The sequence below is a fragment of the Prevotella rectalis genome, from assembly GCF_900607215.1.
GTDB classification, from domain to species: domain Bacteria; phylum Bacteroidota; class Bacteroidia; order Bacteroidales; family Bacteroidaceae; genus Prevotella; species Prevotella brunnea.
In genome coordinates this window covers 1,061,932-1,112,574 of record NZ_LR027822.1, presented here as the reverse complement: position 1 = coordinate 1,112,574, position 50,643 = coordinate 1,061,932, and the positions used below count along the sequence as shown (strand labels likewise).

Below are 50,643 nucleotides of genomic sequence, written 5' to 3'. Positions count from 1 at the left end.
AAAAAAGGGAGACCTCTGTCTCCCCAAGATTAATTAACTTTGTATTGTGAAATATCATCAATTAACCTCGGAGCAAAGGTCGCAAATTTTCGCCTTACTCCAAAAGAAAACAGGGAGAAAAGAGATTGCCACAATCGTCGGCATCAGTCAGTCAACACTATCACGTGAAATCAAACGCAACAGCACGCCATCAGAAAAGTATATCTGGACAAAGGCGCACGATATGGCTATGCAGCGCAGAAAGAGAACGGTAAAGAACGCCAGGCTCTCTAACGAATTAGTCTGGAGAATTAAGGAATATATCACCAATGACCAGTGGTCTCCACGACAAATATCAGGTTATCTGCGCAAGAATGAGGGAATAAAGGTGTCCCACCAATCCATTTATAATATCATTCATAATGATACAACAGGGGAACTTGCCAAACACACAAGGCATAAGATGAAATACAGGCATCGTCCCAAGGGCAGGCATTTTCCAATTAAAGACAGGTTGAGTATCCATGAAAGAAGTAAGGAAGTTGACGGGAAGAGATTTGGAGATTTTGAGATGGACTTGATCGTAGACCCTGACCAGCATGCCATACTCACACTGGTAGAGAAATCCACCAATATGCTGCTTATGCAGAAACTGCCATTTGGGAAGCAGGCAAAGCCTCTGGCAAAGGTAGTTAGAAAACTGCTGCTACCATACAAGGACATTCTGAAGACCATTACAACAGACAACGGACCTGAATTTGCGGCACATAAGGATATTACCAAGTTCTTGGGCGTGCCCGTATACTTCGCTGATCCATATTGTTCTTGGCAAAAGGGAGCTATTGAGAATACAAATAAACTAATCAGACAATATATACCGAAAAAGGATTCGTTTGAACATTACACAGACAAGAGAATTATGTCGATACAAAAGAAATTGAACGAAAGACCGAGAGAAAAATTAAACTTTTCTACTCCAAAGTGTGAATTCTTCAAATACGTTTTATAATTTTGCACTTGCTGGTTGACTCTGCGTATTGAAAAAATATGCGTGTCGATTTTATTTTTCTTTAAAAAAGTTTGGTCAATTAAAAAAAACACCATACCTTTGCACACGCTTAAAAGGAAAAAGTAAAATCCTGCTTCAGTAGCTCAGTTGGTTAGAGCACCTGACTGTTAATCAGGGGGTCGTTGGTTCAAGCCCATCCTGGAGCGCACAGACGGAAGTCCAAACAAAAAGGGCTTCCGTTTTTTTTTGATGGGAATCTGAAAGGGTTATTCCCAATACAGTCATTTGGAAAATAAATTATCGGGATTGCTCCATTGGCCCTCTGAAAAGGACTCTGTCGTTGTACGCCGCCGGATTTTGTCTTTGTCGGACGGATAAACAAAACTATAAAAATCTAAGTTTAGCCTTCCAAACATCCATTACATCTTTCTTCCATGCCAAACAGACTAATATTAATAAGGTGAAACGATCCATCTCGTGCATTTGAAACTAAGTCCGTGTTCAACTTTTGTGTGTTTTTTTTAATGATTTTTACAAAGTGTCAGCAAATAATCGGAAATAGGCTTATTTGGTAAGTGTCAAGCCGATGAAAAGCCATGTTTCTTGTTTTCTTCGTTTACATTGTGCAGTATATTGTTGCATTATTCTTATTTATTCTCGTTTATTTAAGTGAGAAGTTGCAATTTGTGGTGCCTTTAATAAAATAAAGTATAATAAAAGGATGATAGAAATGAAATGATTATTATTTAGTGCATATTTTTGCACTTTTAATCCATAAAGAAGAAATAAGTGTTAATAAACGTAAATATGATGCTTTTTCATTTGAAAATATATCTTTTGTCAGGATTATTGTATTATATTTGCAGTAGTTAATAAAGTAAAATGCACAATCAGACGGTATGACTTCGATGTAATAAGCATTTGAACGTACCGGATAAAGAGAGGAAATCTTTCACTTAAACATAATTTAAATAGTAATTTTATGGAAAAAAGACTAACAATGTTTCTCGCATGCCTGTTCCTAAGTTTAGGGATAGCTATGGCACAAACACAGATTAGCGGTACTGTGATTTCTGCAGACGACAGTCAGCCCATTATCGGTGCTTCCGTGATGGTTGAGGGAACTAAAAACGGTACCGCTACCGATCTTGACGGTAAGTTTACTTTGAGCGTACCCAAGGGTGCGAAACTCGTAGTTTCTTACATTGGTATGGTAACCCAGACCGTATCCGCAAGCAACAACATGATTATCAAGTTGGCAAGTGTGGGTAGCGATCTTGACGAAGTCCTCGTCGTAGCTTATGGTACGGTGAAGAAATCAACCTATACCGGTGCTGCCACCAACATCGACTCGAAGAAGTTGGAGAAGGTGCAGGCAGCCGATGCCTCCAAGGCTTTGGAAGGTATGGTAGCCGGTTTGTCCGTAACCTCTCCTTCCGGTCGTGCAGGTCAGGGAACAACGATGCGTATTCGCGGTATCGGTTCTTTGAATGCTTCCAGTGCACCGCTCGTTATTTTGGATGGTGCTCCTTATGATGGTGAAATCAATGCCATCAATACAAAGGATATTGAAAGCATCAACGTTTTGAAGGACGCTGCTTCCGCTGCTTTGTATGGTGCTCGTGGTGCCAACGGTGTAATCTTGATTACTACGAAGAGTGGTAACAAGGGTCGTGTACAGGTATCTTTCGATGCTCGCATTGGTACAAACAAGCGTGCCGTTCCGGAGTATGACATCATCCGCGATCCGGGCTTGTATTACAAACTGACATGGGAAGCTTTGAAGAACTCTGTTACTTACATTGATGATCCTGAGGCTAATCCCGCTCAGTGGGCTTCCGACAACTTGATTGGAGAATTGGGTTACAATATTTACAAAACTCCTGACAATCAGGTGGTTGATGCGAACGGTAATCTTACCACTGCTCCCATCCGCTACGAAGATGCAAGCAACTTCAACGATTGGGATGGTGTTCTGTACGACCCGAGAACCCGTGAGGAATACAACCTCAGCGTAACGAAGGGTAGTGAAAAATCTAAGGTTTACTTCTCTTTGGGTTATTTGAACGACCGCGGTTTCAACATGAATACTGGTTTTGAGCGTCTGACTAACCGTATGTCTTATGATGCTGACATCACCGATTGGTTGAGAATTTCTGCTTCCTCACAATTTGCTAAGACCAATGCTCGCAACGCGGCTGATGAGGGAAGCAACTATAGCAATGCCTTCATGTGGAGTCGTATGATTGCTCCTATCTATCCTATCTATAAGCACGATGCTGATGGTAAGATTTTGCGCGATGCAAATGGAGAGGGTATTTATGATGATTCGCAAAGCCGTCTCTATGCAGGTGGTATGAACCTCATCAAGCAAAACCTACTCAATGTACAGAAGAATACCAATTACTACCTCACCGAGAACGCACGCATCGACGTGAAGCTGCCTTACGACTTCAAGTTCAGCACAACTGCAACATTCAATGGCAACTGGTGGCGTTGGACTAATTTGGTGAATCCACTCGTGGGTGATGGTCAGGCATACGGCGGTATCCTCAATAAGGAAGTAAACCAATCGTTGTCAACCAACTGGAACCAAATCTTGAATTGGGATCGGACATTCAACGACTTTACAATCCATGCCATGTTGGGTCATGAATACTTCTCACAGAGATGGAACTTCATGTCTGGTGAAAAGAAAGGTCTTCTCGACCCGACTCTGCCGGAATTCCGTTCAGCAGCTTCCATTTCCGATTTGGACTCTTTTTCTCGCGAATACAAGGTAGAAGGTTTCTTCGGACAGGTAACAGCCGATTATATGGACAAGTACTATGCTTCTGCTTCTCTGCGTCGTGATGGTTCTTCCGTATTCCACCCGGATCACCGCTGGGGTACATTCTGGAGCGTGGGCGCATCTTGGCGTATCAACCAAGAAGACTTCCTAAAGGATGTCAAGGCCATTCAGAACTTGAAGCTGCGTGTCAGCTATGGTGTTCAAGGTAACGACTATCTCTACTTGCCGGGCTCATCGGTAAGAGCTTATACTCCGTACACCAACCTTTATCGAATTTCCTCTACAGGTACGGAAAGTGTTTATGGACCTGTCTATAAAGGTAACAGAGAAATCACTTGGGAGAAGAACAACAACTTGGACGTAGGTCTTGAATTCTCATTCTGGAAGGGTGCCATTGCCGGTGAACTCGACTTCTTTACTCGTCGTACATCAGACATGCTCTTCAACCTCCCGATACCTTCAACAACAGGTTTCGATACAGAACCCGTAAACTTCGGTAACATGAGAAACACTGGTTTCGAGTTTAGCCTCTCTTCTAATGTTTACAACGATGAGCACATCAACGTGAATGTAGGCGTAAATGGTATCACTTATAAGAACAAGATTACCAAACTGCCTGAGAAGTTCAAAGAAGATGGTATCACTTCTGGTTGGCGCATCATGAAAGAGGGTGGCGGCATCTACGATTACTATATGGTGAAATCTGCCGGCGTTAATCCTGAGAATGGTGAACAACTTTACTGGATTTGGAACGACGACAATAAACAGTTCGAGAAAGTAGGTGGAGCTGATTATGACAGCGGTTTGAAGAACAGACAATTTGTGGGTTCCTCTTTGCCTAAATTGACAGGTGGTTTCTATGTCAACGCTGCTGCTTACGGTTTCGACTTCTCCATGCAGTTCGCTTATCGTATCGGTGGAAAGGTTTATGACGCCAACTACGCTGGTTTGATGTCAGCCGGAAATCCGGGTACTAACTGGCACATGGATATTCTCAATCGTTGGACTCCGGAGAATAAAAACACCGACGTTCCACGTTTGCAGAGCAGCACACAAATCCTCACACAAGCTACCGACCGTTTCATCATTGATGGCTCTTACCTCAGCTTGAACAACCTCACATTAGGTTACACGTTGCCAAAGAGCGTCTTGAACAAAGTGGGTATTCAGGGACTTCGCCTTTACTTTGCTGCCGACAACCTCGGTTTGTGGTCTAAGAGAAAAGGTCTTGACCCACGTGTTTCACTCAACGGTACACAAAATGTCAGTGTAAACAGTGCGGTACGTGCCCTCTCGTTTGGTATCAACCTGAATTTATAAAAATCAGTTTAATAAACGATTATAAAATATAAGAAATATGAAGAATTATATAAAAGTTGCAGCTGCACTCGCATTCACGTTTGGTTTGGCAGGGTGCGACCTCGATCCTGTGGTAACGGATAACGTAACTCAGGAACGTCACGACGAGTTGATTGGCAACCCGGAAACACAGCCGAAGGTAGCAAAAGCTGCTTTGGCAAAGGTATATTCCATTTTCCAGGATTTTTATGACAGCCATGATGATTTCGGTTTGAAGGCTTTCCATATCGCTACCGATTTGATGTGCGAAGACGTTGCATATCAGAATTGGAACTGGTTCCAATTCGACTATCAGATTGATAACCGCATGGAGAATTATCGCCGTACCAGATCTACATGGGGGCAGTTCTATGACGTTATTGCGAAAGTGAATCTCCACTTGGAAACTTACTTTGCTCAGGAATCCGACGATCCCGAAGTGATGGCATCTAAGGGTGAGGCACTTGCTCTGCGTGGTATCTCTTACTTCCATTTGGTAAACTTCTATCAGCATACCTATAAAGGTCATGAGGATGCACTTGGTGTTCCTCTCGCATTGAAGTCAACCGATGAGAACCTTCCTCGCGCTACCGTGAAAGAAGTTTATGCACAAATCATCGAGGATCTGAAATACGCTGTTGATCACTGCCATAACACTGGTGTTCGCACAGATGTAGATCGAGCTGTCGCTGCTGCTTATTTGGCAAAGGCTTATGCTCAGATGGAAGATTGGGCAAATGTTAAAACCTATGCTGTGATCGCACAAGAAGGTGGTACCGATAAGGTTTCAGAGCCAGCTCGCGGTTGGGACATTGGTCAGCCTGACATCTTGTGGGGCTATGACATCAACTCTCAGAACTCTACGTTGTGGGCTTCATATTGGAGCCACATGGATCATTTCCTCTCCAGAGGTTATGCTGCCGGTGGTAAAACCAAGCTTATCTACAACTACCTGTACAATCAGATTCCTAAGAGCGACTCTCGCAGAAAGCTCTGGATTGATAAGGATTCACTGCCTGAAGTAGCGATGCAGATGCTCGCACAGACTCACAACTCTGGTATGAAAAAATTAGATGATCTTGATAACTTTGAGCAAGTGAAGTTTATTGCAGGTGAGGCAGGAATGGAACAAGATTATTGCTTCATCCGCGTTCAGGATCCTATTTTGCTTGAAATCGAAGCATTGGTAGAATTAGGAGAGTTAGGTGATGCACAAACCAAGCTCACTGCTTTTGCCAGCAAGCGCGATCCTAAGTTTAAAGCTCCTACAACACAGGATGAACTCCGCAAGGAGGTTCGTTTCCAACGCCGCATAGAGCTTTGGGGTGAGGGTACAAACTGGTTCGACATGAAACGCTGGAAGGAAACTATCGACCGTACCAAGGGTTACACGATTAAGGATAAGAATGGTAAGGACATTCAGGTTGTTTCCAACCACAAGGAATCTGCAAGAAAGGTAATGCGCACAGATGATAAGAACTTCTTGCATAAACTTCCGATTAAGGAAATTAATGCCAACAAGAACTTGGTACAGAATCCATAAATCTCTGAGTTGTTTTTAATTATCATGCGCTAAGCATTTCTTAGCATGTAGAAAATGGGCTGCATCCCTATGAAAGGAATGCAGCCTTTTTATGTCTTATCAGCATACTGCGATTTTATCGTAAGTATCCAATCTTAGTCGCCTTTGTGAAGAATATCGTAAGCATCCAATATTAGCCGCTTACGAAATAAAAAGAAACAGGAGTTAAATACCGGTGGAACGGTGTTTAACCCCTGTTTAATTCAGCTCAGCTGTTGATAGTTCTGTTTATTAGTTTATCAAACTTACTGAGCTGTTGATAGTTCTGTTTATTAGTTTATCAAACTTATTGAGCTGTTGATAGTTCTGTTTATTATTTTATCAAACTTACTGAGCGTTTGATGAACTTATCCAGCGCAGCCCCTTTCAGCATGCCATTTTGCAATAGGGCAAGATCTATAAGTTGGTGAATCGATTCGTTTTCTTTGGCATAGTTAGAGATTATCGTTCTCTTTTCATCTTTTTTCTGTGCGATGGAGCTTTCCGTTTTCTTGAGGTCTTCTTTTTCCTCGTTTGTTATTTCTTCCGGCTTCTTCTTCCCTTGTTCTTGTCGAAGTACTGCCAATCGTGCTTGCAAACCTTTTATCTCACCGATTATCGGTTTGAGGTTGTCGTTTGTGTTCTTGTCGCTTTCTTCCAAAATCTTTTTAACGAGTGAATGGTCCGAGTTCAAAACAAGTGTATAGTTATCGGGCATCTGAGCATAGAAAGCCATTCCTTGTTGGAATTTGCTCATCTCTTTCATTCTGCGCATATATTCATTTTGGGTAATGACAAGCGGTTGTGCCTGTTCTCCCAATGCTTGTACATCAACCATAAACTCTGTTTTCTTCATGTTAGGCATCTGTGTTTGGAAAGTCTCTACCAGCAAATCGCGTTGATTTTCGTTTAAGGTTTGTTTGGGGGTGTCTTCTTTGGCGATAATTCTGTCTATCACATCAGAATCTACTCGGACAAAACGCGATTTCTCGAATTTTTGCTCGAGCATGGAAAAAGTAGGTACATCAAGTTGTCCGTCAGCAATGATAACCGAATAGCCTTTTTCTTTTGCTGCTTCTATGTAAGAGAATTGCTCCTCTTTCTCTGTCGAGTAAAGATAGATGAGCGTATCGTCTTTGTCTTTCTGGTTATCTTTGATGAGGCTCTTGTATTCTTCAAAGGTAAAATGCTTGCCATCGACATCTGTGAAGAGCGAAAAGTCTTTGGCACGGTCATAGAAATCGTTTTCCGACAACATACCATAGTTCACAAAGAGTTTCAAGTCGTTCCATTTCTCTTCGTATTCTTTTCTATTTTCCTTGAAGATACTGTTGAGGCGGTCTGATACTTTCTTCGTTATGTAAGAAGAAATTTTCTTTACGTTGGCATCGCTTTGTAAATAGCTGCGACTCACGTTTAAGGGGATGTCCGGCGAATCGATCACCCCATGCAGCAGAGTGAGAAATTCCGGTACGATACCTTCCACCTGATCGGTAACAAATACTTGATTGGAAAAGAGTTTTATCTTGTTACGTTGCAATTCGATGTTGTTTTTAACGCGGGGGAAGTATAAAATACCGGTTAAATTGAACGGATAGTCCACGTTGAGATGAATCCAGAACAATGGCTCATCGTTCATTGGGAACAATGTGCGATAAAAGCTTTTGTAGTCTTCGTCTTTAATGTTTGATGGCGTTTTGGTCCATAGAGGCTCTACATTATTTATAATGTTATCTTCATCAGTTTCAACGTTTTTGCCATCCTTCCATTCCGTTTTCTTGCCAAACACGATAGGCACGGTCATGAATTTGCAATATTTGTTCAGCAGACTTTCTATTTTTTGTTTTTGTAGAAACTCTTTGCAGTCATCATCAATATGAAGGATGATGTCTGTTCCTCGTTCTTCTTTATTCGTTTCTTCCAACGAAAACTCCGGACTGCCGTCGCAGCTCCATTTTACAGCTTTTGCGTCTTCCTTATAACTCTTTGTGAGTATTTCTACTTTCTTTGAGACCATGAAAGCCGAGTAAAAGCCAAGTCCGAAATGACCAATAATAGCTTCAGCCTTGTCCTTATATTTATCAAGAAAGTCCGTTACGCCTGAGAAAGCAATCTGATTAATATATTTATCTATTTCTTCGGCATCCATACCGATACCATTGTCGCGAACGGTGAGTGTGCCCTCCTTTTCATCGACGATTATGCTAATTTTCAGATGATCTGTCTTGTCTTTGAAATCTCCGGTGATAGCAAGTGTCTTTAGTTTTCGAGTTGCATCAACGGCATTTGAAACGAGTTCACGCAGAAAGATTTCATGATCTGAATAAAGAAATTTCTTGATAACAGGAAAGATGTTTTCTGTTGTTACGCCAATTTTACCTTTTTGCATAGTTTATCTTTGTTTTTTAATAATATTTTTTGTCTATAACTATACAAATTCTGTGCCAATACCCACAAAAGAAAACCATCTAACCCAAGTTTCACTCTTTATTTCGTCCAATCCCCTTGTCTTTGCTGTTTCTGCATTTCGATTATGGACTTTGTGTCCTACAAATTTTTATTTTCCCGAATGGTTCATGTTTCAAGTTTAATTCAGAAATATTCTGTTAGTTCCTAACTAATTATTTATCAGTGTGATATATATTATTTATGCCTTTACATGGGGGAAATTTCGGCTAATTCCCTACAGTAGTGCGGGAAGTTCGAAAAGTCTTGTACCGTTGCTGCCTTTTATCAAGATGTATTTCCCTTCGGGTACCAGCCTTTCAATCTCCTTTTTCACCGCTTCCACATCCTTAAACTTTCGGAATTCGGTCTTGGTTTTCAAGAAGTTCTCGCCCACCAACCACACCTCCTCAATGCCGGCAACACAGATGCGGTCCACCACTTTTTGGTGTTCCTCTTCGCTTACCTCTCCCAGCTCGCGCATATCGCCGAGAATAGCCATTTTGTTTCCCACGTCCATCAGTCGGAAATTCTCTATGGCAGCCGCCATACTCGATGGATTGGCGTTATAGGCATCCACAATCAGCTTGTTGTGTTTGGTTTCCATGAGTTGCGACCGGTTGTTTTTTGGCGTGTATGTCTCCAACGCGTGGCAAATTCGTTGCGCATCTATGCCGAAATGCAGTCCGATGGCAATGGCAGCCAGCATGTTGTCAAGGTTGTAAGTCCCGATGAGGTGCGTGCGTACCTCTTTCCACTCACCTCCCGGCTCTTGCCATCTGAAGCACAGGAAGGGCGCACAGTCCATCAATTCTCCTCTTACATTTGCCGTTTCGTCATAACCGTAAGTCATGATGCGGTTGAATTGTCTTTCGTCCGCCATCTTTGTCAGGTCGGCATTGCTCTCATTGAGGAAGAGCAGGCAGTTGTTGGCTTTCAGATAGTCGTAAAGCTCGCCTTTTGTCCGCTTCACCCCTTCGAAACTTCCAAATCCTTCAAGGTGCGCCCTCCCCACGTTCGTGATGAGTCCGCAAGTGGGTTCCACGTAGGTAACGAGTTTCTCTATGTCTCCCTCGTGCGAAGCTCCCATCTCTATCACGGCAATGTCGTGTTTGTCGTTCAGTCCCAAGAGTGTGCGTGGCACCCCCACATCGTTGTTGAAGTTGCCTTCCGTGTGCCACACGTTGAATTTTTCTGCCAAGACTGCCGATATGAGTTCCTTGGAAGTTGTCTTTCCGTTGGTTCCGGTGATGCCAATGACGGGTATGTGGAACTGTCGTCTGTGTTCGCGTGCCAACTCTTTATAGGTGGTGAGTGTGTTGGCAACGAGAATGTATCTGTCGTTGCCCGGCTCGGCATACCCCTCTTCGTCGATAACGGCATGGCTGCACCCTTTCTCCAGTGCCGCTTTTGCGAATTTGTTTCCGTCGAAATTCGCCCCTTTCAGTGCAATGAATATGCTTCCTTTCGGACAGTCGCGGCTGTCGGTGGTGATGACCGGATGTTTTTCGTACAACTTGTATAGTTCTTGAATGTCCATGATTTCCGATGTTTGTGGTGATGCAAAGGTACGGTAAATCGCAGAGACTTCAAAAGAAGTTCTGTGATTATTTCTCCTCACGGCGTTAATTTGTCCCACCCCCTCAGGTTCCTTCCTTTATGTTGTGCGCTTCTGAAAGTTTGTCTTTCACACATCCGACCTGATCATCACCACGAAAAAACATGACAAAATCAGTATCAAAATCATGCTTTGTAACACATTGATAATCAAGGTGGTATTAATCGAAATTTAAAAGCTTAGCTTTTGCACTCCGATACATGACCTTTTGCATTGCAAAAGCTTACCTTTTGAAGGGCAAAAGGTAAGCTTTTGACAGATGAATGAAGAAATTTTAGGACATTATTGACCTTTTCCCATATTGTGGGAAAGGATTTTTGCGTTGTCAATGTCCCCAAAAACTAAAACAGCTGCTTGCCTTTTGTCTTGCCCGGACGGGCAGGTGCTGATATGAGTTCATGGCGAATGGCTTTTAGTTGGTAAATTGCCGAATAACAACCATCTGTAATTGAATGTTTCTAATGACCGTTCGTTGGGAAAAAGCACCCATGCGGTTTCTAATGACCAATTTGGGATAATGCTATTTCACAAACAAATAGCCGGCAGCAGATTGTGTTTCGGAAACACAACAAGAGCCGGTATTCCGTTCGGGTTACCGACTCTTGTTGTTGGATGTGTGGTGAGGTCGTGAAATCTCCATTTTTTGCTGTGGAGTTCCCTTTCCTTGTGTGGGATTCCCATTTCTTTAGGAGGCTGTTACCGGTCTAATTTCCACGTAACGCCGTCTTTCGTGTCTTTCACTTGGAAGCCCGCATCGGCAAGTGCATCGCGGATTTGGTCGCTGACTGCCCAGTTTTTTTCTGCTTTTGCTTTGGCGCGTAGGTCGAGAACCATGTCCACCACCTTGCCGTATGCCTCCTCTCTTGCGCTGTTGTCGGTTTCTTTTTCGTTCATCAGTCCAAGAATATCGAACGCGAAGAGGCGCATTACCTCGGAAAGTTCCCTTAGGTCATCTTCGGCGATGCTTGCCTTGTGGTCTGCGATGAGATTGATTGTGTGGCAAGCCTCGAAGAGTGCGGAGATGACGGCAGGCGACATGAGGTCATCGTTCATGGCATCGTAGCACCTCTGTCGCAACCCACCGACAAATTTCTTTGTGTCGGCATCCGAATCGGCTGAGGTTTGAATGCGTTTCAAGTCGTCTATTCCGTTCATTAGCCGTTCGTAACCTTTCTGTGCAGCTTGTAAAGCCTTGTTGGAGAAGTCCACCGTTCCGCGATAGTGAGCCGACAGGATGAAGAATCGTATGGTCATCGGTGTGTAAGCCTGTTCCAATGTCTTGTGGTTTCCGGTGAAGAACTCTTCCAACGTAATGAAGTTGCCGAGCGATTTTCCCATTTTCTTTCCGTTGATGGTAATCATGTTGTTGTGCATCCAATATTTTACCATCTCATCACCCTGTGAAGCCACTACTTGGGCTATTTCGCATTCGTGGTGAGGGAACACCAAATCCATGCCACCGCCGTGGATGTCGAAATGTTTGCCTAAGTATTTGCGTCCCATTGCCGTACATTCGCAATGCCAACCGGGGAAGCCTTCGCTCCATGGCGACGGCCATCGCATGATGTGTTCCGGCATGGCACGTTTCCAAAGGGCAAAGTCTGCTTGGTTCTTCTTCTCGCTTACACCTGCCAACTCTCTGGAATTGTTAATCATGTCGGTGAGGTTTCTGCCGGATAGCACCCCGTAACGATGGTCTTTGTCGTATTTCTTCACATCGAAATAGATGCTTCCGTTGCTCTCGTAGGCATATCCGTTCTTCAAGATTTCCTGAACGAGCTCCTCCTGTTCGATGATGTGTCCCGTGGCGTGTGGCTCTATGGAGGGCGGAAGCACGTTGAGCATGCGCATGGCGTCGTGGTAACGATTGGTGTAATACTGTGCCACCTCCATTGGTTCAAGCTGTTCCAATCGTGCTTTCTTCTCAATCTTGTCATCGCCTTCATCGGCATCGTGTTCCAAATGACCCACATCCGTGATGTTTCTGACGTAGCGCACCTTATAACCGATGTGCCTGAGATAGCGGAACAGTAGGTCGAAAGTTATGGCCGGACGTGCATGACCCAAGTGTGGGTCGCCGTAAACAGTGGGTCCGCAGACGTACATTCCCACGTTGGGTGCCGCAATTGGCAGAAAGCGTTCCTTCTGTCGGTGCAGCGTATTGTAAATCACTAAATTCTGCATGATAAATTGTATTTGTTTCTTTTAGCTGCAAAATTACAAAATAAATGTAAGTCCAGCCACTTATCTATCTAAAAATTATTAACTTTGCATCATTCATCTATCTCAACCATGAGAGAAAATCAGGCTTATGCAACAAATCATTCAGCATTTTACCGATAACGATGCCTATACGTTCAGTTGTCAGTACTACGTGCTTCAGACTTATCCGCGTTCCGAAGTGGAATATACCTTTTTCGACCGTAATCAGACGGTTTATCCTGAGGGCTTTGCCGAACAGTTGAACGAGCAGTTGGGCTATATGCCACAAGTTGTCATCACGGAAGAAGAAGTGGAATTCATGGCTCGCAAGATGTATTTTCTGCCCGAATGGTACTTCACGTTCTTGCGGGGGTATCGTTTTAATCCACACGAGGTTAGCGTAACGCAGGATGAAGAAGGTCATCTGGATATTTCCGTTCGCGGAATGTGGTATTCTGCCATCATGTGGGAAATGCCCATCCTAAGCATTATTTCCGAACTGATGCACAACCTGCGAGGCGAAATGGCGACTTACGACCCCATGCGGGAACGAGAACGTTGCGCGGAGAAAACGAGAAAGTTCCTTTCCGGCGGACTTGCGCTGGGCGATATGGGTACACGTCGCAGGCTTTCGTTCGACCATCAGAACATGGTGGTTCGCACAATGGCTGAAATCTCGGCGGAAGGCGGATACCGGGATGCCGATGGATTTCATCCGTGGACCGGTAAATTCACCGGAACAAGTAACGTGTATCTCGCCATGAAATACGACCTTACCGCCATTGGAACCATGAGTCATCAAATCATTGAATTTGAAGAGAATGTCAGCGGTATCTTTGAATGTAACTTCAACGTGATGAAGAAGTTTAGCGACGTATATGATGGCGACAACGGCATCTATCTTTACGATTGTTTCGGCGACAAAGTGTTTTTCAGCAACTTGTCAAAACGCATGGCAATGATGTTCACCGGCTTGCGTGTGGACAGCGGCGTGGAAGAAGAGCAATTGGAAAAGATTATAGGGAAATACAAATCGCTGGGCATCGATCCTGCCACTAAGCAAGTAGTGTTCAGCAATGGCTTGGACATTGATCGCGCCATGGAAATTCATCGGTATGTGAATGGGAGAGTAAAGGACAGCTATGGTGTGGGGACGTTCCTTACTTGCGACGTGGAGGGGGCAGAACCCATGAACATTGTCGTGAAACTGACACGAATGCGCATAACGCAAAATAGGGAATGGCACGACTGTGTGAAGCTGTCATGCGACAAGGGAAAGACATTGGGCAATCCGGAGAAGTGTGCTTACCTGATGAAACTATTGGAATAAGCGCGACAAAAGTCGATTCGTTGAAAAGAACAGAGAAGTCGTTGAAAAGAATTTGCGTCTTGCGTTTGCAGTAACTGTCTCTGACGACTTCACCGGGGAATGTAAACGGCAATGGTCTTTAATCGCACGTAGTTGGCACTGAGGTACATAAAGCCCCGATAGGGGTTGTTTGTCCCCCAACTATTCTTGCACAAAAAATATTTATTGCCCGCTTCATCGTGTGCCAATCCAATGATTTCCATGCAGTGGTCATCGGTTGTCTTGTGTCGTTCGAACGCTTCTTGGCGTTGCTCCTGTGTTACTTTCCCACTCTCATCGTCGAGCACGGCAAAGCCCCTGCCGAACGAGAAGCCCCTTTCCGAAACATCGCCTTCCCAACAAACGGGATGACCGCCATACAGACTGCGTTCTATTCGTTGCATCATGGTGTCGAGTGGCACATTGAGGAATGTGTCATGGAAGTAGTTGTCGGGCACTTCCAATGGGAAACGCTCGTTGAAAGGATGATGGGTGAAGCTGGTCAAAGCCGTGTATTCGTCATCACGACACACACTTCGGGCAAATTCCTGTGGAGTATAAACAGCTCCATACATGAACACTTGTTTCGGTGCATAGCCTATCTCGTTGTCCATGAGTTCATTGATGAGGCTCATCTGTATCTCCGGATTGGATGAAAGTGGGGAGTGAATGGCTTGTTCCAACTTGCGAACGAGTTTGTTATAATTGGTTTGAGTTTTCCGGTGGTAAGCGTCGAAGTGTTGAAGTCCGTAATTTTGAATTAAATCTATCAGCATACCTGCCATGCCCCGTGTGGTGAAGTTGTTGCTTTGCAGGCAGAATGGCATTCGGTTCTTTCTTGAAAATAATTTCTCTCTTACTTGTTCCGTCAGATATGTTCGCGCGGCATAATCCACGCTGAGATGTACGGAGTCGCCTCGCATGATGTGTTCCGTTTCAATGGTTGCCAACATGGCATATACCCAGCAAAGCGAACTCCTGCCTTGACTCTTTACGGGCGTGGTGTTCAAGCGGATGTCGTTGGTAAACCGCCTTGGACCGGCAAAGTCGTTCTTCTGCTTTTCACATCCTGTGAACAGCATTATGATGAGGAGAAGGAAAGCTATTCTTTTCATATTCATTTGCAAAGATACTGAAAATAGTAATAATCCGATAATTTGAAAATGAGAAATTCTAAGATATTTTACTTACCTTTGCAAAGTAAACAATGACAATGGATATACAGGAATATGAAATCATGGCACCCGTTGGCTCGCGAGAAAGTCTCGCGGCAGCCATCCAAGCAGGTGCGGGATCTATATACTTTGGTATCGGGCAGTTGAATATGCGCTCGCATTCGGCAAACCATTTCACCATAGCCGACCTGAAAGAAATAGCCGATATGTGCAATTCGCGTGGCATTAAGACCTATCTTACCGTGAATACGGTAATCTATGATGAAGACCTCGTTGCAATGCGGGAAATCATTGACGCGGCGAAAGAGGCTGAGATAACGGCGGTGATAGCGAGCGACGTGGCGGTGATGACCTATTGTGGGCAGGTGGGCATGGAAGTTCACTTATCAACACAACTTAACATCTCAAACATTGAGGCACTGAAGTTTTACGCTCGGTTTGCCGATGTTGCAGTCTTGGCACGCGAACTCAACATGAAACAGGTGGCAGAAATCTACCGACAAATAAGGGAACAAGACATTTGCGGACCTCATGGCAAGCCGGTCCGCATTGAAATGTTCTGCCATGGAGCATTCTGTATGGCTGTTTCGGGCAAGTGTTACATGAGTCTTCATGCCGCCAATCGTTCTGCCAATCGGGGTGAGTGTGTACAGATTTGCCGCCGTTCCTATACGGTTACGGACAACGAGACCGGCAATCAGCTGGAGATAGACAATAAATACATCATGAGTCCCAAAGACCTGAAGACGGTTCGGTTCATTGACAAGATGATGGATGCCGGTGTAAGGGTATTCAAAATAGAAGGGCGCGCGCGCGGACCTGAGTATGTTTATGAGGTGGTTACTTGTTATAAAGAAGCTATCCGGAGCGTTCTCGACGGCACTTTCACAGAAGAGAAGAAAGACGCATGGGACCAACGACTCGAAACGGTGTTCAATCGCGGCTTTTGGGATGGATATTATCAGGGACAGACGATGGGCGAATGGACAAAGATATACGGCAACAAGGCTACGGAAAAGAAAATGCTCGTGGGCAAGGTCATTAAGTATTTCTCCAAGTTGGGCGTTGCGGAACTCGCTGTCGAGGCGGCAGAGATTGTGCGTGGTGAGAAGATGCTTATCACCGGACCGACCACCGGCGTGATGAAGTTCAATGCCGAGGAGATACGCTACGAGTTGAAACCCGTTGAGAGAGCCGGGAAAGGTTGGCGTGTGTCGGTACCCGTTCCCGATAAGGTGCGCCCGAACGACAAGGTCTATAAGCTCGTGAAGACCGGAATGGAAGAATAAAGAACTGAAAATCTATATATCTATGATGGAACTACGACAGATTGCCAAATTGTTTTTAAGACTCTCCGTTGCCACTTCCATGCTTTCGGCAGTTGCCGACCGCTTTGGATTATGGGCAAAGGAAGTATGTATGTGGGGAGACCCTGACAAGTTTTTGGCTTATACGCAAACACTACTTCCCTATGTCCCGGCTGATTACATCGCCATATTGGGTTGGACAGCCACCGGACTGGAAGTTTTCTGCTCTCTTTTCCTTCTCTTGGGATTGAAACTAAAGTGGATTGCTCCACTCTCCGGTTTGTTGCTTCTCACTTTTGCGTTGGCAATGGCAACATCAATAGGCATCAAAGCTCCGATGGACTATTCCGTATTCTCGATTTCAGCCGCGGCTTTCGCGATACCGGCGTGTGGAAACGGACTGATGGAGATGGACAATTTGTTCAGGCGCAGGCGCAGGGACAGCAGAAGAATACAAATGATAGGTTAAATAAACGAAGAAGAAAATGACGATAAACGAATTGCAAGATGAGGTAATAGAGGAGTTCTCGGAGTTTACCGACTGGATGGATAAATACCAAATGCTCATTGATTTGGGAAACGAATTAAAGCCTTTGGAAACTCAATATAAGAATGAGCAAAACCTTATTGATGGTTGTCAGAGCAGAGTGTGGCTGCAATGCGACAAGGTGGACGACAAGTTGGTGTTCACTGCCGACTCTGATGCGCTCATAACAAAGGGCATAATCGCTTTGCTCATTCGCGTCATCAGCGGGCATACCCCAAAGGAAATCATGGATGCTGACCTTTATTTCATCGAGAAGATTGGGCTGCGCCAGCATCTTAGTCCGACACGTAGCAACGGTTTGCTCTCCATGGTGAAACAAATCAAGTCGTATGCCATTGCTTATTCCATGAAATAAGTCTTCGGGAGATGAATTCTTTTTTATTGCTGTCCGGTAAAAATTAACTGAAAGCTCTGTATCTCTTTATCCATCGGTATTGCAGCCGTTTTACTCATCCTGGGGCTTGGTTTTCAGTTTCAAACTGTAAGCATTATAAAATGCACTTATTTTGACAAGAAAAGACCTAAAATAACCGATAATTCTAAGAAATAATAAGTTTAAGTCTATTTTAACTAACACAGATAGCCCCAAAAAAGTTTTACCGGACAGCAATAATTCTTTTTACTTGAGAAACGGGCTGTTTAGATTGTAATTTACACCGATGAGAAAACTACGTACCATAGAGATGAAACGGTTGTCCCCGGGTGAGTTCAAGGTAGCGAAAAAACTGCCCCTTGTCGTCGTGCTCGACGATGTGCGGTCGCTCTACAATGTGGGCAGCGTGTTCCGTTCTTGCGATGCTTTTCGTGTGGAGGCGGTTTATCTTTGTGGAATTACGGCAACACCGCCAAGTGTGGAAATCCACAAGACAGCTTTGGGAGCGGAAGACTCCGTGGATTGGAAGTATTTCGCGAATACGGCGGATGCCCTGCACGAACTCCACTCTCGCAATTATTTCGTTTACAGCGTGGAGCAGGTGGAAGGCTCAACAAAACTTCATCGCTTGCATGTCGAACACTCAAACCGCCATTATGCCGTGGTGTTGGGGAACGAAGTGAAAGGGGTGAAGCAGGAGATAGTGGACGAAAGTGATGGCTGTTTGGAAATACCGCAATTCGGTACGAAACATTCGCTCAACGTGAGTGTTACGGCAGGTATCGTTCTTTGGGAATTTACCCGGCAATTGCTGCCGCGTGAAGGCAGATGAAGCGATGCCGGTGAGGACGGACTACCTTTGGCGAGGCGGAAGAATCTTCCTTATCCGCTATGTGGGAATGACCATTCGAAAGGGTAAGAAAAGTTTACAGATGTGAAATTGGAAAAAGACGGATAACTTGCAGTAAATCAGTACGATAGATTTTTAAAATCAAAAGGTCAGCTTTTGGCGTCCAAAAGCTGACCTTTTGCCTTTCAAAAGCTTACCTTTTACGTTCCAAAAGCTAAGCTTTTGAAAGGTAAAACGAAATCATTTTACAAGTTCAGGCTGTTTTTTAGATTTTCTTTCCTAAAAAGTCATGCTCGTAACCCATTCGTTTCTTTGCGCGATTATTCCAGCGACAGGTGCGAAACCGCTATGACCTCCGGCAAAAAGATGCGTGCGTTTTCCTCGAACTTCTTGGAATTTTCGGTGGTGTAATAACGAGTGGAACCATCTTTTGTGCAGCGTTCATCCATGTCGGTATGACGCTGAAGATAGTCTTTCAGGCTTTTTGCCACATATTCGCCCTGCGCGATGATTCGAACGCCTGCAGGGACGTATTTCCGGATTTTGGGCATGAGGATGGGGTAGTGGGTACAACCCAAGATGAGCGCATCGATTTTGGGGTCGAGTTCTAAAATGTGGCGAATCCGCTTTTCCACGAAATAATCGGCGCCGGGACTGTCTGCCTCATTGTTCTCTATGATGGGTACCCACAGCGGACAAGCCACTCCGGTTACTTGAATGTCGGGCCACAGCTTTGTTATCTCCAAGGTGTAGCTTTCGCTCCTCACCGTGCCTTCGGTGGCAAGCAACCCCACGTGTCGGCTCTCGGTCAGCGTACCTATTATTTCAGCTGTTGGGCGAATGACACCCAGCACGCGTCGGCGTGTGTCCCATTTCGGAAGGTCGTTTTGTTGGATGGTGCGCAAGGCTTTCGCCGAAGCCGTGTTGCATCCCAATATGACCAGTTGGCAACCCATCTCAAAAAGTTTCAGCACGGCTTCTCGCGTGAATTGATAAACCACGTCGAAAGAGCGCGAACCGTACGGAGCGCGTGCGTTGTCGCCCAGATAAATGTAATCGTATTCCGGCAGCAGGTGGCGAATGCCCTGTAGGATGGTCAGCCCTCCGTATCCGGAATCGAAGATGCCGATGGGTCCGGCTGTGGGCGATGGGTTTCCTGTCATGGGATGTTTACTTTAGAACGGTTTTCAATGTCTCGGTGATGTCTTCCCCCATGGAAATATCGGCGTAGGGCAAGGCATTGTTGTCGGTATTCAGGATGAAGGCATATCCGCTCTCGCGCCCCATTTCCCTGACGGTGTTTTTTAGTCGTTGATGTACGGGAGCAAACATTTGTTTTTCCGCTTGCCCAAGTAGTTTTTCCGACTCCTTTCTAAATGCCGTGTTTCTCTCCATCATGTCTTGTAGTTCTGCCTGTCTTTTTTTGAGTATGGAGGGAGCCAGTGTGGGGCAGTCCTCAAGGAACTCTTCGTATTTCAGGTGGAAATCCTCTTCCGAACGTTTTATCTCGCTATCGTATTTGGCGCGGAGCTGTTCCATGTTCTTCGCCGCGAGTGCATAGTCGCTCATGGATTTCAACACCTCCTCGTAGCTGAAAAAGGCGAATTTCCATCCCTGTGTCTGCGCCGATGCCAATACCGGCATGAGCAGGAAAGCAAGAAAAAAGAGTGTTTTTTTCATTTTGTTTCGTTCCTTTCTGTGTAAGGGAAAAAAGAAGTCGCCGCATAACGAATCCTGTCAGCGGCGACTTTCCCAAATTTTCTCATCGTATTCGATGGGATGATGTTTTCTTTTCTACCGGGTAAAGACACCCGCGAAGGTTTGTAGAAGAGTGGTTTACTTCATTTTTGCCAGCTGGGCTTTCACCTCTGTCGTAATATCTTTGCTGATGGCTTCGTTGATGTAGAGTGGCTGACCGGCAGCTTTTTCCATGATGTAGGTGTAGTTGCCTGCCTTCGCTACAGCCTCGATGGCTTTGCGTACTTTTTCGAGCACCGGACCGAGCTGCTTTTGTTGTTCCTCGTTGAAAGCCTTCTGATTGTCTTGAGCCGTTTGCTGAATTTTGGTGTACATTTCCTGAAGTTCTTTCTCTGTCTCAGCTTGCTTCGTTGCATTCATCGTGCTCTTGGTCTTGTCGTAATCTTCCGCTTTGCGCTGCAATTCCTTTTGCATGTCTGTCAGCTGTTTCTCGTATTCCTTTCCTTTGGCTTCGAGTTTCTGCTGTACGCTGGTTGCTTCGGGTAGGGATTGTAGCAAAGCCTGTGAGTCAAGATGTCCGAATTTCTGTGCGAACAGGGTCATTGGCGCACAGAGCATTAACATTAAAATAAGTTTTTTCATTTTCTTGCGTATTGTTTAATTGTTTGTAAATTCTGTTTTCGCCGGGCGTTGTGCAAATATACGATTTTTTTCTCATATAGCGTTCACCCATCGGTGATGTTTCTAATTTCCGTATCCGAGTTTTTGCAACACCTCGTTGCTGATATCCACTTTCGGGGAGCCATAGATGATGCCGGCAGTGCTGCTGGAACGGTCGATGACAAGGCTGTAGCCACGCTGGTCGGAGATATCTTTCACCGCGTTGTAGATTTCTTCCTGAATGGGAGAGATGAGGCTGGTGCGTTTCTTAAAGAGTTCTCCTTCGGGTCCGAAGTACTTTCGTTTCAGCTCCGCTGCCTGCTTTTCTTTCGCGAGGATGTCTTCTTGTTTTTTCTTTTTCTGTTCTTTGGATAGGAACACCACTTCGTTCTGATAGTTTTTGTACATCGTTCCCGCCTCCGTGTTGAGAGCTTCTATCTCCGCCTGCCACTTCTTGCTGACTTGATTGAGCTGCTCGTTGGCTCGCTCGTAAGCCGGAACGTTGCTAAGGATGTACTCCATGTCGATGAGCGCGAATTTTTGCGCGTTTGTTTTCGAAGGCAGGAGTGCGAGGATGAGGAGCATTAAGCTCATCATCATGGTCTTTGCTATGTTTTTCTTTTCATAATTCATGTTTTGTTCCTCCATTTTATGTTTTGGGATGAGTAAGTGATGATAGTTGCGTTATGCCCATTGTGGGGGGTTAGAACTCTTGTCCGAGAATGAAGTGGAACTGACTTCCGCCTTTTTCCAATCCATGGGAACCATACGCCTTGTCGAAACCGTATGCCCAATCGATACCCATCATGCCCACCATGGGGAGGAAAATGCGGATACCAAGTCCGGCAGAGCGTTTCATTTCGAAAGGATTAAACTTTTTCGTGTCGTTCCATGCATTACCTGCTTCCACGAATCCGAGTCCGTAGATGGTTGTGTTGCCCAAAAGGAACGGATAGCGAAGTTCAAGCGTAAAACGGTCGTAGGCATAACCTTCGAATCCGCGTGGCGTCAGTGAGCCATTATCGTAACCGCGCAAGCCAATGGTTTCTTCGGCGTAACCGTTGGAATAGCCACTCATGCCATCTCCACCCATATAGTAGGTTTCAAATGGGCTTTTCTTATTTTTATTGAAACTTCCGAGCAGTCCTAATTCCACACGAGTCATTAGCACGAAGCATTTAGTGCCACTTGACAACGCGGTGAAGGTGCGTGCCTTGAATTTCCATTTGTGATATTCCACCCAGCGGTACTTCTCTTTTTGTTCTTCTTGATACGTTGGAGAGAAAGGATCGGCTGCCAGGTTCTTGTAATCTTTCTTGTCCCATAACGACCAAGGCGGGGTGATGGTGAGTGAGGCGGAGAACTCCGAACCGCGTCGTGGGAAGAGCTGGTTGTCGGTTGATGATCTGTTGAGTGCGATGCTCAAGTTAAGGTTGTTCGCGGAGCCATTGGTCATGATGAAATAACGCCAATTCTTGAGCATATAACGCTGATAAGCGAGCTGCAATGAGAGTGTGAAATAATCGTCAGGCCATCTTAGTCGCTTTCCCCATCCTATGTTTATACCCAGCAACTGAACGTATTTGTCAGGGTCGTAATAGTTCTCGTAGTCGTTATAGTTGTAATTCCCCAAGCCATACATGTAGTTGTAGTAATTATTCATATAACCTCTGTTATAATAATTGCCCGACACGTCTGTTTGTTTGGAGAAGTATGTTCCCACGGTAAACTGTATTGGACGTTTTCCTCCAAACCAATTGGTGGCATATTGCAAACTATAAGATTGGTAGTAGCGTCGTCCGTTGGTTTGTGCGCTTATCGACATGGTTTCGCCATCTCCAATGGGAAGAATGCCACGGTGCTCCTTGTTCTTGCGGAAGAGATTTGCCATGGAGAAGTTGTTCAGTTTCAAACCTACGCGACCGATGACTCCTGTCTGTCCCCAGCCTAATGAGAATTCAATCTGGTCGTTTGATTTCTGCTTCAAATTCCAGTTGATATCAACGGTGCCATCTTCAAAATTGGGCTTGACATCGGGGTTTACGGCTTCAGGATCGAAGTGTCCCATGGACGCAAGCTCGCGTGCCGTTCGTTGGAGTGCATCCTTGGAGAATAAATCGCCGGGTTTTGTTCGCAACTCTCGGCGTACAACGTTTTCGTAAAGTCGGTCGTTGCCATTAATTCTCACATGATTAAGGTGCGCCTGTTGTCCTTCGAAGATGCGCATTTCAAGGTCGATGGAGTCGCCAACAATATTTACTTCCGTAGGTTGGAGGTTATAAAACAAGTAGCCACTATTCCAATAAGCGTTGCCGACGGCGTCATCGTCTTCGGAAAGTCGCTTGTTCATGTATTTTTGGTTATAGACGTCTCCCTTGTGCATATCGAGCAGCCTTGAGAGATAGTCTGTCGAATAAACGGTGTTGCCTACCCATGTGATGTTGCGTATATAATACTTCTTTCCTTCATCCACCTTTACGTAAACGTTCACGTGCTTCTCGTCCGCGTTCCATACGCTGTCTTCAAGGATGGTAGCATCGCGATAACCGTATTCGTTGTACTTCTTGATGAGATTCTTCTTGTCTTCTTCCCATCTTTCCGGTGTGAATTTCTTTGCTTTGAAGAAGTTCTTGAACTTGCCTGCTTCGTGTATCTTCGCAAATGCTCCTTTCTTGAACATTGAGCCTTTGATCTTTTGATCGCTGATTTGCTCGTTTCCTTCTATGAAGATTTGTCTTACTTTCTTCTTTTCTTTCTTATCAACGTCAATATCGAGAATGACTTGGTTCTTGGCTGTTACGTCATCGCGCTGTCGAATGTTCACTTCTGCATCTTTGTAGCCTTTGTCATCAAAATATTTCTTTGCCAAATATTGGGCGCGGTCTATCATATTGGGAGTTATCTGTCCGCCTTTGAGCAACCCGATTTTTTGATCTAAGTCGTTACGCTCTGACTTTTTCAAGCCTAAATAATTGATGGTGGATATTCTGGGGCGGGTTTGCAGATGAATGTGCAGATAGGCTTTGTTTCCCACGAGTGAATCCACGGAGATGGAAACATCAGAGAACAGACCATGTTTCCAATATCGCTTCACCGCATCGGTTATGGCAATGCCGGGAATTTCCAAATCCTGACCTATCGACAATCCTGAAATGCCCGTTAAAATATAATCCTCATAACCTTCAACGCCTGATACCGCTAATCCCGCCAGCTTGTATATTTGGGGATTGCCCGCATAGGATATGGTGGGGTTTACAATCTTTTCTTGAGCGTTTGCTTGTAGGCTGAGCGACATTGCGACAGCTAACAGCAGCAAGATCTTATTTATTTTACTCATCGGTAGCGTTCTTATTGTTTTCTTGTTCAGTTTCTATTTGTTTTTCGGTTTTCCCGAAGCGTCGTTGACGATGCTGATAATCGGCAATGGCTTTGTGAAGGTCAGCTTCCTTGAAGTCAGGCCAATACGTATCGCAGAAGTATAGCTCGGAATATGCCAACTGCCACAAGAGGTAGTTGGATATTCGCAGTTCGCCTCCTGTCCGAATCAGCAATTCCGGGTCGGGCATGAAGTTTGTGCAGAGGTTCTCGCTTATGGTTTGTTCCGTGATATCATCGATGTTCAACTCGTTGCTTTTCACCTTTTGAGCTATTTGCCACGTGGCTCTTGTCAGTTCCCATCTCGCGGAATAGCTCAATGCAACCACCATTGTCATGGCATTGTTTTTCGCAGTGTGCTCCATGGTTTCTCGAAGTTTGGCTGTTACTTCTGCAGGTAGTCGCTCCATGTCGCCTATAACCTGAAATCGGACGTTGTTTTTCATGAAGATTTCGTCCTCCAGAGACGATAGTACCAATCCCATCAGTGAGGCAACCTCATCAGAAGGGCGGTTCCAATTCTCCGTTGAAAAAGTGTAGAGCGTGAGATATTTCACCCCTAACTTCGTACATTCCGAGGTGATGCGTCTCACGGTTTCAACTCCGGCTTGATGACCGTAGGACCGTTCTTTTCCGCGTTGTGTTGCCCAACGACCATTACCATCCATGATGATGGCAATGTGTCGTGGTATTCGTTTCATATTCAACTCTTCTTCCATTTTATGTGAAGATAGTTTCGTTATTTAATGTTGTGTGATGCCTTCGCGTCCGCTATTCGTCATCGTTGTGGCAGGTACGGCACTTGGGCAAAAGACTATAGGTAAAGGTCAGCTGTAGCGCGGAGTAGCAATCGGTGTTCTTGAACAATCCGCTGCTCTTGATGTCGTAAGGGTCTTTCTGACCATCCAATTCGTCAGACAAGGAGAGATGTATTGCCCATTCCAATCCGACGTTCATTCGCTCAGCTACTTTATATTTTACACCGATTCCAATCGGAACGTTTGCCGAGAAGATCGATTCTTTATTTCCTTTGTCAAGTTTCACGTATGTGGCTCCTATGCCTCCAAATACAAATGGGGTAATTCTTTGTGCGCCCCTGTATTCCTTTCCTGTGCCGTAGGGCCAAAAGTTGTATTCATATGTGATGCCTACGTCAATCAGCGTATTGTTAAATTCGTAGGGTTCTTGTGCAAATTTAGGATAATATGTCTTAACCTCATTGGAGCTTCCCTTTATTTTTCCATAGGAAAGGTTCATCTTTAATCCCATGTAAGGATTGAAAACATAGCGAGCCAGCAGTGATCCCATCGGTTGAAGATTCTTTGTTGGTGCGCCATTGAAGTCGCCTAAATATCCCATTAGTCCCAGACCTCCTCCAATTTCCATTCTATATTCTTCCCCATCCTGTGCCTTTATTGGTGCAGCTGCCATGATAAGCAATATGTAGAATAGGAAACGTTTCATTCAATTTGGGGGTTATGACTTCTTAAGAGAAATATCAACAGGTGGCTGTTCTTATTTTATTGTTCTGTTGTTTCTTACTGATTATGGTATGGCGTGGCATCATTCCGTGAATGCTGTTTGGTCTTTCGTCCACCCATCGCTATTGAGCCGTCCGCGCCAGATTGTCCCACCGCAGATGATCCATATAAATTTGTGGCTGTCTCTCACGGCTGTAAACGCACCGGCAGCCATGAGATTGGCAGGGAGTGAAAATTGATTGAATTTCTTCCATGTTATGCCTCCGTCTTCGCTGACGAGCATTGGCGCGAAGACTTTGTTCTCCACTCCCATTGCCAGTAACTTTCCGTTGAAATCCAGCACATGAAGGTCGATATATTTCGGTAATGTATAGGAATGGGCGTTGTTGTTATCGATGAAGCTCCATTTGTAATGAACTGCGTCTTTCTTATCCACAAGCTTTGTCCATGCAACTGCTTGCGAGAACATGGGAGTTGTTCCCACCAATGTGGTGTACTCAATTGATCTATTGGTGGACAGTGTACGAGTGATGTAGCTGAAGTCTGCGGTTGGGAACATCGCCATATCGTCATCTGTTTCTTCAGCACTCCACGTGGCGCCATTGTCGTTTGAGGCGTAGAGAGCCCCCGAATCGGAGATGCCGTATATATTTTTTGTATCTTCGGCGACAAGTTGTGTAAGTGAGGTGTTGCTTACCACAGTCCATGATAATCCATCTGCGGAGCGTTTCACCTCACCATTGTCTATGATGTACAAATGCTTTTCATGCGCAATCACGCCTCTGTAGGCATCGGCTGAGAAGGAACCGGGTAGTTTTGTCCATTCCATCCCGTCTTCTTCATTGGTGAAATAGCCATAAGTGCGATTGTCCTTACGTCCGAAGACGAAGACTTTTCCTGCGAAAGCAATGGCTTTATTGTCTGTCAGCAGTTCTAATTCCTGGTTTTTCGGAAGAGCCGACCATGAGAAAACGTTGCCACGCTGTTTGTGTACGTTCACCGTTACGCGATAATTGCGATAGCTTGTTCCGTTCAACGCGGTAACTATCAAAATGCGTGGGGTGGAGAAATCGGTGGAATCGTTTTCGTTGAAATACTTTAAGCTCAAATCTTTGACGGACTGTATGGAAACTCTTCCGCCCTTTTTTGTTGTTACTTTCGCCAACACCTTTGCCACATTCGTTCCATAGGGCAGCGAGTCCGGGTTGTAAATGAGGCCTTGGGCTTGGTCGATGTAGAACTTATATGAAGAAGCATCGTAGTCGATGATGTATGTGCTGTCTCTGCCGGCTTTGTTCACGCTGTCGCGAACCAATTTTAACTTGCCCAGCGAGAATGCCGTTATCGCGGTGTCGTCGGTCGTGATGTTTTCGTTCTCTTCCTTATTGTCTTTCAAACAGGAGCTGAGCAGAAAGGTTCCCATTAGTATCGCAAGAAGGGAAAATATCTTATTTCTCATGAAAAGCTAATTATTCAATTTGGATGCAAATTTAATTAGAATTCTTTAGATAAACTCCTTTTTACTCATTTATTATGTAAAATATGCTTTATAACAGCATTTTTTAAGTTTGTTTAGTACGGATTCCCCATTTACGAAAAAACGCCCTACTCCTATTGCGGAGCAGGGTGTTTTATAATTGATAGAATCTTATTCTGTCCGAATTAGATTTGCGGACCGGCTGCTACCAAAGCCTTGCCAGCCTCGTTTCCGGTGTACTTAACGAAGTTCTTTTGGAAGCGTGCAGCGAGGTCTTTTGCTTTCTCATCCCACTGGGTTGCGTCGGCGTATGTGTCGCGCGGATCAAGGATGTTGGTGTCCACACCTTCGAGTTTTGTTGGAACTGCGAAGTTGAAGTAAGGGATGGTCTTGGTAGGTGCGTTGTTGATGTCGCCGCTCAAGATGCCGTCAATGATACCGCGTGTATCCTTGATGGAGATACGTTTGCCCGTACCGTTCCAACCTGTGTTTACGAGGTAAGCCTTTGCGTTGTTCTTCTCCATTTTCTTCACGAGTTCTTCAGCGTACTTCGTTGGGTGAAGTTCCAAGAAAGCCTGACCGAAGCAAGCTGAGAATGTTGGAGTTGGCTCGGTGATACCACGTTCTGTACCTGCCAATTTAGCGGTAAAGCCGGAGAGGAAGTAATATTTGGTCTGCTCCGGTGTTAAGATGGATACCGGTGGCAATACTCCGAAGGCATCGGCTGAAAGGAAGATTACCTGCTTTGCTGCCGGACCTGCCGAGATGGGGCGAACGATGTTCTTAATGTGGGTGATGGGATAAGATACGCGAGTGTTCTCGGTTGTGCTCTTATCAGCAAAGTCTATCTTGCCGTTGGCATCGAGTGTTACGTTCTCCAAGAGCGCGTTGCGTTTGATTGCGTTGTAGATGTCGGGCTCAGACTCCTTGTCGAGGTTGATTACTTTTGCATAGCATCCACCTTCGAAGTTGAACACGCCGTTGTCGTCCCATCCGTGCTCATCGTCGCCAATGAGCAGACGTTTCGGATCGGTGGAAAGAGTGGTCTTACCCGTACCTGACAAACCGAAGAAGATGGCAGTGTTCTGACCGTTGAGGTCGGTGTTGGCAGAGCAGTGCATGGAAGCGATGCCCTTCAATGGCAAGTAGTAGTTCATCATTGAGAACATACCCTTCTTCATTTCACCGCCGTACCATGTGTTGATGATAACTTGCTCCTTGGTTGTAACGTTGAACACAACTGCTGTTTCAGAGTTCAAGCCGAGTTCCTTGTAATTTTCAACTTTAGCCTTTGAAGCATTGTAAACGATGAAGTCGGGCTCTTGGTCAAGCTCTTCCTGATTGATGGGCTTGATGAACATGTTGGAAACGAAGTGAGCCTGCCATGCCACTTCCATGATGAAGCGAATCTTCATGCGGGTATCCTTGTTGGCACCGCAGAAACCATCAACCACGAACAATCTCTTGTTGGACAATTCTTTCTTGGCGATGCTGTTTACGGCAGCCCAAGCCTCTTTTGATGCTTTCTTGTTGTCGTTCTTATATTCGTCGGATGTCCACCAAACGGTGTCATGCGAGTTCTCGTCGTCAACGATGAATTTATCTTTAGGTGAACGACCGGTGTAAACACCTGTCATTACGTTTACTGCACCAAGTTCTGAAACCTGGCCTTTTTCAAAACCTTCGAGACCTTCTTTTGTTTCCTCTTCGAACAAAACCTCATAAGAAGGATTGTAAACAACTTCTGTTGTTCCTGTGATACCGTACTTTTCGAGTACGCTCTTATCAAACTTTGCCATTACTTTAAAAATGTATTTAGTTGAAAAATATTTATATTACTTACTTTAATCTTTATACCCTCAAAACCATATTTTTGCCACAATCGTAGCACTTTCTGTCCTATCGTTTGAATCAAAGATACGGATAAGACTATAATTATTGTGGCAAAGTTATAAAAAAAAATATATATAAGATAACTTCTACTCGAAAAAAAACTTTCTTTTGCCTTTTTATCCTGTTTGTTTGGTATCTATCCTCTTCTCGGTAATCATTTTGTAAAGTTTGCTTTGCAATTGTTTGCGTTTTCTTCGTAAGTCTCGCATCGTGGCTAATGCTTCGAAAGCAGGGGAAAACACTATCCGATGTCCTCGAAACCTCTGCGTATATGTTTTTGGCAGAGCGCGCATACGGGAATAGAATAGAAGAAAAAAGACGCGAGTAGAGACTTTCTCAAATGTATGAGAATCCTGTTTCCCGCATCTTTTTTAATCTCCATAAGCTTAAATCCTTATGCCAAATCCAAGACTTCCTATCGGCTTTAGGTAGTTCTTGTGGGCGGAACCGCGCGTGTCATAATGTTTTCCTCCTAATCCAAGGCGAAAGAACATTTTGTGGTGTTCTATTTCTATATAGCACATCAACTGACAAGTGTTATATCTCCAATCACTATGCTTCTCGGAAAGGCTGTAACCAGCCTCTGTGATGAGGTTGAACAATTTGTCTTTTATCACTCTGTACCCCACATTCAATCCATAGCTTCTTGTCTTGAAATACTCTCGCTTGTCATCCTGCTTCATCAGCATGGTCGCGTTTGTCAGTTTTGTACCTACATACAATCTGTTGGTGATATAAAAATTACCTTCTATTGCTCGTTCTTCCGGTTTCATATCTCCAAATGCGCACCCTTCAACTTGAAGGATAATGTCGGATTTGCCTTTTTGAGCGAAATTTGTTAATGGAAACAGGCAGAAAAAAACTAAAATAAAAAAATAATACTTTTTCATGTTTTTTTAATTTTAAATTGATATAAAACCATTGTAACTGAAACGTTTCATGCCTCAAAGGTAAAAAAATAAAATAAAAAAATGTAATTTTAATCCACTTTTTTATATTTTCCATGCAAATTTAGGATAAAAGCCCTCTCTGGAAACTTAGTTATATGTCTTTTTTTTGTATATCTATTATCAAAAATCAATAAATTATAAAATTAAATAAGCTCTGATTATTAAGAATATAATTCTATCTTATCTCGAATTCGCATAATCCTGATAATATTCCACTCGGTATTGATCGCGAGCCTAAAAACATCATCTCGCCAAGATAGCGTTCTGTGATGGAAGTTTGTTGATTGCGGAAATTAACGATGAAATATCATTCCCCGAAAAGAAAAACTGAAAAAGAGGATAAAATATTTAGAAATTATTTTCGGAAACTGTTTTTAGATTTCGTAGTTCTTGAAAAAAAATGTAACTTTGCAGAGTTTGAGCTTTTCCTAAATGGTGGAAGTGGCTAAGGCTATGGTTCACAAAAAATAGTGCGAATTTCTTGAGTTTTATCTCTTTAATTTTTAATATAGGCAAATCAAATATGGAAATCATTAACTTCTCAGAGCAAAACTCCGTTATCAACCGCTATATGGCGGAAATACGCGACAAGAACTATCAGCGCAACAGGTTGTTGTTTCGCAACAATGTCATGCGCATAGGCGAATTTGAAGCATTTGAAATCTCCAAGCGACTCCAGTATGAGGCGCAGGAAATAGAGACCCCTTTAGGGGTTTCAAAGGTGAATGTCCCAATCGATAAAATCGTGCTCGCTACCATTTTCCGCGCCGGGTTGCCTTTCCACAACGGATTTCTCAACGTTTTCGACCATGCCGGGAATGCTTTCGTCAGTGCTTATCGCGAATACAAGGATGCCGCGCATCATGAGGTGGGCATCCATGTGGAGTATCTTGCCACGCCCGACATCAATGGGAAGACGCTCATCATTGCCGACCCCATGCTTGCCACGGGAGGTTCGATGGAATTAGGGTATAAGGCCATTCTCACCAAGGGCACTCCGCGCCATGTGCATGTGGCTTGCGTGATAGCCGCTCCGGAAGGTATCGCCCACATTAAAAAGACTTTCCCCGACAGCACTACTACCATTTGGTGCGCCGCCATTGATGAGGGGTTGAACGAGCACCAGTATATCGTGCCCGGATTCGGCGATGCCGGCGACCTTTGCTACGGCGAAAAGATTTAATTTCACTACCATCTGTTTACGAAAAATCCTGTCCGTTCCTCTCCTGCTTTGTGGGAGTTTTTACCCTTTTGGAAAGACAAGAAGGAGAGTGGACGACATTCGCAGTCTATTGGTGCAATGGAACCTTGCAAATTGGGGTGGAATGACAGTAAGGGCGCGCATTGATTTCCGGTTGAAAATAGATGAATTTTCAAGCCTCTGAATATCACTGATAATCAGCGGTTTACGAATGTCATTTTAAAAGCTTAGCTTTTGCGTTGTAAAAGCTTACCTTTTGCATCCCAAAAGCTTAGCTTTTGAAAAGCGAAAGCTAAGCTTTGGATAAACGAATGAAAAATCAACGACATGTTATTAACCCGATATGTCTGTTATCTCATTGCAGAAAATGGAGCTCCACGTAAGGAACAAATAGCTTTTGCACAAACCTATTTTGCCATACGAACACGAAAAGCCGGGCTGACAGAACAAAGATTACCGAAGATTGAACGTGTCAAAGCTCGAACAAAATTACAAGAAACAGAAAAGCATCTTTCAAGAGTACTTTATGAAAGAGATATCGGCAATAAAGATATTACTGCAATCCGCTCTGAAGGAGAGCAGACTTTATTTTGTTTGAACACCTATTTAAAAAATATCTGAATATATTTGGAAACTCTTTTCAAATACATTACCTTTGCACGCCCTAATCAAGATAATACGCAAATTATCCTACACAAGGGCAAGCGGTAGCAACTTCAGCCACTATAAGTTATATCTTGGACACATGATTACGATTAATGGAAATCTGCTTTCTACCGCTTCAGGCAAGGTTACTGCACTATGGAGGAGGAGAGTTCTCCGTGCATCAATGAGTTTTTACAAGAAACATGAAACTGAAAAATATATTTGAGAAAACAAAACACTTCGTTGATCGAAACTTTGTCTTTGTCTTGACCATGCTATTGCTGAACCTGACAGGACTTACTCTTTTCCATTCCATTGGAAGGGCTATTCATTACTTCCTCTATATCTGCTTTACAATATCGTGTGTTACGGCACTCACCGAGCTGATACCGTGGCTGGGCTTGCGCAGTATCGTAAGAAGGATTCTCGTTGGAGCTTCCGTGTTTCTTCTCATCACAGACCTTTATTTCGCTTACTTCTATGATGGATTCCCCGACCAAGCCATCATGGAAATATTAATTGCCACCACACCTGACGAGATGTGGGATTACGCCAAGGCAAACCTTATGAACCAATGGATTATCTTAGCAGTGTTGGTCGGAGCAGGCTTATTATACATCGTCATATTACAAATTTACCGACTCAAGAAATTGCGCTATACCATATCTGTCATTAGCGTTTGTATCATGTTTGCCTCGTTGTTCACGATGGCGAATATCGTGAAAGATGTTTTCAAACATAAAGATAAAACTCTGAAAAGCCTTACTTATGAGTGTTGCTCGGTATTGCGAACGAGCATGCAACTATATGACGGCTATCGAAACCTGCAACATTTTGAGCGTATGATAAGAAGTGGGAACACACGCCCGCGAATATTGTATGACGAAAGCTCCATCCCATACGTGGTATATATCTTGGGCGAATCCACGTCGCGCCATCACCTGAGCATATACGACTACCGACTCAACACCACACCTTACATGTCGGAACGCGAAAGAAAAGGCGAACTCATTAAATTCACCGATGTCATCAGTCCCAACGCACACACAATGGAAGTTTTGGGCAAATTGTTCACGTTCTACAGGCAAGGAGCAAAAGGAAATTGGTTTCAATATACCGATTTGTTCAGTATCGTAAACGAAGCAGGTTACCACACGGTTTGGATATCCAACCAAGAGTATTCCGGGATATATGGTAACAATGGGCGCGTCTATGCCGAACGATGCGACGACAAGGAATTCACCCGTTACAGAAGTTCCGGTAGTGTAACAATAGACGCGCCTTACGATGAGGCGGTGTTGCCACTGCTGGACAAATGCCTGAAGAAATGCGGTAAAAAGAATTTCATCGTGGTGCACCTTTTGGGAACTCATCAACACTACCGACATCGCTATCCGGAAACATTCAAATCCTTTGACGCAAAAGACGAAACGGGAGAAAACAAGGAGATAAGGCAAACTCGTGCGGAATATGATACCGCAGTTCGATATAACGACAGCATCATGAATGCCATCATTCAACGATTTGAAAACAAAAACGCGATAGTTGTCTATGCCTCAGACCACGGAGAAGACGTACAAGAAATCAATAAGAAGATTGCCGGACACAGCGATTTGGGCATCAACAGACGCATGGTGGAAATTCCAATGATGATATATACCTCGAAAAAGTTCCGCGTGGCTTATCCCGCACTGACCCAACGGATAGAAAAAGCTGCCCATCGACCTTTTATGACCGATGACATGATACACACACTCCTTGATATCATGAAAATCAAAACCTTGGAATTCAAACCGGAACGAAGTGTTATCAATCCGCATTTCCACGCGCTTAGGATACGCTATTGCGGACAAAAGGTATATAAGAATAAATCTACAAGTTCGCGCAAGTAGCGTTGGTGAAATCAAAATACTTCCTTAAAACCAATAAAGAGATCAGCCTTTCGCGCCGTTTGTCGAGGAATTGTGCCACAAAATCGTGAGCATGAGCGATGATGGCTTCGGCTTCATCCGGATGGGTGATGTAATGATTGAGCCGTTCCTCAAGATCGGAGAAGTCGGGCTTAATCTCAATGTAGTGGTAATCAGGCTTCAGCGTTCCCTCCATGAACCATGTCTCACACGTCGGACGAGGCATGACGGCAATGGAGTTCGACGACATCACCCATTTCAGGTTGCTTGCCACATCATTCCCTTCCAAAGCCATGATGAATTTATAGTCAAGATGCTCTTTTATGGTAAGCTTTCCCTTGTTCCATTTCGGATATTGTGGGTCTATTACGCCAACATCGCACATGGGATGTCCGAAATATTGTTGCACGAACTCATAACGGTTGCGCTTCAAGTCCGTACCTCCATCTTGCCCGATAAGTCCCCGAAAAATGGCTTTGTCTTTTTTATCGGAAAACTTCTTCCTGTCTTTCACGAACAAGAAATGGCGCACACGGTCGAGTTTCATCACCACCGAGTTGAAATTCGCTTCCGATATGGGGCGACTTTTCGTGATACTGGGCACTTCCGGCACATGAACAATATCGCCGGGCAGCAGCCTCCAGCGCAACGAAGCTGGGAAATAGCGAGCATAGCGATAGGAGTCAAGATAATAAACCTTCTGTCCGGTGATAGGTTGGTCTTTCAGTTGCACGGACTCGTTAAGAAACCGCTCTTTATCGAATGGCACATCGGGTGATAACCGATTATAATAGTTCACTCGCCCCATGATGTATTCCCGGTCGCTTCTTCTCTCTAATGCGCTCATTTCCTTGTGGTATAAAAACGAGAGATAAGCATGCGGCAGATTAATGGCGATGTATGAATTGATGTAATAAGCGAGTTTTGAGTTTTTGCCACTATGCAACGTGTAGTAAAACTTACGCGGGAGTATGCTCATGCCTTTTCTTTTATTATTTCTTCATAGAAGTTGATGTATTCGCCGGCTATCTTTTCGGGCGAGAAACGCTCCATCATGTCTTTGCGTATCGCCGTCCCATCATATTGCGTTGTCATTGCTTTTCGGATTCCATTTTCCAACGCTTCTACCGTGAAATCATCACATCTCACCCCATTTTCTTCAGTTATCAACTCTTCCATTCCACTGCATGGAAAGGCAATCACCGGCAATCCGCACGCCATAGCCTCAAGTGGTGCCTGTGCAAAGTTCTCCTTAAAACTGGGCATGCAAAAGTAGTCGGCTGCAGAGAATACCCGGGACATTTCCTCCGGTTCGGAGATTCTGCCAAGCTCCTTAACGTTTGCCCATTTTATCTCCCCCCTGTTCTTTCCTATTGCGAGAACTTTATAATCCGGGTTTATGTGCAGCAACGCCTCAGAAAGTTCGGCAAGACCTTTTCTCCGCTCATTTATGTTACAAGCGCAGAAAGCGAACAGCTTATCGTTCTCGCTCAATCCCAAACGCCTGCGTGCTTCCGACTTGGGGAAAGGTCGAAACTTAGCGTTATCCACCATGTTATAGATAATTCTTTTCTTGGCTTTTGCCAGCATTTCGTGCTCTCCGTAAAGACGGAAGCCCATCCTTGAGAGAAACACAGCTCCGAATCTATCTACCTTTTGTATCTCTTTGTATTTCAACCGATAATATTTTTGTTCCAAAGGGTTGTCCGGCAACCATTGCTTCTCTATGTTTGCCAATCCGTACAACAGGTTTTCATCGTGCATGGTTACTACGATGACTTTCCGTTTGAAAGCTTCAAAGAACGTTCGGTAATCCAAGAAACCTCCCACCCAATGCAGATGAATGATGTCAGCTTCCCGAATGGTTTTTACTTTTGTCAAATCGATTGGCGAAATAGGAAGTGTATAGACGGCATTGTGTATCTTTCCCAATTCCCTACAGGCATTTAGGTCGTCGTGAATACCCGATAATTTCTTTATCTTGCGCAGAACGCTATGTAGGAAATAAGTCATTTCTCCACAAGTTTCAATAAAATCATCCTTATGTTTTTTCTTTAACACCACCATTCGGCTATCCATTCCCAAAGCTCTCTGCGCTTTACAAATGCGATAAGCACAAAGTCCGGCACCATTAAAGTCTGCCATACTGATGTGTACTATCTTCATTCTTATCTTGTTTTATTTTTTTTCATAGTCCGGGGATGAACTGCCTCCAAAATTTAATGCGCACAGGTTTGTTAAATCCATGGCAAGCCATGGGCAATTCGTGATGATTCAGCGCATACGACAACTCCGGTTTTAAGTCGAACGAGAATTTCAACGCCTCTTCCACTGAGGGAAGGTGCAATTTCGGCTCTAAAGCCCAGAATAAATCTTCGTTGTACAGCGCGCCCGACTGACTGTTATAATAGGCTATGGTTTCTGTAAAATCAATGCACGCCTGACGAAAGACCTTCACTCTTCGGAGCGACAGCCCTCCATTTCCTATTCGTCCGAACATTTGACAATGGATGATTTTGCGTTTTGGTTTCAGCCATAACTTCAGTCGCAGATATTGTTTCAGGGGGAAACGTCCGTAACGCGGTCGCATGGGCCACGGAGCCGCCACGTGGTCGTAGCCCTTTTGACACCACATCTCCAATTCATCGCGAAACAACCATGCGTCGATATGGCAAATAAAGATGTATTCGTAATCGGAAAAGAGGTCGTAAAACTTCTCCGACATCATCATTTCGTTATATCCTTGTATGCCTCGCTTTGTGCCCAGCCACTCATCGCTTACATTTGTCATGCTCACCTGAGGATATGCTTCCTTCAACGCTCTCATATCCACACCTTCAGGTTTTAAGAATGTTATCGGGAAATCTTTCAGCAACCTTAGGTTGTTGTCCAAAGCCGCCCGCTCATAATTCTTCAGCGCGGACCGATAAATTGGGATCACTACTTTTACAAGCTTCTGCATACGCTGTGGTTATCTTTTTCCGAGTTTTTCGGCTATTCCGTCATAATAAGCGCGATGTAGCATCATGAGGTCTTTGGGTTCCCAAGCTTTGGAGAAAGGCATTGTCAGCAACGCCGGAATGACATATCCCATGCCTCCCAACCAACTTCTAAGATAACGAACACCCACGTTTTTTCCATAATGATGATTCATGTAAGCTTCGTTGCGCACTTGATAATAACGCTTCCACTTCTTCTTTTTATTCCTTTCTGCCCACGAGTCGTTTGAGAAAAACTTGTGTTTATCCATCAAGGCGTCTGGGACATAAAGCAACTTGAAACCGGCGAGATGCGCACGCAAACAATAATCGGTATCATCGCAGAAAATGAATAAATCCTTGTTGGGCAAACCGATGGCTTCCACCACTTCGCGACGAATGAATGGACCTTCAAAATCGCAACCAACTATCTCCGTAACTTCCGTTTCTGTTCCAGTCAGCTTTTTCCCATGCATGCTTCCGATAGGGTTGGAGAAATCGAATTTGCGAAACTCATGCGTGAAAACGGCTCCCTCCATGAGTCTTCGTGGGCTCAAGATGCCCAATCGGCGATTTCCTCCGGCAGCTTCGTCAGCCTCTACTTGCCGAAGCAACTTTTCCAAGCAATCTTCGCGTGGGAAAACATCATCGTCCATACACCAAATCCAGTCGGCACCTCTTTCGTAAGCCGTTTTTATACCTGTGTAAAAACCACCCGAACCACCCACGTTCTCTTGGTTTATGACGTCCAAGTCGGTCTGTTCGGCAAGCCATTTGTCGGTTCCGTCAGTACTCCCATTATTGATCACAAGGATGTTGGTGAGCCGCTGCTGCCCTCTCAGACTGTCAATGCCTTTCTTAAGCAATTCCAATCGGTTGTATGTTACTACTACTGCCGTTATTTTCATATTTTTCTCAAAAGATTAATCGTTTCGTTTCCTCAGCACTTTTCCGTCCACTACTTCCCAATCACGCTCAAATTCCTCACGGGTGCGTTTCCAGCGGTTATGACTCCATAAATAAAAGGCGGGGGCATACTTTATGTTCTCCTCCAGCAATCGGAAATAAGCATCGGTAATGGCGAACTCATTCTCTTCGCTCGGGGTGAGCGTTATCAGCTTCATCTCGCAAACGTAATAGCCCCTTTTTGGTCGGGTGAGCCAGCCATAAAAACATGCTTGGTCAGCATGCTTCACTATTCGCTCCGTCCCTGTGAGCACGGGGGTGTCGTGATGTAGAAAATCTACCCAATGATGGATGTTCCACCACAATGGAGCTTGGTCGGCAATGTAGCCCACTGCCATGGGGTTTCCATCGCGTTTGAATCCCAAGATCTTTCTTAATGACTCTTGCATGGGAATGCAGACGGCTTTCTGACGTTCGCGAACGACCTTGAACAACCGGTCGAAGCATTTGTTTTCCAATGGATGATAGAGCTGGCAACACTTCACTTCGGTGGAAAGCCAAATGGGAAGTGTGGAAATCCATTCCCAATTACAATAATGACCGAGATAGACGGCACAAGAGCCACCCTCTTGGAACACCTTGATGCACTGCTCCATGCCCGTAAACTTCATGCGTTTTTGCAGTGTTTTCCGCGACATGGTCATGAGTTTGACGGTTTCCACCACATAATCGCAGAACCATCGATAGAATTCGCGCTGGATTTTCCGAATCTCCATATCGCTTTTTTCCGGAAAACTCTCACGGAGATTTTTCCATATAATTTCGTATCGGTATTTCATCACTCGCGCTACAATCAAATAAAGGAAATCGGAGATGAGATAGAGGATGCGGAATGGCAGCAACGACATCAGAAACCAGAAGCCGTAAGCCAATCCGTAGGCAATATTGTTGAGCATCTTCTTCATCGGGAAGTCTGTTGATACCACTTGTATTAAACTGCAAATTTACATAAAAATCGCGATATATAAGCCGGTGGGAATAAAAAATGGGAAATAAATTCCCGAATCGCATTTCTTTTTGACGATAAAAAGTGTCAAGACCAACATAAATTCTTAGTTCTAAATACGTGATTTGATGCTCAAATATCACGTATGGGGGGTGGGGATGAAAAGCACGAGTGTATGTTCAAGGAGCTGGTTCGCGTGAGCTTTGTTCCACCGGAGCGCATACAGCAGTTGTGGCAGTACGACCGGCGCATCTGCGACCTTGATAACGAGAACGTGCGTAAGCCGGGCAAGCTAACCAACGACATGGACGACTATGGAACTCGGTGTGAACACTAAGCTCGAAAAGGAAAGTTTCATTATGATTTATGCAAATTCGGAAAGGAATCTGTATGAATCTGTCATGTGAAATTGTCCTGAAAAACGGCTGTTTTAGTTATTTTGGCAGAAATTTATTTCAGACTTTATAGAGGAAAATTATGATGGAAAACCATTATACGATTAACCTGTATGATATATCGCGCCGTCAGAGCAAGGAATTTACCGAAAATTAAGTATTTTTATTCATCTTCAATCGTTACTCCATACCTTTCCGAAACTTTTTTTTTACCCGATAATGACTATTGTGGAGTAACGCGTAAGTAGATACCTTTGCACCGAACTAAATTTAGAATAATGAAGAAAATACTAATCTTATTTGCCGCAGCATTGTGCGCCATGAATTCGATGGCTCAGAAGACGGATGCCATGCTGTTCGGCGACGTGAAAGCAAAGGAAACCAAAGTGCATCTGCCTTACGCCACCATTAGCGTGAAAGGAACCAATCTGCAAACGAAATGCGACGCTTCGGGCATTTCAAGATGGCGGATTTGCCCATAGGCAGACTGATTGTCGTTGCCAATCTTGATGGGTATCAAGAACAAGAAATCGAGATTACTGCGCAGAGCGGAAAGGGAACGGAAGTGTATTTCCAATTGGACAAAGACGCTTTGGAATTGAGTCAAGTGGTTGTAACAGGCACACGCACATCGCATTTCATAAAAGATGTGCCCATTCGGACGGAAGTGCTCACCTCGAATGCCCTGAAACGCAGGAACGCGCAAAATCTTTTTGAGGCTTTGGAGGGAGTTCCGGGCATCAGAGTGGAACAACAATGCCAGTTTTGCAATTTCTCCATGGTGCGAATGCAGGGACTGGGTGCCGAGCACACACAGGTTCTGCTCGACGGACAGCCTGTTTATTCAGGTCTTGCAGGGGTTTATGGACTGCAACAGATAGGAACGAACGATATTGATCGCATGGAAGTAGTGAAAGGCGCTGGCTCGGCACTGTACGGAAGCAGCGCCGTTGCGGGTGCCATCAACATTATCTCCAAGGAACCGACCTTCGAACCTTACATCAACGCTGATGCACAGTTTGGAAACTGGGGCTACAAGAACTACAAAGGAACAGGTTCGATGCGCTTCAAGAACATCGGTCTGATGGTAACGGCTCAGCGAACGCAGATGGATGCGGTTGATCAGACCAGCGAAGGTCTCGTCCGCAAAGAGGTGAAACATAAAGATGGCATTTCCGACCGAGTATATAGTTTGATGAATAACGTCGGACGCAGCCTCTACATTTTTAACCCATTCACGAAGAACGACAAACTCATCATTCGTGGAAAGGCGCTCGACGAGCAGCGATACGGTGGCACAATGACCAACGACCTCTACCTGAACCCGTTTTCGGCAGGCACGGAAAACATCAAGACCAACCGTCTTACAGCCGACTTGGCCTATACATTGCCCATCGGAGCGCACTCCGAATTCAACCTCGCAGCTGCCTATGTTCACCACAAACGCAACGCTACCAACGACACATTCCTCGGTAGCTATCAGGCATCGCACGACGGAGCAAGCCCCAATGTTGAGGACATGCGTCCCTATATTGCCAAAGAGAACACCTTTACGCCATCTGCGACATTCACAAGCATCATCGGCAATCACACATTGCTTGCTGGAGTACAGGGCTATTTCACAAAACTGAACGAGACAGGGCTCTATTGCATAGACGACAACACAAGCACTTATTATGGCGAGGCTTACACATCAATCGGTAAAAAGCATGCCAACGAAGTGGGAGTGTTCATCCAAGACGAATGGAACATCCTGCCTAACCTGACGGTTGTTCCTGGACTACGCCTCGACACCCACCATTCGGGCGAGGAATACACATCAAGCAAGACAGTCTTCGATGGAACTTTCCCAAAGACTAAGTTCGATAAGACAAGCTTCAATCCAAGATTAGCCATCAAATACGAGGTGAACCCATCATTGGTTTTGCGTGCAAACTTCGGCACAGGCTTCCGCGCTCCTTACGGATTCTCTGAGGATCTGCACCTCTGTTCTGGCTCTCCACGTGTCTGGAAGTCATCCAGTCTGAACGGTGAGCACTCTGTCAGCTACAATCTGTCGGCTGATTACTATGGTAAAAATTACCAATTGAGCCTGAACGTTTTCCGAACAGACTTGAAAGACAAGATACAGTTCGCTCCTGCCAGTGAAGAAGTGAAGAGATTGGGCTACACCTATCAATGGGAGAACGTTGATGACGCCTTCGTTCAAGGTATAGAACTCAGCGCCAAGGCAACTCTCTTCAAGGATTTCTCTGCTGGCATGAGCTGGACCTTCAACCAAGGCAAGTTCAAACATGAGCGTCCCGAATGGTCTGACCCACAAAGCGAGGAAGTTAAGGCCAATCCCGACCGTCTGAAGTATGCCAAGGACAGCAAGAACATCTCCCGTTTCCCAGCCATGACTGCCGATATTGATTTAGATTACACACCGGGCACATGGTCGTTCTCGCTCACTGGCTCGCTCCAAGGCAAGATGTTTATAGACTATAACTCTGAAGATGCACCTGAAAAATCAAAAATCAAGAAGACAAACACTTTCATGCTCTTCAACTGCCGTGTGGCAAAGCGCGTCGGTTCGTTCAATTTCTACGTTGGAGGCAAGAATATCTTCAGCTACGTTCAAGACGAAAAGCATGGCGACGACGCAGCATTCATGTATGCTCCGGTATATGGAGCAACGTGGTATGGTGGCGTAAGCATCACCATCTGATAGGTCAAAAGCTAACACAGTCTTACTGTAACTCCCCTGAATTGCAAGATATTCAAGGGAGTTTTATTTGTCAACGGAAGGCTGAAAGCGTGTAACAACAACCCGAAAGCGCCAGTTGCACGCTAACTCCCCCACCTATGCGGAATGATTGGCTGGAAGATTTCGACTTGTCGGCAGAGAAACGGTCCGCAGAGCCTCAACTTTCTACATGATTCCAGTCTGCGTATCTCTGTGTCCGAGCTTCTTTTGTACGTCGCGGTATCTGCGTCCGTATTCGAATTTCCACGAAACACTGAGATTTAAGAGATTACCGTTGTCGTTTCCCCTGAACAACTGTTTTTTAGAAACGAATCGATTGAGTATCGCACTCTCTTCCAATCGCGGATGGGAGATGAGCGGATTTTGCCAATAAAGCGACAAAATCAGGTTTCCCACTCTGTAAGCACCCTTCAAAAACACATAACTGCCGTGGTGGGCCTGTGTCTCTCCCTCCACAAACTTCCATCCATTGTCGGCATAAGCACTGATAACCCACCGCCCCAGATAGGCATTCAAACTGCCAGAGACGAAAGCGCTCGTAAGATAGTGCTTGTATTCATCACCTTTATTCAGGAACCGGAAAACGCCCCCTGTCAAAGTGCAAGTCAGTTTGTCGGGAATGATGTCGCAGCTCATCGCATTCTGAAGGTAGAACATCTCTATCCGCTTTTGGTTAGCTTGGAGATAATGGAACTGGTTATCGGCAGTCCGGATATATTTAGACATGTTGGGATGACTGTTATTTCGATAAGCGATGTCGAATGTGTTGGTAAACCGGGGCTTATTGTAGCTCAACGACAAGGTTTGCTCCACCACTTTGTTCGGTTCGATGTTGGGATTGCCCACCCGCCACTCTCTGCTATTCTCGCGAATCATCGTATTGCTGATCATGGCAATTTTGGAAACGTGCTCGTAGATCTCAAAAGAGTATCGCAGGCTCAAAGGGGCTGCCAAGTGGTAGCTGAGCGTAAGTTTGGGACGGAAAAGCCAATAATTGAATTTGTCGGCCGATTGTCTGTACCGTTGATTCGTAACGCCAAGCCCAGCAACGTACGACAACTTGCCGCTCATTCCTTTTACCTCGCTGAAAAGATAAAGATCATGGTTGTGCATTTGATTCAACGACTGCACGTCGCCCTTGTATTCATTCCTCGTGTATTTGATGCCATGTGCGAGCCCCATGGTAATTGTGAACGGTTTAAGCCTGTTTTCATAGATCGCCTCGGAGTGAAGCGACCATGTCCGCCCATCCACGTTGTAGGAGTAGGGTACTCCCTCATCCTGATAGCTGTCATTCTCGGTCGTGATTCCTGTCCCGACGACATTCGTCGTCAAGCTCTGATGTTCACCCAGCCTGTGATAGAAGTACAGATCCAGAACCGGCGAGTTGCTGTTTGAACTGTTCCGTCGGGTGGCCATCATTTTTTGGAGTCCGTCCACAATGCTTTGCCTTTCGTCGTCATTAGGTATTTTGTTGAGATTGGCCGACAACGATACTTGAAAGACATAGCTCGTAGAGTCGGCAAGACTGTATTTCAATTGCAATGTGTGGTCGAATGTTCTATTCCGCGAGGCTAAGGTCGCTCTTTCTATATGATAGACAGAACCGTCATTCAACAGATAATTGGCGATTTCTGTCAGTTTCGCACCCTTGAAATCACAATAGGTAAGGTTGTAGTTGATCCCCCATTCCGATTTTCCATGATTAACCCTCGCAAAAACAGAGTTATTGCCATTCCAAGCCGTGAAACTGTTGGAAAGGTCTGCACCAACCACCCCTCCACTATCATGCCGATAAGTCCGGATATCGATGACAACACCCGTCTCTTTCCCATATCTAACACCTGGATTGTCGATGAAATCGATGTTTTTCACAAGTTTCGGAGATAGCCCAATCAGGTCTTCCTTGGTGGCTACGATGCCATTAATCCTTATTTGCACAGCTCCCTCATTCCCCAACGCAGTGACGGTTCGCATAACCTCATCTACTCTTATTCTCGGTAGATTCAGTTTTGAAAGCAGGTCGTAGCCATTGGTGGTGGAGTTGCGTTGCGACAACGAAGGGATAATGAGCTTTCCGTCTGCCTTTTCGACAACTCTCGCATGCTCAACGGTAACCTCGCCCAGTTCAACGACCTTTTCCGCCACATCACCGACCAGACTATCCGCTGCCGTCGTGCGCTCGTCCTGAGCTCTTGCGCCTGTCACCGCAACAAACATCAATACTAAAATAATACTTTTCTTCATCTTTGACATTTTGATTAGTTGCGGCAAAGATAGCCGAAGAACTTCAAAAGTTGCCCGAAAACTGTCTGACAACTGTCTGACAATGTCCAGTCGGGACCTTACTTCAGACTTTTTCGCTCATTTTTCAAAATCGGTTCGTAAGAGTATGTAGTGTTTTTGTTTGATTACCGATCAGCTTGCTTGCCGTTCTATTGAAGACATGGCAGACTAAGGCGAAAGGGAACGACAGAGAAAATGCTGGCAAACGAATGAAATCGGTTAGGAAACGATTTGCTTATCAGCGAATAGAGAAATCGCAGTGGAATGAACAATTGGGGATGATTCCACATCGCACAGCCGTGACGAACAGCCTTTGTCGGAGCGATAATTTCACTGTGAAATTCAAAAGGCTTAGCTTTCGCACCGCAAAAGGTCACCTATCGCAATGTAAAAGGTCATCTATCGAAGGGTAAAAGGTGACCTTTTGGAAGTTAAAGGTTATGCGTCTGAATATCAGATGGTTACAAATACGCTTTTAATCCATCTTCTCTAACCGGTATTCTTTTCCTCTTTCGTTGACTATTTTCACCTTGCCCCGCTCTTCAATCACAGGCCTTATTCGCCTGATGAGTGTGTAAAGGGTGTCACTGGCATCGGGTTTCTTGGGCCATAAACGATCGCAGATTTCCTTTTTTGACACCGTATGCTGGTCGTTGGACAGGAACAACCGCATCAACTCCGACTGCAAAGGCGTCAATGGTATGGGATTATCGTGCGAGTCATAGAACTGTGCCGATGATTGTGAATAGACCAATTCGCCGAACACTGTCATCCCTGCTTTCTTACGTCTGACAATCTTGAGAGAAACAAGCAGCCACAAGGAGGAGAGGCATATCAAAAGGTAGGGAATACGTTGGTCAGACAATCCCCAGACGGTAGCAAAAGAACAGGTAGCGTAGCTCTGAAAAGCTACTTCCCTGTCCTTTCCCCTCCATTTTATCCTTTTGCTGCACAGCGCTTTCGGAGCGTTCGGCTGCGCATAGGAAAGGAATGACTCGGCCCGCAATGCATCAATCTTCAGGTTTCGCCTGTAATCGTTGATGGTGTCGGGCGTAATCCATGCCTCTCGCTTAGCAGACAATGTTTGTTCCAATGCCTGATTCATGTCATTGATAATCGTCTGTTCGGTATAATTATACCTATCAATACTTGATAGAACAGCGGAGGACAAGAGAATCATGAAAACAAAAACTACAAACCATGGTTTCATAGGCAATCATTAATTGTTCGGATTTCGTGAGAGCAAAGATAGCAAATTTCGTTTATTTACCCAAGAATAAGCGGGAGAATAAACCCCACATGCGAATCCTGAGCTGGTCGATGAGGATGGGCATGAGATATAAGACCGTGACAAGGACGACCGTATGAAAAAGCAATTGGAACCCAGAGGCAGTCATGAACAATTGCCTAACGATGGGATAAAACACTTGCTGATAGAAGTCGGGATGGGCATGGAAAAGATAAACGGCAAAGCATGAACGGCCCATCCAATTCACAATTTTGCAATGGAAACGGAGTTGCGAAAAGGCCAAAAGCACACAGCCAACCAAAACTCAGTTGCTGTGTGCTTATCGCAAAGCGGTAATCCTTCTGAGGCATTACCTTAATTGGCTATGATTTATCTCACCTGTAGCGTATAATCTTCCACTTCTCCGTTAGCAAAGTTTCCGCATGGGTCTTGATATCCATCGGGACTGGCTATGACACGAATGCGATAGTTGCCTTTGGGGGTGTTTGCAGGTACGAGAATGTATCCGGAGAATGCAAAGTAAGAGTAGCGTTCCACTTTCTTCTCCGATGCAGAGAAAATGCCGTCGTTGTTGAAATCCACATAAACTCGCCAGTACATCCTTCTTGAATTGGAACCGCTGAAGCCCGGTTTGAGCGTGTATTGGAAAGAATATCCCGGACTGCTGTAAGCAATATTCGATGTGAAATTGCTATAGGGAGATGCCCCCGAGGTCTTGGTCATGGTGCTAAGACTCACCTGACTGATGTAGGCTGCCGAGTAGTTGGCTGCGGCTATAGAGCAATAGTTTCCGGGATTTGGTGTCGGATCCGGTTTCGGATCCGGTTTCGGGTCAGGATTCGGCTTCGGATCGGGGTCAGGGTCAGGCTTCGGTGCCGGCGATGACGGCTGTGTGATGACTGCCGTGTAGTCTTCCACCTCACCATAGGTAAAGTGCTCGTCCGGTTTGGGATAGCTGCCCCACTTCGCACTTACGCGAACGCGTGTCTCACCTTTGACGGCATTAGCCGGAACCTTAAACATACGATAGAAATAGTTTGCGGAATTCATGTATTGAGCCAACACTCGCTCGTTATCCTCGAATATCTTGTTGCCGTTGAAGTCCACCCAAACACACCAATACATGGGATATGTCCCGTTGGAGAAGCGTGGCATTAAGGTTATGTAATAGCTTCCGCCTGCCTCAAGCTCTGTCTTCTTGTCCTTAAAGAAGGTATAGGATGAAGCGTTGCTATAGTTTTCCATGTTTCCGATGCTTACATAATAGATGTAGGTCGAGTTAAAATAATCGGAGAAAGATGGAGCATAATCATCCGCCGGTTTGGGATCGGGTGTTGGGTCTTCACCGTCATCACCACCATTGTATCCCGGAGGTGCGAAGTTCACGACAATGGTCTGCCAATAGTTGAAGCCTCCCGAACCACCGCCGATACCCAATCCGCTTGGGTCAAGCGCATTGAGCAGGAAATACCCATCGGAATAGCCGCCCCATCCCCAATTGATGTGGAAATACCCATTGGAGCTGTAGCCATCGCACACAAAAGAGTGTCCGCCACCATTACCACTACCGGCATATTGTACGGGTCTGCCATTGTCAAGTTCGTTGCGGACGATGCTTTCCCACTGTGTGGTGGAATAATCGGAGCGTTCCAGACTTGTAACGGCTGCCGGATAAGAGTAATATTCCTTTAGCATGGCGGGCACTTGCTGCTGATAGGTTCCGCTACCCGAAGGAGAGAAGCCCATGTTCAGACCTACTGCTACACCATAGCAGAAACTTGCCACGTCATCGTTCGGACCGCGGAGAACGGACTTTGGCATATTGTTCCAATTTAAGTCATAGTTGTAATTAAACGACAATGTTCCATAGCTTGAATTATAGGAGTGATAGCCCGTACCACGTGATGGATATTCATAGAAACGCATGATTTGTGAAGTTGCCGTAGCCACACATCCCACCGGACAATTGTACGGACAATAGGCGTTATAATAAGGAGCCTGATTCCAATGGATATCAGCCAGTAAAGGGCGGACGGCAGTTTGTGCGTTCATGACGCTGTAAGTGCCCGCGATGGCAGAGCTGCGCATCTGCTTTATTTGATTGTCGATTTTCACGTGTGCGTTGGCAAAGCGTATTTCCTTGGCATATCCGTTCAACAGGTCTTTCATGTTGGAAGGTATTTTGTCAGGATCGAACTTGCCTTCGGTGGAATAACCCAACACGGGATAAGTTCCTTTCGATGCGGAAACGAGTACATATCCCTCATCGCCATAGTTGATTACGTAATAAGTAGGTTGCTGATTGGCATCCGAACGAGTACCGGAAATTGCATCGGTATATACGATTTTGAGTTCGGGCAAACCGCCGGCTCTGGTCTTTACCTTTGCCACATCGCTGTTCTTGGTTAGGAACTCGCCTGCTATTTCCAATGCTTCGTTTGCCGGGACGAAGTTACTTTCATTACTCGTGTTGGCAGGCTGAATGTCATCGGTCTGACAGCCGGCAAGAATAAATAAGCAGCTGAGAACGACCACATAGAAAAGATTAGTTAATTTTTTCATCGTTTTGAGTTTTATTATTAAGAAGAATAAGGTTGAATCGGAAGCAGAGTTGCGCTAACTCCGCTTCTCGAAATAGTGAAAGTTCTTGCGTTCAGATTACTTCTTCGAATAGCGTGAAGCTATTTCGTGGCGTAACTGATGTCAAAGACGATGGAACCATGGAAATCGGTTGCTATCTTGCGTCGGGTCTGTATTCCAAACTGATAGTCTTTGGCCGCGAAAATAAGGTCTTTAAGCGACTTGGTAACTGTCTCCGTACCGAGGTCGTCGCCTTTTGTCGTACCTGCCGCGACGGTATTGCCGAGCGATGCGGTAATCTCTACTTGTTGATTTAGGAATGTCTCCATATCCATGCCGTTTCTGTCCAAAGTGATGGTGGTGGAAGGAGCATCTATCTGCGTATAAATATTCGGACCATTCATCTTGTAATAATCAGAGAATGGTGTGTTGAACAATGTTACTTTCTGACCGTTAGGCAGTTTCATTGTGGCATTTCCCCAAACGCAGAGGTCGGGTTTTGCTCCTGCGGCAGCCTCCAGAGCAGTAGGTGTGATGCGGAACGATATCTGATTACATTCGGGAACGAATACGGAAGATATAATCGGGAAACGGTCAGTGGTAAGCACTTGAGCTACGGAATTGTCATCCACATAGCGCAAGGTGTAAGAGATGGGGCATGCCGTGGAAATGGGCATTGGTTCGGCGAGACTCTTGCGGAAACCTTCCCAACCACCGTCTGCCAATCGACCGTGCTGCTCGGTTTTTCCGCCGATGCAGAGCAGGTGCAATGCTGACTCGTCAAGCACTTTCTTATACTGTGTTTGCAAGGAAACATTGAGGTTAGCCCAGTCAGGGAGAAGCAAACCGAGTGCCGCTGTTACCTCGTCATAGCTGTAATTGCTGGAAACAAGCATGTAAGCGATACGTCCGTAATAAACGTCGCTGACATAAACGGGAACGGTTCCCTTAAAGTTTTTTGCCACTTCGGGCGCATTAGCGAGGATACAGCCCTCCGGCATATCCATGGAGACGCTATATACTTTTTGGATGAACTTCAGCAGCACATGGGTTTTGTTGCGCTGCCATGAGTTGCTCAAATCCCAAGTGAGCTTTGCGGTTGAACCTATCGAGCCTGAAAGATGAACGGACCCCGACTTGTCGAGTGTTACCTGATGATATTCATACTCTGTCATGGCACCCGCATCTTGCGCACCATAAGAAAGCCAATCCTTCAAAATGTCCTGATAAGAGCTCCACGACACATCAACCAGCGGACGCGACTGCAACGTACCGGCAGCGAGCGGTACAAGTGTGTTGGAAATGGTGATGGGAACGATTTTCTGTCCCTTCACGGGAGTGTACTCGCCGCTGGTAACACTACCTCCCACGAACACATGACCGGGATAGATGGAGGTGGAGGCAGGGTTGAAAATCATGAACTCGTTGTAAGCCGTGCCCGACTGATGATAGGTGGTGCGGGTAATCTTAATCCCCGGTATGCCGTTTTCGAAGTCGTACGTACTGGATTCGCCTCCCGGAACATTGGGAAGATTGGGAGAAGTTACGCCTGAGCGCACCATTCCCTCACCAAGTTTGTAATTACTGAACGAGAAAGAGTTGTCGGGGGCGGGGTCGTCTTTCTCCCACTCTTCATCGTAATTCGAACAACTCCCTAAAACCAAAGCTGCCACCAATGGCAACCAAACTCTTGAAAAAGATAAGTTAGTTTTTTTCATTATGAGATTTGATTTGAGTCATCCACGGAAAAAACAACAGCGCATCTGTTTTTCCATGAATAGTTTTGTTACCTTTTGAGTTGATTTCCAACCGGTGCGCTGACGAACCCGCTTCGTTGGGATTCCCAAAGTTGGTCTTTTAATGGCAGACGTTTCTGCTTTTTTACCTTATTATTTGTTAGTTATGTTATGAATCTAATTCTTTTTACTCGTAAATGTCGCTACAAAAATAATAATTTGGTACAAATTAACCAAAAAAATATCAAGAAATATTTTGAGAAAAACAAAAAAAATGACTTTTGGGGGGTATCGTGTGGAGTGCGTTTACTTCGGAATCGTTTAAGTATAAGCAACTTACATTATTTTGCGTTGCTACGATGAGATTTTAGATTTTGTTTCTTTATAACATAAAAGTCTTAAAAATATGCAGAAAAATAAAATCGGGAAAGGAAGCATGACGTTGTTTTTCGGGAAAAAGAAGTCCGCTTTTAATTCGAGAATTTAAGATGAAAAAGGATGACAAAAACGAGAATATAAACGGATTTGTAATCTCCTGATTTTCAACCTGTCTTATACGGATTTAGCTTGTCACAATTCTGACTATAAAAAAAGTAAGAAATTATGACAAAACGTAAAACCCCGCGCGAATTTTCGTATTCGTTCAAGCTGCAAGTGTTAATCGATTATTATTCTAGCGGTGCTTCTCAAGCGTCCATATTGCGTAAGTGGAATGTGTCTAGTGGTTCAATGTTCCAATGGCTGAAACGTTGGCCCGTTGATTCAAAATCGTTATCTTTGCCCTCGGAAGTAATCCAGAGGTATCGTATGGCTCATAAAGAAACGAATTTGACAGACAATGAGATATTGCGCCAGAAGATAGTGAACCTCCAACACGCATTGTCTTTGGAGAAGATGCGCAGCCGTGCCTATGAGAAACTCATAG

At 44.9% G+C, this 50,643-nt stretch carries 35 protein-coding genes, 1 tRNA gene and 1 pseudogene; 14 read left to right on the top strand and 23 right to left on the bottom strand.

Annotation, left to right across the window (positions count from 1 at the left end):
• Positions 1-46 precede the first annotated feature (46 nt).
• The 4 genes from E0E16_RS13010 (at position 47) to E0E16_RS12995 (ending at position 6,660) form a co-directional block, all read left to right on the top strand.
• Positions 47-988 carry an IS30 family transposase gene (locus tag E0E16_RS13010; RefSeq protein WP_130828374.1) on the top strand — a complete coding sequence of 314 codons (942 nt, stop codon included), beginning with the start codon at positions 47-49 and terminating at the stop codon, positions 986-988.
• A gap of 132 nt (positions 989-1,120) precedes the next feature.
• Positions 1,121-1,194 (top strand) — tRNA-Asn (locus E0E16_RS13005).
• A gap of 776 nt (positions 1,195-1,970) precedes the next feature.
• Positions 1,971-5,099, top strand: a complete 3,129-nt coding sequence (locus E0E16_RS13000) for a SusC/RagA family TonB-linked outer membrane protein (RefSeq protein ID WP_130830595.1) — start codon at positions 1,971-1,973, stop codon at positions 5,097-5,099.
• 37 nt (positions 5,100-5,136) lie between these two features.
• Complete coding sequence (locus E0E16_RS12995; protein ID WP_130830594.1) at positions 5,137-6,660, top strand: RagB/SusD family nutrient uptake outer membrane protein; 1,524 nt, start codon at positions 5,137-5,139, stop codon at positions 6,658-6,660.
• A gap of 352 nt (positions 6,661-7,012) precedes the next feature.
• Here E0E16_RS12995 and htpG read toward each other — a convergent pair whose 3' ends face one another.
• From htpG to cysS, 3 genes are all read right to left on the bottom strand, one after another.
• Complete coding sequence (htpG, locus tag E0E16_RS12990) at positions 7,013-9,067, bottom strand: molecular chaperone HtpG (RefSeq protein ID WP_130830593.1); 2,055 nt, start codon at positions 9,065-9,067, stop codon at positions 7,013-7,015.
• A gap of 294 nt (positions 9,068-9,361) precedes the next feature.
• Positions 9,362-10,663, bottom strand: a complete 1,302-nt coding sequence (locus E0E16_RS12980; protein ID WP_130830591.1) for a UDP-N-acetylmuramoyl-tripeptide--D-alanyl-D-alanine ligase — start codon at positions 10,661-10,663, stop codon at positions 9,362-9,364.
• 774 nt (positions 10,664-11,437) lie between these two features.
• Positions 11,438-12,925, bottom strand: coding sequence for a cysteine--tRNA ligase (gene cysS / locus E0E16_RS12975; RefSeq protein ID WP_130830590.1), 1,488 nt, complete (start codon positions 12,923-12,925; stop codon positions 11,438-11,440).
• Positions 12,926-13,052: 127 nt separating this feature from the next.
• Between cysS and pncB the strand changes: the two genes are divergently transcribed.
• On the top strand, positions 13,053-14,273 hold the full coding sequence (gene pncB / locus E0E16_RS12970; protein WP_130830589.1) for a nicotinate phosphoribosyltransferase: 1,221 nt from the start codon (positions 13,053-13,055) through the stop codon (positions 14,271-14,273).
• 89 nt (positions 14,274-14,362) lie between these two features.
• On the opposite strand, the gene E0E16_RS12965 is transcribed toward pncB, so the two are convergent.
• Complete coding sequence (locus E0E16_RS12965) at positions 14,363-15,406, bottom strand: C1 family peptidase (RefSeq protein WP_130830588.1); 1,044 nt, start codon at positions 15,404-15,406, stop codon at positions 14,363-14,365.
• 98 nt (positions 15,407-15,504) lie between these two features.
• On the opposite strand from E0E16_RS12965, the gene E0E16_RS12960 reads away from it, so the two are divergent.
• From E0E16_RS12960 to E0E16_RS12945, 4 genes are all read left to right on the top strand, one after another.
• Positions 15,505-16,755 (top strand): peptidase U32 family protein, encoded by a 1,251-nt coding sequence (locus E0E16_RS12960; RefSeq protein WP_130830587.1) that lies wholly within the window; start codon positions 15,505-15,507, stop codon positions 16,753-16,755.
• Positions 16,756-16,777: 22 nt separating this feature from the next.
• The gene (locus tag E0E16_RS12955) at positions 16,778-17,242 is read left to right on the top strand and encodes a DoxX family protein (RefSeq protein ID WP_130830586.1); all 465 of its coding nucleotides are present in this window, start codon (positions 16,778-16,780) and stop codon (positions 17,240-17,242) included.
• Between the two features lie 16 nt (positions 17,243-17,258).
• The gene (locus tag E0E16_RS12950; protein ID WP_130830585.1) at positions 17,259-17,675 is read left to right on the top strand and encodes a SufE family protein; all 417 of its coding nucleotides are present in this window, start codon (positions 17,259-17,261) and stop codon (positions 17,673-17,675) included.
• Positions 17,676-17,979: 304 nt separating this feature from the next.
• Entirely contained in the window at positions 17,980-18,525 is a 546-nt protein-coding gene (locus E0E16_RS12945; protein WP_130830584.1) for an RNA methyltransferase, read from the top strand.
• 338 nt (positions 18,526-18,863) lie between these two features.
• On the opposite strand, the gene murI is transcribed toward E0E16_RS12945, so the two are convergent.
• The 10 genes from murI to E0E16_RS12895 form a co-directional block, all read right to left on the bottom strand.
• On the bottom strand, positions 18,864-19,706 hold the full coding sequence (gene murI / locus E0E16_RS12940) for a glutamate racemase (protein WP_130830583.1): 843 nt from the start codon (positions 19,704-19,706) through the stop codon (positions 18,864-18,866).
• A 7-nt stretch (positions 19,707-19,713) separates the two neighbouring features.
• The gene (locus E0E16_RS12935; RefSeq protein ID WP_130830582.1) at positions 19,714-20,223 is read right to left on the bottom strand and encodes an OmpH/Skp family outer membrane protein; all 510 of its coding nucleotides are present in this window, start codon (positions 20,221-20,223) and stop codon (positions 19,714-19,716) included.
• 156 nt (positions 20,224-20,379) lie between these two features.
• Positions 20,380-20,883 (bottom strand): OmpH/Skp family outer membrane protein, encoded by a 504-nt coding sequence (locus E0E16_RS12930; RefSeq protein ID WP_130830581.1) that lies wholly within the window; start codon positions 20,881-20,883, stop codon positions 20,380-20,382.
• Positions 20,884-20,985: 102 nt separating this feature from the next.
• Complete coding sequence (locus tag E0E16_RS12925) at positions 20,986-21,501, bottom strand: OmpH/Skp family outer membrane protein (protein ID WP_130830668.1); 516 nt, start codon at positions 21,499-21,501, stop codon at positions 20,986-20,988.
• 103 nt (positions 21,502-21,604) lie between these two features.
• On the bottom strand, positions 21,605-24,238 hold the full coding sequence (locus E0E16_RS12920; protein WP_130830580.1) for a BamA/OMP85 family outer membrane protein: 2,634 nt from the start codon (positions 24,236-24,238) through the stop codon (positions 21,605-21,607).
• On the bottom strand, positions 24,231-24,995 hold the full coding sequence (locus E0E16_RS12915) for an isoprenyl transferase (RefSeq protein ID WP_130830579.1): 765 nt from the start codon (positions 24,993-24,995) through the stop codon (positions 24,231-24,233). Before E0E16_RS12915 ends, E0E16_RS12920 begins: the two co-directional genes overlap by 8 nt.
• 52 nt (positions 24,996-25,047) lie before the next feature.
• Positions 25,048-25,740 (bottom strand): type IX secretion system protein PorG, encoded by a 693-nt coding sequence (gene porG / locus E0E16_RS12910; RefSeq protein WP_130830578.1) that lies wholly within the window; start codon positions 25,738-25,740, stop codon positions 25,048-25,050.
• A 99-nt stretch (positions 25,741-25,839) separates the two neighbouring features.
• Positions 25,840-27,216, bottom strand: a complete 1,377-nt coding sequence (locus E0E16_RS12905) for a DUF6242 domain-containing protein (protein ID WP_130830577.1) — start codon at positions 27,214-27,216, stop codon at positions 25,840-25,842.
• A 203-nt stretch (positions 27,217-27,419) separates the two neighbouring features.
• Positions 27,420-29,033: a phosphoenolpyruvate carboxykinase (ATP) gene (gene pckA / locus E0E16_RS12900; protein ID WP_130830576.1), complete on the bottom strand. Its 1,614-nt coding sequence runs from the start codon at positions 29,031-29,033 to the stop codon at positions 27,420-27,422.
• Positions 29,034-29,513: 480 nt separating this feature from the next.
• Positions 29,514-29,900, bottom strand: coding sequence for a hypothetical protein (locus E0E16_RS12895; RefSeq protein WP_130830575.1), 387 nt, complete (start codon positions 29,898-29,900; stop codon positions 29,514-29,516).
• Positions 29,901-30,600: 700 nt separating this feature from the next.
• Between E0E16_RS12895 and upp the strand changes: the two genes are divergently transcribed.
• From upp to E0E16_RS12880, 3 genes are all read left to right on the top strand, one after another.
• On the top strand, positions 30,601-31,260 hold the full coding sequence (gene upp / locus E0E16_RS12890; protein WP_130830574.1) for a uracil phosphoribosyltransferase: 660 nt from the start codon (positions 30,601-30,603) through the stop codon (positions 31,258-31,260).
• A gap of 345 nt (positions 31,261-31,605) precedes the next feature.
• Complete coding sequence (locus E0E16_RS12885; RefSeq protein WP_130830573.1) at positions 31,606-31,899, top strand: hypothetical protein; 294 nt, start codon at positions 31,606-31,608, stop codon at positions 31,897-31,899.
• Between the two features lie 227 nt (positions 31,900-32,126).
• A complete protein-coding gene (locus E0E16_RS12880; protein ID WP_130830572.1) occupies positions 32,127-33,815 on the top strand; it encodes a phosphoethanolamine transferase in 1,689 nt (562 codons plus the stop codon).
• Here the strand turns inward: E0E16_RS12880 and E0E16_RS12875 are convergent.
• From E0E16_RS12875 to E0E16_RS12855, 5 genes are read right to left on the bottom strand one after another with little or no spacing between them, the layout of a single operon-like run.
• A complete protein-coding gene (locus E0E16_RS12875) occupies positions 33,796-34,812 on the bottom strand; it encodes a glycosyl transferase family 90 (protein ID WP_130830571.1) in 1,017 nt (338 codons plus the stop codon). The two genes, E0E16_RS12880 and E0E16_RS12875, sit on opposite strands and share 20 nt — an antisense overlap.
• A complete protein-coding gene (locus E0E16_RS12870; protein ID WP_130830570.1) occupies positions 34,809-35,999 on the bottom strand; it encodes a glycosyltransferase in 1,191 nt (396 codons plus the stop codon). Before E0E16_RS12870 ends, E0E16_RS12875 begins: the two co-directional genes overlap by 4 nt.
• Before the next feature lie 22 nt (positions 36,000-36,021).
• Positions 36,022-36,795 (bottom strand): DUF5672 family protein, encoded by a 774-nt coding sequence (locus E0E16_RS12865; RefSeq protein ID WP_130830569.1) that lies wholly within the window; start codon positions 36,793-36,795, stop codon positions 36,022-36,024.
• Between the two features lie 9 nt (positions 36,796-36,804).
• Positions 36,805-37,719 carry a glycosyltransferase family 2 protein gene (locus tag E0E16_RS12860; RefSeq protein WP_130830568.1) on the bottom strand — a complete coding sequence of 305 codons (915 nt, stop codon included), beginning with the start codon at positions 37,717-37,719 and terminating at the stop codon, positions 36,805-36,807.
• A 15-nt stretch (positions 37,720-37,734) separates the two neighbouring features.
• Entirely contained in the window at positions 37,735-38,682 is a 948-nt protein-coding gene (locus E0E16_RS12855; RefSeq protein WP_130830667.1) for a lysophospholipid acyltransferase family protein, read from the bottom strand.
• Between the two features lie 216 nt (positions 38,683-38,898).
• Here E0E16_RS12855 and E0E16_RS12850 point away from each other — a divergent pair, with 216 nt between their 5' ends.
• Together E0E16_RS12850 and E0E16_RS12845 are read left to right on the top strand one after the other, a co-directional pair.
• Complete coding sequence (locus tag E0E16_RS12850; protein WP_240048152.1) at positions 38,899-39,060, top strand: hypothetical protein; 162 nt, start codon at positions 38,899-38,901, stop codon at positions 39,058-39,060.
• Between the two features lie 336 nt (positions 39,061-39,396).
• Positions 39,397-41,828: pseudogene (locus E0E16_RS12845) on the top strand (TonB-dependent receptor).
• Between the two features lie 204 nt (positions 41,829-42,032).
• Here the strand turns inward: E0E16_RS12845 and E0E16_RS12840 are convergent.
• The 4 genes from E0E16_RS12840 to E0E16_RS12825 form a co-directional block, all read right to left on the bottom strand.
• Positions 42,033-44,114, bottom strand: a complete 2,082-nt coding sequence (locus E0E16_RS12840; RefSeq protein ID WP_130830567.1) for a TonB-dependent receptor — start codon at positions 44,112-44,114, stop codon at positions 42,033-42,035.
• Between the two features lie 514 nt (positions 44,115-44,628).
• The gene (locus tag E0E16_RS12835; RefSeq protein ID WP_130830566.1) at positions 44,629-45,363 is read right to left on the bottom strand and encodes a helix-turn-helix domain-containing protein; all 735 of its coding nucleotides are present in this window, start codon (positions 45,361-45,363) and stop codon (positions 44,629-44,631) included.
• A 408-nt stretch (positions 45,364-45,771) separates the two neighbouring features.
• Positions 45,772-47,964 (bottom strand): C10 family peptidase, encoded by a 2,193-nt coding sequence (locus E0E16_RS12830; RefSeq protein WP_130830565.1) that lies wholly within the window; start codon positions 47,962-47,964, stop codon positions 45,772-45,774.
• 119 nt (positions 47,965-48,083) lie between these two features.
• Positions 48,084-49,700, bottom strand: coding sequence for a thiol-activated cytolysin family protein (locus E0E16_RS12825; RefSeq protein ID WP_130830564.1), 1,617 nt, complete (start codon positions 49,698-49,700; stop codon positions 48,084-48,086).
• Between the last annotated feature and the right edge of the window lie 943 nt (positions 49,701-50,643).

Coding starts and splice junctions, on each gene's coding strand:
- E0E16_RS13000 (WP_130830595.1), top strand. CDS start 1,971: ATGGAAAAAAGACTAACAATGTTTCTCGCATGCCTGTTCCTAAGTTTA.
- E0E16_RS12995 (WP_130830594.1), top strand. CDS start 5,137: ATGAAGAATTATATAAAAGTTGCAGCTGCACTCGCATTCACGTTTGGT.
- htpG (WP_130830593.1), bottom strand. CDS start 9,067: ATGCAAAAAGGTAAAATTGGCGTAACAACAGAAAACATCTTTCCTGTT.
- E0E16_RS12980 (WP_130830591.1), bottom strand. CDS start 10,663: ATGGACATTCAAGAACTATACAAGTTGTACGAAAAACATCCGGTCATC.
- cysS (WP_130830590.1), bottom strand. CDS start 12,925: ATGCAGAATTTAGTGATTTACAATACGCTGCACCGACAGAAGGAACGC.
- pncB (WP_130830589.1), top strand. CDS start 13,053: ATGCAACAAATCATTCAGCATTTTACCGATAACGATGCCTATACGTTC.
- E0E16_RS12965 (WP_130830588.1), bottom strand. CDS start 15,406: ATGAAAAGAATAGCTTTCCTTCTCCTCATCATAATGCTGTTCACAGGA.
- E0E16_RS12960 (WP_130830587.1), top strand. CDS start 15,505: ATGGATATACAGGAATATGAAATCATGGCACCCGTTGGCTCGCGAGAA.
- E0E16_RS12955 (WP_130830586.1), top strand. CDS start 16,778: ATGATGGAACTACGACAGATTGCCAAATTGTTTTTAAGACTCTCCGTT.
- E0E16_RS12950 (WP_130830585.1), top strand. CDS start 17,259: ATGACGATAAACGAATTGCAAGATGAGGTAATAGAGGAGTTCTCGGAG.
- E0E16_RS12945 (WP_130830584.1), top strand. CDS start 17,980: ATGAGAAAACTACGTACCATAGAGATGAAACGGTTGTCCCCGGGTGAG.
- murI (WP_130830583.1), bottom strand. CDS start 19,706: ATGACAGGAAACCCATCGCCCACAGCCGGACCCATCGGCATCTTCGAT.
- E0E16_RS12935 (WP_130830582.1), bottom strand. CDS start 20,223: ATGAAAAAAACACTCTTTTTTCTTGCTTTCCTGCTCATGCCGGTATTG.
- E0E16_RS12930 (WP_130830581.1), bottom strand. CDS start 20,883: ATGAAAAAACTTATTTTAATGTTAATGCTCTGTGCGCCAATGACCCTG.
- E0E16_RS12925 (WP_130830668.1), bottom strand. CDS start 21,501: ATGATGATGAGCTTAATGCTCCTCATCCTCGCACTCCTGCCTTCGAAA.
- E0E16_RS12920 (WP_130830580.1), bottom strand. CDS start 24,238: ATGAGTAAAATAAATAAGATCTTGCTGCTGTTAGCTGTCGCAATGTCG.
- E0E16_RS12915 (WP_130830579.1), bottom strand. CDS start 24,995: ATGGAAGAAGAGTTGAATATGAAACGAATACCACGACACATTGCCATC.
- porG (WP_130830578.1), bottom strand. CDS start 25,740: ATGAAACGTTTCCTATTCTACATATTGCTTATCATGGCAGCTGCACCA.
- E0E16_RS12905 (WP_130830577.1), bottom strand. CDS start 27,216: ATGAGAAATAAGATATTTTCCCTTCTTGCGATACTAATGGGAACCTTT.
- pckA (WP_130830576.1), bottom strand. CDS start 29,033: ATGGCAAAGTTTGATAAGAGCGTACTCGAAAAGTACGGTATCACAGGA.
- E0E16_RS12895 (WP_130830575.1), bottom strand. CDS start 29,900: ATGAAACCGGAAGAACGAGCAATAGAAGGTAATTTTTATATCACCAAC.
- upp (WP_130830574.1), top strand. CDS start 30,601: ATGGAAATCATTAACTTCTCAGAGCAAAACTCCGTTATCAACCGCTAT.
- E0E16_RS12885 (WP_130830573.1), top strand. CDS start 31,606: ATGTTATTAACCCGATATGTCTGTTATCTCATTGCAGAAAATGGAGCT.
- E0E16_RS12880 (WP_130830572.1), top strand. CDS start 32,127: ATGAAACTGAAAAATATATTTGAGAAAACAAAACACTTCGTTGATCGA.
- E0E16_RS12875 (WP_130830571.1), bottom strand. CDS start 34,812: ATGAGCATACTCCCGCGTAAGTTTTACTACACGTTGCATAGTGGCAAA.
- E0E16_RS12870 (WP_130830570.1), bottom strand. CDS start 35,999: ATGAAGATAGTACACATCAGTATGGCAGACTTTAATGGTGCCGGACTT.
- E0E16_RS12865 (WP_130830569.1), bottom strand. CDS start 36,795: ATGCAGAAGCTTGTAAAAGTAGTGATCCCAATTTATCGGTCCGCGCTG.
- E0E16_RS12860 (WP_130830568.1), bottom strand. CDS start 37,719: ATGAAAATAACGGCAGTAGTAGTAACATACAACCGATTGGAATTGCTT.
- E0E16_RS12855 (WP_130830667.1), bottom strand. CDS start 38,682: ATGAAGAAGATGCTCAACAATATTGCCTACGGATTGGCTTACGGCTTC.
- E0E16_RS12850 (WP_240048152.1), top strand. CDS start 38,899: ATGTTCAAGGAGCTGGTTCGCGTGAGCTTTGTTCCACCGGAGCGCATA.
- E0E16_RS12840 (WP_130830567.1), bottom strand. CDS start 44,114: ATGAAGAAAAGTATTATTTTAGTATTGATGTTTGTTGCGGTGACAGGC.
- E0E16_RS12835 (WP_130830566.1), bottom strand. CDS start 45,363: ATGAAACCATGGTTTGTAGTTTTTGTTTTCATGATTCTCTTGTCCTCC.
- E0E16_RS12830 (WP_130830565.1), bottom strand. CDS start 47,964: ATGAAAAAATTAACTAATCTTTTCTATGTGGTCGTTCTCAGCTGCTTA.
- E0E16_RS12825 (WP_130830564.1), bottom strand. CDS start 49,700: ATGAAAAAAACTAACTTATCTTTTTCAAGAGTTTGGTTGCCATTGGTG.